Genomic DNA, 57,671 nt, shown 5'->3' on the forward strand with positions numbered 1-57,671 from the left:
GCGTCGACGAAGCGCAAGATTGAGCCGGGCAATCGCCAGCAACCAGTCAGGGTACTGCTCCGCGTCGATACTGATAAAACGAACGTGGTGCTGCACGTGCCACAGCAGCAGCTCATTCACCCCGGGCGCGCGTTCAGTAAAAGGCCCAACCAGCGTATCGCCATACAGAAAGCGTTTTCGCGGCGTGATGCCGGCGATCGCCTCCGTAGGGCAGACAAACAGGCAGTCACCGCATTCAATACAGCGGCTCTCATCAACCGAGATGCCTGCGTCCGTAAAAGAAAAAGCCTGCACAGGACAGGCGTCCGCACAGGCGCAGCAGGAAGCGTGGCGAAAACGGCGACGGACGCACGCCTGCGTCACGTCCATCGCCGGGGCAAACGTTAATCCGCCCATCAGCCAATACTGAAGAAAACGAAGCGCAGCATCAGCTCACCCACAATCAGCAAGGCGCTGCCCAGCAGCATTGTGCCGCGCGCCACTCTTAAGCCACCCGCAGCAAAGCACAGCAGACCCGCAACAGAAACGCACCAGCTCAGCAGATGCACGGTGCGCAGTTGCTCCAGCATCCGTAGCGGAGCGTGAGGGAACGTCACTACGGCGTTGTCCATGGCAGTGATGTCCGCCAGCCAGACGGGCTGCATCACCAGACGCACAAGCACCAGCAGCGTGACAACGCCCACCGCCGCACGGACGTTGATGCGGGCATGCGGCGCACAGGCCATGCAGGCTGAGCCGATGATCCCCACCGAGCCGATAAACAGCACCAGCGTGTTAATGTGCTGCCACGTCACCACGGACGCATGCATGTAGATTTGCGCCATGCAGAACACGTCGACCAGCCCCACCAGACCTGCCACAACCAGCAGCGGCTTCCAGCCCGGCTTTTTGACAAACATCAGCAGCACGGCGAGACCAAGCGCCGCAAGGTAAAGGCTGGCAAAGATGATCTCACGGCTCAGCCAGGAGCTGGAGACGTGGCGCAGCGCGTTAAGCGCATTGAGCGGATAGCCCATGTGCAGCGCTGAGGCGAGCAGCCCAAGGCTTGCCAGCATAAACGCGCCGACAGCAGGAAGCAGCGCGCTACGTTGCGAAGCGTACGCGCCCCCGAACGCCAGCCAGAGCGTAACGCCAACCGATCCTTGCAGGAACAGCGTAAAAATCAGCAGCGGTAACTCATGCATGACGTTTCCCCTCTTTCTCTGCGCCCTGATGCGCCTTGATCACCAGGTTTGGTTTGGTGATGGAGGAATCAGGTAACCCTTTCACATCACAGACCGCACCATACTTCGCCCGCAGTTCATCAATCGGCCCGAATTTAATCGCTTCGAGTGGACAGGTTGCCACGCAGACGGGCTGTTCTTCCTTCGCCTGGAGATCCACGCAGAAATCACATTTGGACATCTGCCCGGTCTGCTCGTTGAGCTGGGGCGCGCCGTAAGGGCAAGACCACGCGCAGTACCCGCAACCCACGCACTTATCCGTATCAACACGCACAATGCCGTCCCCCTGACGCTTATGCATCGCGGTGGTCGGACAGTTTTTGGTGCAGATTGGGTCTGCACAGTGGTTACAGGAAATAGAGAGCGTGTAGGCAAAAACGTTATTGCTGACGCCGCCCTGCCCGGTCGGGATAAAGCTCCCGCCGTTCACTTCATAAACACGACGGAAACGACGTCCGACCTCAAGGTTGTTTTTATCTTTGCATGCCACCTGGCAGGCCTTGCAGCCCGAGCAGCGAGAAGAGTCGATATAAAAACCCAGCTGTTTGTCGCTCACCGGCGCGTAGTGTTTAAACTGACTCATGCTTTAGCTACCTCCACCAGCATGGTTTGATGGGAATTCCCTTTCGCAAGCGCGGTAATACGGGCAGAACTGAGCACGTTCGCGCAGCCGCCCTTATCGATACCCTGCGCGTCCGGCTGCCACCAGGCGCCAGCCTGCATGGCGACAACGCCTGGAATAATGCGCGGCGTGACCTCCGCCGGGATCTCGCAAATGCCGCGGGCGTTATGAATACGCACGGTATCCCCCTGCGCAATGCCGCGCTTCTGCGCGTCCTGCGGGTTGATCCACAGCTTTTGCTGCTGAGCTTCAATCAGCCACGGGTTGGCGTACTGGGTGGAGTTAGCGCGGTTTTTCCCCTTCCAGGTGATCAGCTGGAGCGGGAAGCGTTTCGCCAGCTCGTCTTCCGGCCCTTCATGGGCAGGCACGTAGTGCGACAGCGCCGGAATTTCCGGATGATGCATGTCGTACAGACGCTTCGAGAAGATCTCAATTTTCCCGGAGGGCGTCGGGAACGGATGATTCTGCGGATCGCGAATGTTGTCTTCAAAGGCGACAAACGGCGCGCTTTTGAAGAGGTGCTGGCGCGTCTTCTGAAGCGTCGCGAAGTCCGGCAGATTTTCGTCTGGCATGGCGAGCCGCGTCTGTTCCCAGATGTGCTCAATCCAGGCTTTTTCATCACGGCCTTCGCTGAATGCAGGTTCGACGCCAAGCTTAGCAGCAACTTCCCGCAGCCAGTCGTAATCTGAACGGCGTTCGAATTCGGGTTCAATCAGCTTCTCTGACAGGATGAGATAGCTTGCGGTGCCCCAGGTTTCGCCGATATTCCAGCGTTCCATGAAGCTGGTTTCCGGTAAAAGAAGGTCGGCGTACCTGGCGCTCGGCGTCATAAACAGATCGCTTGCGACGATGAACTCGATTTTCGACTCGTCTTCCAGAACACGGGTTGCCTGATGCAGATCCGGGTTCTGGTTAGCCAGATAGTTGCCCGCCAGCGAGAACAGGATGCGGATATTGCTGTCCAGCTTCGCGGCATCTTTAAGGCCGTCTTCCGCGGTGACCTTAGAAGCATCATCGGCGGCCTGCACCCAGTTCATTACCGATATTTTGGCCTTCACCGGGTTTTCCGGCATTTCGGGACCTGCGGCAAATTTCCGGTTTGCGCAGCCGCCATAGCCTGCTGCCCAGCCGCCCTTTACCCCGACGTTACCCGTCAGCGTGGCCAGCAACGTCGAGCCGCGTGCGGTGCGCTCGCCGCAGTTATGGCGCTGCGGCCCCCAGCCCTGGATCAGCGCGGCGGGTTTGGTGGTTGCGTAGTCGCGCGCCAGTTGACGAATGGTCTGCGCAGGCACGTGGGTGATTTTCTCTGCCCACTCGGGCGTTTTCGCCACGCCATCTTTTGCGCCGCTCAGATAAGCCATCAGGGATTCATTAGCCGGAACGCCTTCCGGCATGGCGTCTTCGTCAAAGCCCAGGGTATAGCGCTGAATAAAGTCGCGATCGTGCAGATTCTCCGTGACGATCACGTACATCATCGCGTCCATCAGGGCGTTGTCTGTTGTGGGGAGCAGCGGGATCCACTGGTCGGCCAGGGAGGAAACCGTATCGGAATAGCGTGGGTCAACAACGATAAAGCGCGTCCCGTTTTGCTTCATCTTCTGATAGAAGTGATTGCTGTGCCCGAAGATCGTTTCAGTCGGGTTATGCCCCCAGAGAATGACCAGCTTGGTGTCCAGCAGCGTGTCCAGAGAGCTGCCGCTGGCGGCGGTGCCGTAGGTATACGGGGTGGCTGCCGCCGTGTTACCCATACTGACCGAGTGATAGCTTTCGAGATAGCCGCCGGTTAAGTTCAGCAGACGACGAACCATCTTGTCGCCGGAGAACGTCCCGCCGGAAACCGCCGTACCCACATGAACATAGCGTGAAGCCGCACCGTATTTTTGCGTAATGGTTTTTAAATGATTCGCAATTAGGGTGGTGGCTTCATCCCAGGTAATACGCTCGAATTTTCCTTCGCCACGTTTACCGACGCGTTTCATTGGATATTTTAGCCGATCGGGATGATAAACAAATTTCCGATAAGCCCGACCACGAACGCAGGCGCGCATTATCGGCATTTGCGGATCCAGCGCGTTATCCGGACGCGTTGAAATTCGGGTCACGACGCCTTCACTGACGTGAGCACGAATATCGCACTTACCGCCGCAGTCAAACGTGCTACAGGTTTGCACCACTTTTTCTTCAGGCGTAGCGTCCGATACCGCCGCGCCCTGTGCCTGTGCTTTGCCCGTTTTGATGACAAACGGCAGGGCGGCGAGCGCCGATCCTGCCTGAATAAACTGACGCCGGGATATGGCGGGAATAATCCCCTCTCCCTGATGTTTATTTTTTTTCATTGCTCGTTCCTGAAAATAAAAACGCATTCTCGTTTTTTTTCAGGAACGAATATTGATAATTATCAAGCTAACTCTTCAGGAGTAACACTTAGCGATCTAATTCAAAATTCACCGTCGCCGTTTGTCCTGTTTCATCTAATACAATTAATTGATATTTACCCGGCAAATATAATTGTAATGAATAATTCTTTTGATGGCCGTCCAGCAGCTCGCCGTTCAAAAACCACCATCGCTGCCCCTCCCCGCCGCTGGTTGAAACGAAGAGGGTCATATTTTTCTCGCCCGGAAGACGTTTAATGACCGCCCCTTCCCTGATGCCTGACAGCATCAGCGGTGCTGCATTGTGGTTATCCAGCGGGGGGCAAACCCCGGAACGGGCGGGGAGACGAGCAGCCCGTTTTTCGGCAGCAGGCAGCCAGGGCTCCAGCGGCAACGGCCAGACATCCAGCACTTTCTCTGTGGCATCCGGACAATCCGCCGCGACGCGTTTTCCTGCCTTATCCAGCCAGACCGGGAAACGGATCCCGCGAATCCCTTCCTGTTCCGGCAACAGCAGCGTAGGTGGTTCACTGCCTTCAAGCAGCCAGGTTGACAGCCGACGCCGACAGTTTTCGCTGCCTTCAGGCAGAAACTGGCCGCCTGGCCAGCAAATCACGCCCCGTCCAACGCTGGCAGGACGCGGATCGCGCGGCAGACGCGCTTCATCCACCATTGAGCGTGACTGAAGCATGTTATTCACCTGATTAAGGAGCGGAACCGCGCTGGCGAAACCAAATTGCCCCGCAACGGGCGTACCGTCCGGACGTCCAGTCCAGATACCGATGACATAGCGGGCATTCAGCCCGATGGCCCAGGCATCCCGGTAGCCGTAGCTGGTGCCCGTTTTCCAGGCCAGCGGCGCAACCTGGGGCAGCGCGCTGTCCGGCAGGGGCTGCGCTTCGTTGGCAAGTATGCGACGAATAATCCACGCCGCGCCCTGCGACAGCAGCGGACGTTCGATCAGCGGATCGCCAGGCTGTAAACGCAGTCGGCCCGCCTTACCCTGACGCGCAAAAGCGCTGTAGGCGGCAGCGATATCAGCCAGGCGCGCCCCGGCGCCTCCCAGAATCAGGGAGAGATTGGGCTGCGCACCCGCAGGGAGAATGAGCGGTAATCCCGCGTTGCTCAGCATGCCTGCAAAGCGTTTTGGACCGTACGCTTCCAGTACCTGCACAGCAGGCAGGTTGAGGGAACGCACCAGGGCTTCGCTCATGCTGACCGGCCCGTGAAAGCCACTGTCAAAGTTGCCGGGACGATAATCTCCCGTTTTTCTTGGGACATCCTGAAGCAGCGAGGCGGGATGGATGAGACCCTCGTCCAGCGCCATGCCATAGATGAATGGCTTGAGAACCGATCCCGGGGATCGGATCGCATTGACCATATCCACGTGGCTAAAACGGCTGTCATCATTGATATCTACCGAACCAACCCAGCCACGTACCTTCATGGACGTATGATCCACAACGATCATCGCCAGCGAACTGCGGGCGGGCAGGCGCGATTTCCAGTTCATTGCCAGCTCTTCAAGCTGTCTTTGCAGAGCTGCATCCAGCGTGGTGACTATTTTTGTGTCATGACTTTTACTGAGCATCATGCGTGAAAAGAGCGGCGCCAGCTGCGGCATCTGCCGGGGAGCCAGCCACACCGGTTCTTCACGGGACTCTTTCACCTGCTTCTCTGACCACACGCCCTGAGTCAACATGCGGTCGAGCACTTTGTTACGCGCCGCTTCCGCACGCGCCGGCCAGCGGTCCGGGCGCAGACGGCTTGGCGCCTGCGGCAGCACCGCCAGCAGCGCCGCGTCGGAATAGCTCAGCCGTGAGGGCGGCTTTCCAAGATAAGTCCAGCTTGCAGCGCCCACGCCCTGCAACGTGCCGCCAAACGGGGCACGGTTTAGATACAGCGTAAGAATGTCACGCTTGGAGAGATGCCACTCCAGCTGCATCGCCCGCCACAGCTGGCGAATTTTGCCGCCAAAGGTACGCGGATGCGGATCAAGCAGGCGCGCCACCTGCATGGTCAGCGTGCTCCCGCCTGACACGACTCTCCCGGAAGTGAGATCCTGCCAGGCGGCACGCAGTACAGAAAGCGGATTGACGCCAGGGTGGTTCCAGAACCAGCGATCTTCATACTGGATCAGCGCTTCCAGATAGCGTGGGGAGACATCTTCAATGGTAACCGGATAGCGCCAGATACCTTCGCTGTCGGCAAAACGCCATAGCGGGACGCCCTGCTCATCCACGACCACTCGCGCAGGGTTGACCTCTTTCAGGGGCAACGGCCAGACGCGGTCAGCGACGACAATCAGTCCCCCTAAAACGAGAAGCGCTCCCGCCAGCCACAGCCAGCGGGAGCGAATCAGGCGCGTTATCCGCATTTTACGGTACAACGATCAGCGGGCCACTGGCCGCCCCCGTTGCTCGCCACTGCGGAACGTACATGGACTCGACCATCGGAACAGGCACCTGGTAGGTTCCCGGCGTAACGGCACGTGCCAGATAAACCAGCGTGACCGGCTGACCTTCGTTGACCGGCACGGCGGCCACAAAGCGATCGTCGCGGAATTCCATGTGCTGGATATCAGACTGCTGCATCTGATTAAGCAGGTTTTGCACCTCACTGCCACTGTCCGGCAGGCTGGCGCTGCTGCTCGCCAGATTCTGATTTTCCAGCTCCAGACCTGCCGGGAGCAGATCCACCACCAGGGCATCCGGCACGTTCTGGCTGGCCTTCACTTCCAGCCACACCAGAACCAGTTCCCCGCTCTTCACCGATGAGAGCGATTTCGTGCTGCCGTCCAGGGACAGTATATGACGCTGGATGCTCAGAACCTTCGAAGAGGGCTGCGGGGCATATTCCGGATAACCGGTACTGTCGAGGCGCACCCACAGCGGCGCGGCGCCAATGTTGGTGACCTGCAAACCGTCAAGCTGAGCACCGTTCACGTTTTGTACCTGCGATTTTTCACTGTTCAGCGTCTGATCGGAGAGGCTGGTGGTGGCCTGCCAGGCGCCGCTGAGGTTTTGCAGCGAACGTCCGGCAAGAAACAGGGCGTTACTTTCCTGCGTGGAGAGCCAGCGCTGGCTAAATGCCTGTTCAGACAAGCCGTTCAGTAACGTAATTTGCGCCTCCGGCAGCAGCTTATTCTCTTCAAGGAGAGCGAGCATCAGGGCGTTATCGCGAAGCTGGCTGCCATAATCCGCAATCCAGGTTTTGCTCTCTTTGCGCGGCGTTTTCATCGCCTGATCCATTGCCTGCTGGCTGCGCGGCCCGTCGCCCATCAGCTTCAGCGCCACGCCCAGCTGCATCAGCGGGAGCCCGGAAGCAGCCTGGGCCTGACGATCCCAGATTTCACGCAATGCCCCAAGCGGCGCTTTTTGCTGGCGCGCCAGCACCAGCGCAGCATAGGCCTGCACGGCGAATTTACTGGCCTGGGTGTCGTCACTGTAGCGGATGGACATCATGCCCGGATCCTGCAAATAGCGCAGCAGGCGGTTATTGGCTTTATTGACCGCGTCAGCGGGAACGCTGTAGCCCTGTTCTCCCGCACGAACCAGGAAATCCGTCACATAAGCGGTCAGCCAGTACTCTTCCGGACCATTTCTATCCCACAGCGCAAAACCACCGTCGTCACGCTGCATTTGCAGCAGGCGGGAGATCCCGATATCAATGGCGGTGCGGCGTTTATCATCAGTGTCGCCCTTGATGCCCAGCGCCGCCAGCTGCGCGGCGTTAGTGTAGAGCGACGGGAACAGGCCGCTGGTGGTTTGTTCCAGACAGCCGTACGGATACGCCTGTAGCTCACGAATATAGCGCGCCAGGTTCAGCGGCGGTTTGCCGCTCAGCAGCAGTTGCCCCTGTAAAGTGGCAGTCGATAAGCCGCTGCTGTGCTGCACCGGCGCGGTCCAGGACTCGCCGGGGTTGAGCATGGCGCCGGTATTCACCGTTTGCGCCGGGTATGCGGGACGCACGCCTATCTTCCAGCTCTTGTGCTGAGGGACAAACGTTTCACCCGGCAACTGAAGCCCGGTAACAAGCGCGATAACTTCCCCTTCACCGTAACCGTCCTGCGCGCGCACCGGGATGTACAGCGTGCTGCGCGCGCCGGGCTCTAGCTGAACCGGGCGCGGCGGCGCGCTACTTTCAATCGCCAGCTTGCCCGTAGAGGTTAATACGACATTGAGCGTTTGTGGCTTGTCAGTCAGGTTCGTCAGATCCAGCGTCAGCCTTGAGGTATCCCCGCTCGCCAAGAACCGCGGCGTGTTAAGCTCGGTGATAACCGGCGCAGCCACTACGACTTTGCTTTCGCTGCTGCCGAAATCGTCTTCCGTCCAGGCCTGTGCCATCAGACGCAGTTCGCCGTTGAAATCACCAATCGGCAGCGTGATAGTGCCTTCGCCATTGGCATCAAGCGTAACCGGCTGCGCCTGCTGGGCAATAATGGTGACATGGTTCACCGGTGGCTTACCGCCGCGTTTCAGTTCATCGCCGTCCCCCCCAAAGCGCAGTGCGGCCATGCGGCCCTGGCCCTCAATAACCTGGCCGTAAACATCATAGATATCCGCGCCATAGCGCTTCTGGCCAAAGAAAGCTTCCCACGGATCCGGCGTAACGTAGTCGGTGATGTTCAGCACGCCGCTATCAACGGCCGAGACCAGCACATTGACTTTCTGCGGCACAGCTCCCTCTTTCACGCTGGCCTTCACCTTCACTGAGAGCGTCTGGTTCGGGCGCATTTTTTGCGGGTTCTCAAGGGCAATGTTGAGACGACGATTTTCGTCGCCCATCGGCAGGTGCAGCAATCCAACCGCGCGCTTCGGCGTGGCGGATTTGGATTTATCGCCGGGACGAACCACCAGCGTGCTGAGATAGAGATCGTGACGCTTCCAGGCTTTATCCACCGGAATAGAGAGATCCAGACCGTTTGCCGGCACGTCGATCTCTTTCCACCACAGCGGTCCTTCGCTGGATTCGATCATCGCATAGCCCTTGCCTGCTGCCGGGGCCGCAATGTGCAGGTTAATGGTATCGCCCGGCTGATAAGCGGGTTTATCCAGCTTCAGCGTTACGCGGTCTGGACGTGCAGCGCCCGTGCCATCGCTGTTATCCTGCCAGCTGTAACCGGCCCAGAAGCGTACGCTGCTGACCATGTCATCAGGCGCTTTCACTTCCAGACGGTATGAGCCCCACTCCACCGGGAAGGTGACTTTTCCGGTTTCATCGGCCTTGAGGTTAAGCTCCTGCTCGCCCTCAACCAGATCTTTTTGATCGAACTGGGACTGCCAGCCCTCACTCTCGGACCAGTTCCAGAAGTAGTCACGACGCTCACGGATAAGACGCACCTGCAAGCCGGATACCGCTTTTTTCGCCCCGCTGGCATCGGCATAGACAATGTCAAAACTGGCGTTGCCGTTCTCATCGACGTTCGGCTGGTTGACGGTGGTATCGGTACGGTAGTCATAAACGGCCTTGCTGGCGAACTGTGGGCGGATCCCCGGGAGTTCAGCCGCAGGCCAGATAGCCTGCTCAGCGCGTCGTGTCACCGGACGCCCGCCTGATTCCAGCAGGCTGGCCTGCAAAATCAGTTGCAGCGGCGAGTGCGTATCTTTCCACTGGCTTTCGGTGGTTACCTGCCCGCGTCCCTTTTCGTCCAGCGTAAGCTGCACTTCATCCAGGCTGCGGCTCAGGTTTTCCTCGGCAATATCACCAAACTGGAAGCCAGGCAGTGCAGGAACGGCGTCGCGTAGCGGGCGCAGGAAAAGCTGGCCTTGCAGAGCATTGCCGTTAGCCGGTGCGCCATACAGGTAATAGCCCACAACGTTAAAGTCCACATCATCCTGCGGGGAAACCGGTGTTTTTTGCCCGGTCAGATTCAGCGCCATACGCTCAGGCATAAAATCTTCGACGTGGAAATCCCACATGCGCTGCTGGTTATCGCCCGTATTCGCACGAATATGCCACATGCCGGTCTGGGCGCCGCTATCAAGCGGATAGTTGAAGCGATAGAGACCGTTCTCGGGTTGCACAACGACCGTACGTGCTACCTGTCCGTCCGGACGCAGCACGTCAAGTTTTACCGGCTGATCGGGAAGCGGTTTTCCGTCGCTGTCGCGCAGCAGGCCGTTAAGGATCACCGTTTCACCCGGACGATAGAGATCGCGCGGGCCAAACATAAAGAACTGCTTGCTGTACCCGGGCTTGCCGGCGATATCAAACTCCGCCAGATCCAGCGCCGGAAGCTTGAGGTCAAGAAGCGTGGTCTGGCCGTCTTTGCTGGCCAGGATCAGCGCGGCTTCTTTATCGGTTTCCAGTTTCGCATGGCCGTCGGCGTCGCTGTTCGCCTCGGCAAGGGTCTGCCCTTTATCGTTCAGCAGGGTAATGGTCACGCCTGACTGCGCCGCACCGTTTTCAAGACTCTGGGTGAAGATGTCCAGGCGGTTATGATAACGGTGAGCGGACAGCCCAATATCACTTAAGGTAAAGAGCGTCGCGGCGTTACTGTAGTTATAGTGACCGGCCTGATTCATCACGGCGATATAGACGCCAGACTGCTGGAGCGGCTTAATCTCTTTGAGCGGCAAAAGCAGTTTTTCACGCGTGTTGCGCGCCGGGTTGAGGTCGAAACGGCCGGTGTAGACCAGTTCCGCCATCTTCAGCAGGTTGTCGGATTCCCAGTTGGTAAGCGAGTTACGGTACTCCCACTGGCTGACAAACGAGGCCAGCGACTCCGGCTTCACGCGGTAGAAGTTGACATCCACGTTGCTGACGTTAAGCGCCATCACCGGCAACCCTTCCACCACTTTGCCCGGCAGCAGCGAACCGCGGCTGGCGAATCCGACCGTCGGCTCAATATCCCGTGTCGTAAGCGCCTTTTCATAGTTCTTATCGAAGGTTGCGTTATTCAGTGCCTGTAGGCCATGCTCAACGGTGACGACCAGATTACGATTCGGCTCCAGGTGGCGCAGGCGCAGCTCCTTAAGATTGGGCGCCAATTCCCATGCACCGTCCACCTTCCCGCTTTTCTTATCCACCACATGCACCGTTTTGGCAAAATCCTGATCGGGTTTCAGAGGTACAGAGAAGGACAGAACCAGCGTCGCGGCGCCGTCGAATTGCACTTCAGAAGCATCCAGCAGCGTCAACGCCTTGCCCTGACTCTGCGCGGCCAGCTTAGCCAGCTTTTCAGGATCAGCTTTTTCCGGGGCTTTCTGTTGTGATGCCGTAGACGCTGCGGGCGCAGCGGCCTGAGGTTTATCGTCGCTGTTATCACAGCCGACAAGCGTAAAGGTGGTGAGCAGCGCGAGAGAGATCGCGGCTAAGCGAAACGGTTTCATCCTGTGTCCCTGGCCTGAGGGGGGCCTGTTGGTCGTCGTCCGGATAAGTATTATCCGCAAGTTTCGTTAATACAAAAAGTCCAATTTTATAATCTGGAAAGCGCCTCGCAGAATTGCATCTCACTGATCTACCGGGTTGGAACCGCGATCACACGGCGTAACGTAACATGTTACCTTTCACGTCATTTGTTTTTAAAACAAGAGGATAGCTGGATAAACTCGCGCTGAGCCTGCTAGTTTTATGACCATGACGCACCCCGAGTGCGCGGTTCAATAAGAGAGAAAGCCATGAAACGAGCCGTGAACGCCCTACAAAATTTCGGAAAATCACTTTACGGACCTGTACTTATCTTACCCATCGTCGGCCTGTTTATCGCCTTTGGCAATGTACTGGGTAACGGCAATCTGGCCGAGTACCTGCCGTTTCTCGGCCATCCGCTGATCCAGAATGTTGGCCAGCTGATCGCCAAATCTGCCGTGTCGGTGCTGGTCAACCTGGCACTGGTGTTTGCCGTCGGGATCCCCATTGGACTGGCAACACGAGACAAAGGCTACGCGGCGCTGATTGGGCTGGTGACCTTTATCGTGTTCATTAACGCGATGAACGTGACGCTACAGCTTCAGGGTGAACTGGCTCCGGCTGAGCAGATGAAAGCCGCCGGACAAAGCATGGTGCTGGGCGTCCAGGTGCTTGAGATGGGCGTTTTCGCCGGGATCCTGACCGGGGCGCTCTCCGGTTATCTGTACAACAAATATTCCGGCGTACAGTTTAACGGCGCGATGGCGATTTACTCGGGCCACTGCTTTGTGGCGATTGTCATGCTGCCCGTCTCTATGCTGCTCGGCGTGGTCATGAGCGAACTCTGGCCTTACGCGCAGCATGGGATTAGCGCCCTGGCGCTGGCTATTAAAGGCTCTGGCCCGTTCGGGGTGGCGATCTACGGTTTCCTTGAGCGCATTCTGGTACCGACGGGCCTGCATCATCTGCTCTATACGCCGTTCCTGTATACCGAACTGGGCGGCACGCAGGAGGTGTGCGGCACGGCTTACCAGGGGGCGCGCAATATCTACTTCGCCGAGATGGCCTGCCCGGACGTCAAACAGCTCAGCCGTACCGTGGTGTGGGATGCGCGCGGCATCAGCAAGATGTTTGGCCTGCCCGCCGCCGCGCTGGCGATGTACATGACCGCGAAGCCAGAGCGTAAGGCGATTGCGAAGGCCATTCTGATCCCGGCGGCGCTGACCTCGCTGCTGGTCGGCGTAACCGAGCCGATTGAATTCTCCTTCCTGTTTGTCGCCCCGCTGCTGTTCGTGGTGCATGCGGTGCTGACCGGCATCGGCATGATGCTGTTCTCGCTGTTTGGCGTCCACGCTATCGGCGCCAACGGAATTATCGATTTCATCCTCTATAACCTGCCGCTCGGCACGGAGAAGTCCAACTGGCCAATGTACATCGTGGTGGGGCTGATCATGTTTGCCCTCTACTTCGTGGTGTTCCGCTTCCTGATCCTGCGTTTCAACATGAAAACGCCGGGCCGTGAAGATGAAGATCGGGAGACGCGCCTCTACAGCAAGCAGGAGTACCAGGCGAAGGGGAATAACGACGGGCTGGGCGAATCCATCGTGGTGGGTCTGGGCGGCCGGGAAAATATTGAAGTCGTTGATAACTGCTACACCCGCTTACGCGTCACGGTGAAGGACGTCGACATCATCGACGAACCGCGCCTGAAAGCGACCGGCGCGAAAGGGGTTATCAAACAAGGTAACAACGTTCAGGTGGTCTACGGGCTGCATGTCAAAAAAATGCGAGAAGCCGTTGAGACGTTTCTCTGAAAGGAGCTAAAAATGTTTACACCCCCCTTTATTCTGTCGATTGCCGGCGGCGGCAGCACCTACACGCCGGGTATTGTGAAAAGCCTGATGGTACGCCTGGACGATTTCCCTCTGGCAGAGATCCGCCTGTACGACATCGACGAGGCGCGTCAGAAGACCATTGCGCCCGTGGTGGAGAAGGTCATTCGCGACCACAGTCAGAGCATCAAATTCACCGTCACCAGCGACCCGGAAGTGGCCTTCAGCGGCGCACACTTTGTTTTTGCCCAGATGCGCGTCGGGCAGTACAAAATGCGCGAGCAGGATGAAAAAATTCCGCTGCGCCACGGCGTGGTCGGCCAGGAAACCTGCGGCCCAGGAGGGCTGGCGTATGGCCTGCGCACAATCCTGCCGATGGTCGAGCTTATCGATCGAGTGGAACGCTACGCACATGAGAAAGCGTGGATCGTGAACTACTCCAACCCGGCAGCGATTGTTGCGGAGGGCGTGCGTCGCCTGCGCCCCAACGCTCGGGTGCTGAACATCTGCGATATGCCGGTCGCGGCGATGCGTAATATGGGGGCCATACTGGGCGTGGATCGTCGCAGGCTGGAGGTGGACTATTTTGGTCTCAACCACTTCGGCTGGTTTACCCGCGTGCTGGTGGACGGCGAGGACAAATTACCGGAGCTGCGTAAACATATCGCGAAGTTTGGACTGCTGACGGAAGATGCCGCAAAAACCGACCCGCAGCACTCGGATCCGTCGTGGGTAAAAACCTGGCGCAACATCAAGCCGATAATGGATAACTTCCCGGAGTACCTGCCGAACCCGTATCTACAGTACTACCTGATGCCGAACCAGATTGTGGAGCATCAAAACCCCGACTATACCCGGGCCAACGAAGTGATGAACGGGCGTGAGAAAAAGCTGTTCGCCGCTGCCGAAGAGTACCAGCGCACCGGAATTTTACCGGATGCCTTCCACGTAGGTGTCCACGGTGAGTTTATCGTCGATGTCGCCTGCTCGCTGGCGTTTAACCTGCGCCAGCGTCACCTGGTGATGGTCGAAAACCGCGGGGCGATTACCAACCTGCCTTATGATGCGGTGGTGGAAGTGCCTGCCTATATTACCTCCGAAGGACCAGAGCCCGTCCGCGTGGGTCAGGTGCCGCTGTTTCACCAGACGCTTTTACAGCAGCAGCTGGCCTCTGAACAGCTGCTGGTTGAGGCGACCATTGAAGGCAGCTATGAAAAAGCGTTGCAGGCGTTCACCCTGAACCGCACCGTGCCGACCATGGAACACGCGAAGGCAATCCTGGATGAGATGATCGAAGCCAACCGCGACTACTGGCCTGTACTGCAAAAAGCCTGGCAGGACGGCGAAGCGGTGAAAAAATAGGGGCTTGCTCGCGAGTTGAACGTGGTTAGCTTGTCGGTGTCAGAAAAAACACCGACAATCCTTTTTTACGGAAAAGAATGGAGGCAACCATGTCCACCTCATATTTTGTCGCCGCCGACTGGCTGATTGAGCACGGTGACGATCCGGAAGTTCAGATTATTGATGCGCGCATGGCCCCTCCGGGGCAAGAGCATCGTGACGTTCCCGGTGAGTACCGCGCAGGGCATCTGCCAGGCGCGGTATTTTTTGATATCGAAGCGCTTTCCGATCACACCTCTCCCCTGCCACACATGCTGCCGCGTCCGGAAGCGTTTTCCGTGACGATGCGCGAGCTGGGCATCAGCAAAGACAAACATCTTGTTGTTTACGATGAAGGCAATCTGTTCTCCGCGCCGCGCGCGTGGTGGATGCTGAAAAACTTCGGCGTGGAAAAAGTGTCGATTCTGGCGGGTGGGCTTGCGGGCTGGAAACGCGATGAGCTGCCGCTCCAGCAGGGTGACGTCACGCTGCCGGAAGGCGATTTCGACGCGTCGTTTGACGCACACGTGGTGAAGCGTCTGACCGATGTGCTGGTCGTCAGCCACGAAAAGACGGCGCAAATCGTCGATGCGCGCCCTGCACCCCGCTTTAACGCTGAAGCGGATGAACCACGACCGGGGCTGAGGCGAGGCCATATTCCGGGTGCGCTGAACGTGCCGTGGGGCGATCTGGTGTTTGAAGGCGAGCTGAAAACCACCGATGAACTGCGTGCCGTATTTGAACGTCAGGGCGTGGATCTGCATCGTCCGATTATTGCCAGCTGCGGCTCCGGCGTGACGGCCTGCGTGGTGATTCTGGCGCTGGCAACCCTTGGCGCGAATGACGTGACGCTGTATGACGGCGCCTGGTGCGAATGGGGCGCGCGGGACGATCTGCCGGTTGAACCGGCGAAATAATGGATAACCGCCTGGCAACGCTGTTAACGCGCGGGTCCTCACTGACCCGCGCGGAGTATCGCGTCCTCGCCCACCTCACGGAGCATCCGCTGCTGGTGGGCAACATCACCGTGCGCGAGCTGGCGCTGGCGACATTTGTCTCCACCGCGACGATTATGCGCCTGTGTCAGAAGCTCGGATTCAGCGGCTTTAGCGAGTTTATCTGGCACTGCAAGCAGCTGCTTTCAGACACGCCGCACATCACCGTGCAGCCTGAGCAGCATGCGGAATTACCGGCGCTGTTCGCTCAGTTTATTGCCAACTATCAGCATACCTTTCAGTGGGTCACCCAGGCCAAACGCCAGCAGTTTGCCAGCCTGCTGCGCCAGAAAGAGAGCTTCTTTCTTTACGGCGCCGGGTTTTCGTATCTTTTTGCCGAGTACCTGACCAAGAAGTTGCAGGTGCTGGGTAAAACGGCGTTCATCTCCGGGCCGGGGGACAGCCGGAATATTTTTCTCAGTAACGCCGCGCGTTATCAGGTGTTTATTGCCGTCTCCCGCAGCGGCGAAACGGAGCAGGTACTGGATAAAGCGCGGATAGCCAAAAACGTCGGCATGACGGTCGTCGCGTTTACCCGAGCCTCCGCCAATACGCTGGCGGGCATGGCGGATCTGCATTTCGCGCTGTATGACGAGGCGGTGCACTTCGCTGCCGAAGCCGCGGGCGTGACGTCGTTTGAGTCGAATCTGGTGCTACTGATGGATTTACTGCTGCTGGAGGCAACGGGGTGAGGCTCACCCCGCCGTAATTAAATAATGCGGTTGGTTTTAAGATCGCGCAGGAAGCCGCCCCAGCGACGCTCGTAGAACGGGGTGATGTGCTCGGTAATAAAGTGGCTGATCCCTTTCTCGCCCTTCTTCACCTGACAGATATCGATCGGCTCATCGCCCGGCAGCGTGTCGGTCGCTACGCTTCCCGCTGCCTGAATGATGGCTTCAATATCGCCGTCCGCTTCAATACCAATCAGCAGCACGGGCTGTTCATCAGCTCCCTCTTTGATGGAGCAGAGGAAAGCGCGTTTCACCGGCTTGATGGTACTAAACAGCGTGGTCAGGGAGTCAATCATCTGCGCGGGCGGCTCGGCCACTTCAGAGAGCAGCAGCGTTTCTCCCCCTTCCAGCACCTCCTGGGTGCTGAGCGGGTTGCCCTCCTCACCAATCAGGTGGCTGATTTCGCGCGGGGTGAACTCTTTCCCTGTTGGCAGTTTGGCGTTGAGGAAAAGCGTCTGCCCCAGCGTCATTTCGAACAGCGTGCGCACCGGCATCACCACGAACGCCTGTTCGTCGTCTACCGCTTTCTGCAAGGCTTCCAGCGAGGTAAAGAACGGGATCACCGAGGTGCCGTCATCTTTCTCCCAGTGCAGCAGATCCAGCGCGCTGTCTTCCACTACCTGCTCCCCTTCTGCCGCCGTTCCCGGCACCCAGACGGTAGATTCCAGCAGCGTGCGGAAAAAGGCCGGACGGTGGGCGGGCTCGGTCGCCGCCTGCTCCAGCAGGGTCTCTAATTCGTTTTTAGTATCTGACATAGTTTCGCTACTTCAAAAAAACGCCGGGTGGCGCTTTGCTTACCCGGCCTACAAAACCGTAGGCCCATGCAAGCGCAGCGCCGCCCGGCAAAAAAGATCACTCAGCCGTCAGCAGGTTCGCCACGGTACGCACGCCCAGACCGGTCGCACCCGCAGACCACTGTTCAACCGCCGCTTTACGGTAGGTTGCAGAGCAGTCGATGTGCAGCCAGCCTTCATGATAGTTCTCAACGAAGTGAGACAGGAAGCCCGCTGCGGTGCTTGCACCCGCCGGATACGCCGCGCTCGCGGTGTTGTTCAGCTCGGCAAAGTTAGACGGCAGCTGGCTGCGGTGGAACTCGGCCAGCGGCAGGCGCCAGAACGGCTCGTTTTCCGCCGCGGCGCTTGCCAGCAGGCGAGCGGCCAGCTTGTCGTCGAAGCTGAACAGCGCGTGGTAGTCGTTACCCAGGGCCGTTTTCGCCGCGCCGGTCAGGGTCGCCATGTCGATAATGAGCTCTGGTTTCTGGGCAGAGGCGTCGATCAGGCCATCGGCCAGCACCAGACGGCCTTCGGCGTCGGTGTTCATCACTTCGACATTTTTACCGTTGCGGTAGCGAATGATGTCGCCCAGCTTGAAGGCGTTACCGCTCACCATGTTATCCGCGCAGCACAGGTACAGCTTGACGCGCTTGTTCAGGCCACGAGTGATGGCGAACGCCAGCGCGCCGGTGATGGTTGCCGCGCCGCCCATGTCGGACTTCATGGAATCCATGAATGCGCTCTGCTTCAGGCTATAGCCGCCGGTGTCGAAGGTAATGCCTTTCCCGACCAGGCAGGCAAAGACCGGCGCTTCTTTATTGCCGGTTGGGTTGTAATCCAGCGCCAGCAGGACCGGAGGACGTTCGGAGCCGCGGCCCACGGTATGAATGCCCATGTAGTTCTGCTCGCGCAGATCTTCGCCTTTGGTGATGCGGTAGGACATGTTATCCCCCGCCACGCCGGACAGCAGGTCAACGGCGCGCTGCGCCAGCTGCTCAGGGCCAAGCTCTTCCGCCGGGGCGTTAATGGTGTCGCGCACCCAGTCGATAATTTTTAGGCGGCTTTCCAGCTCTTTCTGACCAGCTTCGTCGAGGTTCGCCCACTCAATTTTACGGGTGCCTTTCGGGCCTTTGTATCCCGTCCAGAACGCCCAGCTGCGGTCAGTATCCCAGCCTTCACCCTCCAGCGACACATGCTTAATGCCCAGGCCGTCAATTTTACGCGCGGCGCGCTGGATCAGACCCAAATCATCGTTGCCCGTCAGGTGCAGGGTGATACCGTCGTTGTTGATGCTGTAGGTGGCTTTTTCGCCCCAGCGCGCGTCAGCAGGCTGTGTGGCGAGCGTAATCTTCATCGCTTCGGTCATTTTATTTATCCTTATTAGCAACTAGCAAACGGGCCGCCTGAAGGCAGCCCGTTTTGTTATTTATTCTGCTTCATCTAACCAGACTAACAGAATCGCCTCCAGAATTTTTTCATTGGATGCGTTAGGATCGTCGTCGAAATCCTCTAAAACGCAGATCCACTGGTGCATGTCAGTGAATCGTACGGTCTTCGGATCGAGATCCGGGTTCGCGTCGTAGAGCGCTTCGCCGATTTCACGGCTGTCTGTCCACTTCAGTCCCATATTAATGCTCGCGTGCGTGGTTGATGGTGTAGCGTGGGAATTCCACGACCAGATCTTCATCGGTCACCGCGGCCTGGCAGCTCAGGCGGCTGTCTGGCTCCAGACCCCATGCTTTATCCAGCATGTCGTCTTCATCTTCGGTGCTCTCGGCGAGAGAGTCGAAACCTTCACGCACGATGCAGTGGCAGGTGGTGCAGGCACAGGATTTTTCACAGGCGTGTTCCACTTCGATACCTGCACGCAGGGCAACATCGAGAATGGTTTCACCGGTCTTCGCTTCCAGAACAGCACCATCCGGACAGAGGTCCGCATGAGGCAAAATAACAATCTTTGGCATATTAAACCTCGTCCACGGACTGGCCTTTCAGCGCGACGCGGACAGATTTGTCCATGCGGCGAGCGGCGAAGTCCTGGGTTTGTTTATCAACGTTTTTAATGGCTTCTTCTATTGCGTCAGCGTCATTGCCTTCTGCGACTGCGCTTAGGCGCGCGGCAGCCTCGTCAATCACCTGGCGCTCGGCGGCGCTTAACAGCGCGGCATCGGCAGCGAGCGCCCCGTTCAGACTTTCCAGCACGCGTGCGGCTTCAACTTTCTGTTCAGCCAGCATACGCGCCTTCACATCCTGCTCGGCGTAGCTCATTGAATCCTGGATCATGGAGGCGATTTCGCCATCGGTCAGGCCGTAGGACGGCTTCACCTGAATGGACGATTCCACGCCGGTGGATTTTTCCATCGCCGTCACGCTCAGCAGGCCGTCGGCGTCCACCTGGAAGGTCACGCGAATATGCGCCCCGCCCGCCGGCAGCGCCGGGATACCGCGCAGCGCAAAGCGCGCCAGAGACCGGCAGTCCTGCACCAGTTCGCGCTCGCCCTGCATCACGTGGATGGACATCGCGGTCTGGCCGTCTTTGAAGGTGGTGAACTCCTGCGCGCGCGCCACCGGAATGGTGGTGTTACGCGGGATCACTTTCTCCACCAGGCCGCCCATGGTTTCTAAACCGAGAGACAGCGGGATGACGTCCAGCAGCAGCATTTCGCTGTCCGGCTTGTTGCCAACCAGAATATCGGCCTGGATAGCGGCGCCGACGGCAACCACTTTGTCCGGGTCGATAGAGGTCAGCGGCGTGCGGTCAAAGAATTCGCCCACGTGCTCGCGCACCAGCGGCACGCGCGTTGAGCCGCCTACCATGACCACTTCCAGCACCTCGTCAGCCTCCACGCCCGCATCCTTCAATGCGCGACGGCAGGCCAGCAGGGTGCGTTTAACCAGAGGCGTAATCAGCTCGCTGAACCGATCGCGGGTGATTTCACCCTGCCAGCCTGCGACATTAACGCTGACCGACTGCGCATCGCTCAGCGCAATTTTGGCGTCGATAGCCGCATCCAGCAGTTCGCGCTGAACGCGCGCATCGCTGCGATCGCTGATGCCCGCCTGCTCGCGGATGTAGTCCGCCAGCAGATGGTCGAAATCATCGCCGCCGAGCGCGGAATCCCCGCCGGTCGCCAGCACTTCGAACACGCCGCGGCTCAGGCGCAGGATAGAAATATCAAAGGTGCCGCCGCCCAGATCGTAGACCGCAATCACCCCTTCCTGACCGGAGTCGAGGCCGTAGGCAATCGCCGCCGCCGTCGGTTCGTTCAGCAGGCGCAGCACGTGCAGGCCCGCCAGACGCGCGGCGTCTTTGGTGCCCTGACGCTGTGCGTCGTCAAAATAGGCCGGAACGGTGATCACTACGCCGTCCAGATCGCCGCCGAGCGTCGCCGTCGCGCGCGCCGCCAGCGCTTTGAGGATGTCAGCGGAAACACGAATTGGGTTCAGCAGGCCGGCCGCCGTGGCAATCATCGGCAGGCCGTTTTCACTGGCCTGAAGCTGATACGGCAGGTGCGGGTAGCGGGTCTGGATATCAGCCAGCGAGCGGCCCATCATGCGCTTTACGGAACTGATGGTGTTGGCCGGATCGCGCGCGGCGTTGGCGCGGGCGTCGTAGCCAACCGCGTGCCCCTGCGGCTGATAGTGGACCACGGAAGGCAGCAGATGGCGGCCCTGCTCGTCAGCCAGCGTTTCCGCCTGGCCGCTGCGCACGGTCGCCACGAGGGAATTGGTGGTGCCCAGGTCAATACCGACCGCCAGACGACGCTGGTGCGGTGCGGCGCTTAAGCCAGGCTCACTAATTTGTAATAAGGCCATAATTGCTTCCGAAATTAAAAATCGAGCAGCTTTTCTTCGAGTTGTTCAGCACTGCTTCGCAGTTTATCGAGAAAACGGAGTTTGCGCACAGTGTCTGCCGCGACGTCCCAGGTCTCGTTGTTCAGTTGCTCCACCATCTGCTGATGGCGGGTATCGAACATGCCCTTTACGCGCGTGATAAAACGTTCCAGACGCGCTTCATCTTTGGCCTGTTCAATCTCATCCAGCTCTTCGCGCAGCTCCAGCTGTTCCATCAGAAAGGCGGTGTCGCGCACGGTATGCTGTTCGCTCGCCAGATCGAAGCCGTGGAGCGAAAGCAGATATTCGGCACGCGTCAGCGGATGACGCAGCGTTTGCCAGGCCTGATTGATGGTTGCGGAGTGCGATACCGCAGCCAGCTGCTCTGCCTGCGTCCCGCTGGCGAATTTATCCGGATGGTACTGACGCTGTAGATCCTGGAAACGGATCGTCAGTGCCTGAAGATCGATCGGGTATTGAGCGGGTAGTCCGAAGAGAGTGAAGTAATCCATAACAATCTCAGGGGTAGCCTGTTAGAACAAACCCCACGCGCAGCAAAGCCACGGTGGGGTTTCGGATGACGCGCGGTTAAACGTGGAAGCTTTCGCCGCAACCACACTCGTCTTTGACGTTCGGGTTCGTGAATTTGAACCCTTCGTTCAGGCCTTCTTTTACGAAGTCCAGCTGAGTGCCGTTGAGAAATTGCAGGCTTTTGCCATCGACCACCACCTTCACGCCCTTGTCTTCAAACACGGTGTCATCAGACGCCGGCTCGTCAACAAACTCCAGTACGTAAGCCATACCAGAACAGCCGGAGGTACGTACGCCCAGTCGCAGGCCAAAGCCTTTACCACGGTTCGCCAGAAAAGAGCTTACTCGCGCGGCAGCGCTGTCGCTAAGGGTAATCGACATACTCAAACCTCAATTATTTTGCTTCACGTTTGCTTTTGTAATCCGCAATGGCGGCTTTGATCGCGTCTTCTGCCAGAATAGAACAGTGAATTTTCACTGGTGGCAGTTCGAGTTCTTCAGCAATATCCGTGTTCTTGATTGCCTGTGCTTCGTCCAGAGACTTGCCCTTCACCCATTCGGTGACCAGGGAGCTGGAGGCAATAGCAGAACCGCAGCCGTAGGTCTTGAAGCGCGCGTCTTCAATGATACCTTCATTGTTGACTTTAATCTGCAACTTCATCACGTCGCCACATGCTGGCGCACCAACCATGCCGCTGCCGACAGAGTCGTCGCTGTTGTCAAAAGAGCCAACGTTGCGCGGGTTCTCGTAATGATCGATAACTTTTTCGCTGTATGCCATGATTGAATTCTCCTTATGTACCGATTAGTGATGTGACCATTCAATGCTGTTCAGGTCCACGCCCTGCTTGAACATTTCCCACAGTGGAGAAAGGTCGCGCAGACGGCCAATGGAGTTACGAACCAGCTTGATGGTGTAGTCAATCTCTTCTTCGGTAGTGAAACGACCTAAAGAGAAACGGATTGAGCTGTGTGCCAGCTCGTCAGTCATGCCCAGCGCACGCAGCACGTAGGATGGCTCCAGGCTTGCAGACGTACAGGCAGAACCGGAAGAAACGGCCAGGTCTTTCAGCGCCATGATCAGCGATTCACCTTCAACATAGTTGAAGCTGACGTTGAGGATGTTTGGCGCGCCCTGCTCGAGATCGCCGTTCAGATACACTTCTTCCATATCTTTCACGCCGTCCCACAGACGGTTACGCAGCGTACGCAGGCGTGCCATCTCGGTTTCCATTTCTTCTTTCGCGATACGGTACGCTTCGCCCATGCCCACGATCTGGTGAACAGGCAGCGTACCGGAACGCATGCCGCGCTCGTGACCGCCGCCATGCATCTGTGCTTCGATGCGGATGCGTGGCTTACGACGAACGTACAGCGCGCCGATACCTTTCGGGCCATAGATTTTGTGGCCGGAGAAGGACATCAGGTCTACCTTCAGCTGGCTCAGATCGATAGGCAGTTTGCCCACGCTCTGGGTCGCATCCACGTGGTAGATGATGCCGCGCGCACGGCACATTTCGCCGATGGTCGCGATGTCCTGCACAACGCCGATTTCGTTGTTAACGTGCATGATGGAAACCAGAATGGTGTCGTCACGCATCGCCGCTTCGAGCTCTTTCAGGTCGATGATCCCGTTGCTCTGCGGCGCCAGGTAAGTCACCTCGAACCCTTCACGCTCCAGCTGACGGCAGGTGTCCAGCACGGCTTTGTGTTCGGTTTTGCTGGTGATGATGTGCTTGCCTTTTTTCTGATAGAAGTTGGCCGCACCTTTGATCGCCAGGTTGTCGGATTCGGTCGCACCGGAGGTGAAAACAATTTCACGCGGGTCGGCGCCAACCAGGTCAGCAATCTGATTACGGGCGATATCTACCGCCTCTTCAGCATGCCAGCCAAAACGGTGTGAACGGGAAGCTGGGTTACCAAAGTTTCCGTCCAGGGTCAGACACTGCATCATTTTCTCGGCAACACGCGGGTCCACCGGCGTGGTTGCGGAGTAGTCGAGATAAATCGGTAATTTCATTGCTCTATAAACTCCGTACATCGCTTCAATGCAAGGAATCAGGCAACCGGCTGGATGTACGACCGAGTACGCGGGGTGTGACCACCCCGGCCTGATTCTGAATACTTATCTTTTTAATTACGCGCGCAGTTTAACGTCGATGGCGTCCTGCGAACGGGTGCTGCGTTGTGAATCCTGACTGTGCTGACGACCAGAAACGTCCAGAACTTCCTGGTTATTCACCAGTTCACCCAGGGTGATGTTGTTCAGGAAGCCGGTCAGACGGTCGCTCAGATCGCGCCACAGCGCGTGGGTCAGGCATTTATCGCCGCCCTGACAGCCGCCTTTACCCTGGCAACGGGTTGCATCAACGGATTCATCCACCGCGCTAATCACTTCGCCAACCGCAATACTGCCCGCGTCTTTACCCAGCAGATAACCGCCGCCCGGGCCACGAACGCTGGACACCAGTCCATTTTTACGCAGTCTGGAGAACAGCTGTTCCAGGTAAGAGAGGGAGATCCCTTGTCGTTCAGAAATATCAGCCAACGGAACCGGGCCCGCTTCGGAGTTGAGCGCAACGTCCAGCATCGCGGTCACGGCATAACGCCCTTTAGATGTCAGTCTCATGTCTTACTTAACCTCAAACTCGCCCCTGCCCGGGGTTTTTTATTGTAAAATGGGGGTATTGCATAGCAGGGCCAAGTCTGACATTCCTGACTAAATTGGTCAACTATTTACTTGACTGTTTTAGTCAGGTATTTAACCTTCTGTGCCGTATTTTTTGCCCGGCGGCGCGGCGCTTGCACGGGCCTACGGGCTTTGTAGGCCGGGTAAGCGAAGCGCCACCCGGCGAACACACGGCACTACTCTTTATTCTTCTGCTCAATCGACGCCAGGATCCCGCGCAGGATGTTAAGCTCCTGGCTTTCCGGACGGGCGCGGGTAAACATACGGCGCAGCTTGTTCATTACCTGGCCCGGGTGGCCTTCACGGATGAAACCGGTAGAGAGCAGTGTCTGCTCCAGGTGGCCGTAGAAACGCTCCAGGTCGTCCACCAGCGGGTAGGCCGTCTCTTCTTTAGGTTCGACCTGTTTCTCCTGCGTCGCCAGCCATGCCATGCGCACTTCGTAGGCGATTACCTGCACCGCCATCGCCAGGTTAAGCGAGCTGTATTCCGGGTTGGCGGCAATCGCCACGTGGTAGTGGCACTTCTGTAGTTCCTCGTTGGTCAGGCCAACGCGTTCGCGACCAAACACCAGTGCAACCGGCGCCTGCTCCGCTTCTGAGACGCTTTTCAGGCCGCATTCGCGCGGGTCCAGCATCGGCCACGGCAGCGTACGGGAGCGCGCACTGGTGCCCACCACCAGGCTGCAACCGGCCAGGGCTTCATCCAGCGTGTCCACGATCTGCGCATTACCGATCACGTCGCTGGCGCCGGCCGCCAGGGCAATAGCCTGAGAGTCTGGTTTCACCAGCGGATTAACCAGCCACAGGTTCGTTAAGCCCATGGTTTTCATAGCGCGGGCCACAGAGCCCATGTTGCCGGTGTGCGATGTTTCGACCAGCACGATTCGAATGTTTTGCAGCATAATTTTTAGATGTCTGGGTTCAGTGTCTGAAGAATATTCGGGCATATTATCATAAACGAGAGACATAATCCGATCCCGCTGCTATACTCTGCGCCGATTTTCCTGTTCTTTAACATCCAGTGAGAGAGACCGATGCATCCGATGCTGACCATCGCCGTGCGCGCAGCGCGCAAGGCGGGTAATGTAATTGCCAAACACTACGAAACTCCAGACTCCGTAGAAACCAGCCAGAAAGGCAGCAATGATTTCGTGACTAACGTCGATAAAGCCGCAGAAGCGATTATTATCGAAACGATCCGCAAATCTTACCCGCAGCACACCATCATCACCGAAGAAAGCGGTGAACATGAAGGTACCGATCAGGATGTTCAATGGGTTATCGATCCACTGGATGGCACAACCAACTTCGTTAAACGCCTGCCACACTTCTCAGTTTCTATCGCAGTACGCATCAAAGGCCGTACTGAAGTCGCCGTTGTCTACGATCCAATGCGTAACGAACTGTTCACCGCTACCCGCGGTCAGGGCGCACAGCTGAACGGCTACCGTCTGCGTTGCAGCAATGCACGCGATCTGGACGGCACTATTCTGGCGACCGGCTTCCCGTTCAAGGCGAAGCAGCACGCAACCACCTATATGAATATCCTGGGCAAACTGTTCACCGAATGCGCGGACTTCCGTCGCACCGGCTCTGCTGCACTGGATCTGGCCTACGTGGCGACCGGTCGCGTTGACGGTTACTTCGAGCTGTCCCTGAAGCCGTGGGACTTTGCAGCGGGCGAACTGATCGCACGTGAAGCAGGCGCTATCGTGTGCGACTTCACCGGCGGTCATAACTATATGTCTACCGGCAACATCGTTGCAGGTAACCCGCGCGTCGTTAAAGCCATGCTGGCAAACATGCGTGATGAACTGAGTGATGCGCTGAAGCGGTAATTCAGCATGTTAAGCCCGGTGGCGCTACGCTTACCGGGCCTACAAATCCCTCAGGTACGGCTAAAAAGGCCGCAGCCCCTTTCCCACCGGCACCGCGCTCATCCACATCGTGACCGCAGCCACCAGCAGAATCAACCCGCCCGCCAGCGCAAGCGTCGTCCAGCCAACCTGTCGCCACAGCACCGGCGTTTTATTGCCGCTGAGTTTTACCGCGAGCTGACGGAAGCTGTGCACCAGCAACGCTAACGAAGAGATAGTCAGAGATGTTCCCGCCGCCATCGCCAGCGCCGAGAGCATACCCCAGCCAAATACCCCAATCACTTTGCTGAACAACAGCACCATGATCGCTCCCGAGCACGGGCGCATCCCCATAGAGAGCACAATCATCAGGCGCGCGCGCCAGTCGTCGCCGCTCTGTAATTGCGCCTGCGTCGGCAGATGCTGATGCCCACATCCGCAGTTTTCATGGTGAACGTGATGCGGCGTAAAGGCTTTGAATTTCGGTTTTTGCAGCAGCGCGCGCAGCTTTTTCAGCGCCCGCCAGCAGAGGATCAGCCCCAGCACGCCCACCAGCGCGTAACTCCCCTTCTCCAGCCAGAAGCTGCTCATATGCAGCTGACGGGCCGGCAGCTGCAACAGCGAAAGGACTATCACCACGAGCGCAATCGCCACAACGCCCTGAAGTAAAGAGGACGCCAGCGTCAGGCCAATACTTGATTTCAGCTTCGACGGATGGGTGGCAAGCCAGGTGGTGATGACGATTTTGCCGTGCCCCGGCCCCAGCGCGTGCAGCACGCCATAGATAAAGCTGAACGCCAGAAGAGAACCGCCCGCTTTGGTCGGGTTCTCCGCCACCGCTTTCAGCAGCCCGCTCATCTGCTGATTGACTTCACGCTGCCAGATAATGCTTTTTATCATCACCTGCGGCCAGGCCTGCCACAGCCAGAGCGCGCCGCAGACGGCTAACAGTAAAAAGAGCGCCAGAGGCCAGAGGTGCAGCCAGCGACGCGGCTTGCTGACGGGAGAGGAGATCACTGACATTGCAACGTCACCTCCTGCGCAAACTGTTTTCCTAATTCCATGTCTTCTGGGGGCGCATCTTCTTTATCAAGGGAAACGGCAAAATTCAGCGTCTCTTCGCTGGGCGTCGGCGTGTGCACCGCAATTTTGCAGATTTTTTGCAAATTTTCCGGCAGCTGCACGTCGCTGTCCTGGGCGTAATGCATATCGACGTAGTAGGTTGGATCAAACGTGGAGAACGTGTACTTCTGCCCTGCCAGCGGCTGAGGGTGCGCCAGCGGAAGGATAAACGTCAGCACCGCCTGATGACCGTCGCGGGTCATGCCGTACTCCGTGGGACGATTAAGAAACTTCACCTTTTGTCCGTTGTGCCAGAACTCGGTGAAGTAGTGCTGACCCAGCACGTTGGCCATCACTTCTGCCGCCAGCTTTTTCCAGATTTCGTCGCCGGGCTTTGCGTTTCCGGCATCGTACAGCAGATCGGCGGAGGTGATTTCATCCATCGTCCAGCGCATTTTCAGGCCGCTGAGCTGCGTGCCGTCCGTCACCAGCTCGGTTTTCAGGCTGATAAAACTGTGAGGATGGGCGCCGGCGGCGAAAGTGAAAACCGCCAAAAATAACGCTACCGCGCTTTGTTTAACTATTTGCATCTGTTCCTCACGTCAAAAATTCTGTGATGTTCGCCAGCAATCCTGAGTGAAAGGCCTGCCGGCGCGCTTTTCAGCGCCCATCCTTTAGCTATTCTTATCAAACATTCACACTGGATACCCGACAGATGATGACGACACTTGAAATTCCATCTGTGCTTTCCAGTTCGCAGCGCCGCTGCCAGGTGCTTTTGATGCTTTACCTGCCCGATGCTGCCGTCACCGCACAGAGCATAATCGCTGCCAACGGCGTGGACGACGCCCTGGCACGGCAAGATATAGCCGAGACGCGCGATGAAATCCAGCGCTATCATCGGCTTGATATCGTCACGCACCTTGATGGCTGCTACCGAATTGAGGGTTCTGCCCTGAACCAGCGCTTGTGCCTGCTGCACTGGCTGCGCAGGGCGCTCCGGCTGTGTCCGCATTTTGTCTCGCAACAGTTTACCCCTGCCTTAAAAACCGCGCTTAAACAGCACGGTATCGCCCGTCCTCTTTATGACGATGCGAATCTTCGGGCGCTTATCAGCTTTTGTTCGCGCAAGCTTCAGCGCGAGTTTGAGGCCCGCGACGTGCAGTTTTTACAGCTCTATCTGCAATACTGTCTGATTCAGCATCATCTGGGCAATACGCCACAGTTTTCTCCCGTTCAGCGCAGCTGGACGCAGTCCAGAGGGGAGTACTTTACGGCGCAGGAAATTGTTCGCCACTGGAAACGGCGCGTTCCACAGGGCACACACGGCGATGAACAGCTGTTTCTGGCGCTGCTGTTTATGATGCTCCGCACACCCGATCCGGTGCTGGATAAACATCAGCAGGATCAGCGCCTGCGTCGCGCCATCGTGCGTATGATTGCCCGTTTCCGGGCGCAAACAGGAATGAACTTCAGCGATGAGCAAGGGCTGACCGATCAGCTTTATGTTCATCTGGCTCAGGCGCTGGACCGCTCCTTATTTGACATTGGCATCGACAACAGCCTTCCGGAAGAGATCCACCGCCTTTACCCCCGGCTGCTGCGCACCACCAAAGAGGTGCTGTCTGAGCTGGAAGCCGAATTTGGCCTGCGATTCTCAGGTGAAGAGAGGGCTCTGGTGGCGGTGATTTTCGGTGCCTGGCTGATGCAGGAAACCGATCTGCATGAAAAACAGGTGGTGCTGTTAACGGGGGAAGATAAAGCCTGTGAGGAACTGATTGAGCAGCAGCTTCGCGAACTGACGCTGCTGCCGCTCAATATTCGATATCTCAGCCTGGAAGCGTTTAAGAAAGAGGGCGCTCCTCGCGAGGCAGCGCTGGTCATTACTCCCTATCCAACCGCCCTGCCGCTGTTCTCGCCGCCGCTCATTCATGCCGTTGAGACCCTGAATTCGCAGCAGCAGGAACATATTCGCGTTATGCTCGAATCATAGTCACGCGCGAGCAGCCACCTTCGGGCGGATGACGATGGCCGGTAAGGCCACCAGCGCCATCACCCAGAACACCCCGTGCCCGAGATGCTGATAGAGGAAACCGGCGAAGACCGTCATCACGGCGATACTGCCCCCCATCGCCACCGCTGAATAGACCGCCTGGAGACGAATAACGTCCCCGCCCTCTCGCGCCGCGATGTAGCGCATCGCCGCCAGATGGCACACGGTAAAGGTTCCGCAGTGCAGAATTTGCGCCACAATCAGCCACGGCAGCTCCGTCGTCCAGCCCATGATGCCCCAGCGCGCCACGCCGCAGACGGCGGAGAGCAGCAGCAGATCCCGCGCACCGAAACGGCTGAACAGTTTTTTGCTGAGCGCAAAGATAATCACTTCAGCCACTACGCCAAGCGACCATAAATAGCCGACGGCGGAGGCGGAATATCCCGCGCCCTGCCAGTAGATGGCGCTGAAGCCGTAATAGGCCGCATGCGCGCCCTGAAGCAGGCACACGCAGGCCAGAAAACGCCAGCTTTGCGCCACCAGGCTTCGCCAGGCGGGCCAGCCCGCGCTTTCCTGATGACGGCTTTCCCCTTGCGGCATCACCGACGGGCGCAGCAGCATCCCCAGAAGCATGGAGGCGATCCCGATACTCAGCAATGCCAGGATCGCGCGGTAATCGTAGAGGCTGACCAGTTTGCCCACCAGCGCAGAGCCGATGACGAAGGCAATCGATCCCCACAGGCGCACGCGGCCATAGTCCATGGTGATCTGCTTTTGCCAGGTGTTCGCCAGCGCATCCGTCAGCGGCACCAGCGGGGAGAAGAACAGGTTAAAGCCAACCATCACCACCATCAGCCAGGCAAACTGGTGGCTGACCCAGAAACAGGCCGCGAAGATCAGCGTCAGCAGGGCCAGAATGCGCACCGCTTTAATCAGTAAGGAGGGATCGCTGACGCGAGGGGCAATCAGCAGGCTACCGAGAAAACGCGCCACCAGCCCTGCGCCCAGCAGGATACCGATGGTTTCAGGCGTCAGACCAATTCCCTTGAGCCAGACGCTCCAGAAAGGCAAAAAAATACCGTAGCTAAAGAAATAGGTGAAATAGCTGAGCGCCAGCCAGCGCGTGGAATGCAAGACCATGAATCCCTCCCGAAATGGAGGCGATAGTCTGGCGTTTATCCTGTACTTTAGCAAGTCGTTAGCGCGCTATAAATTTACGAAAAATTAACATCATGCACAGCCGGTCGGCGTATGGCGAGAGCGGTAAAACTGTATTACGTTTAAAGGACATCGCCTGAAGAGGTCGTTTGCCATGAACAGCTTACGTTATTTTGATTTCGGCTCCTCCCGTTCGCTCCTGCTTTTAATTGCCCGCATTGCCATCGTGGTTCTGTTTATTATTTTCGGTTATCCAAAGCTGACGGGGTTTAGCGGCACCGTTCAGTATATGACGTCGCTCGGTGCGCCCATGCCCATGCTGGCGGCCATTATTGCCGTCGTGATGGAGATTCCCGCCGCGATACTGATTGTGCTTGGCTTTTTCACCCGCCCTCTCGCGGTCATCTTTGTCTTCTATACGCTGGGGACCGCAGTAATTGGTCATCACTACTGGGATATGACCGGGGATACGGTCCTGCCCAATATGATTAACTTCTACAAAAATGTGAGTATCGCGGGCGCCTTTATTTTGCTGGCGATTACAGGGCCGGGGGCCATCTCCCTCGACCGACGTTAGCCCACAAAAAAGGCCGCATAAGCGGCCTTTTTCAGTTCTGCAACGCAGAGGATTAAGCGTACACCGGGAAGCGTGCGCAGATTTCCAGAACTTTACCCTTAACGCGCTCGATAACCGCATCGTCATTGATGTTGTCCAGAACGTCACACATCCAGCCCGCCAGCTCTTTCACTTCCGCTTCTTTAAAGCCGCGACGCGTCACTGCTGGAGAACCGATACGGATACCGGAAGTCACGAACGGGCTCTTCGGATCGTTTGGCACGCTGTTTTTGTTCACGGTGATGTTGGCGCGGCCCAGGGCAGCGTCAGCTTCTTTACCGGTCAGGTTCTTATCAACCAGGTCGAGCAGGAATAGGTGGTTTTCCGTCCCGCCAGAAACCACTTTGTAGCCACGGTTCAGGAACACTTCCACCATCGCTTTAGCGTTCTTAGCAACCTGCTGCTGATACACCTTGAACTCTGGCTCCATCGCTTCTTTCAGCGCCACCGCTTTTGCCGCGATAACGTGCATCAGCGGGCCGCCCTGCGCGCTTGGGAACACGGCAGAGTTCAGCTTTTTGTACAGCTCTTCGTCACCGCCTTTCGCCAGGATCAGGCCACCGCGTGGACCCGCCAGGGTTTTATGGGTGGTGGTGGTCACAACGTGAGCGTGTGGAACCGGGTTCGGATAAACGCCTGCGGCAATCAGGCCGGCAACGTGCGCCATGTCGACAAACAGGTACGCGCCGATGCTGTCTGCGATTTCACGCATTTTGGCCCAGTCAACGATGCCGGAGTAAGCAGAGAAACCACCGATGATCATCTTCGGCTTGTGCTCTTTAGCCTGCTTCGCCATGTCTTCGTAGTCAATTTTACCGGACTCATCAATACCGTAAGGAATGATGTTGTACAGTTTACCGGAGAAGTTAACCGGGGAGCCGTGAGTCAGGTGGCCGCCCTGTGCCAGGTTCATACCCAGAACGGTATCGCCCGGCTGCAACAGCGCGGTGTAAACAGCGAAGTTAGCCTGAGAGCCAGAGTGCGGCTGGACGTTTGCGTAGTCAGCGCCAAAGAGTGCTTTCGCACGGTCAATTGCCAGCTGCTCAACGATATCAACGTACTCGCAGCCGCCGTAGTAGCGCTTGCCCGGGTAACCTTCAGCGTATTTGTTGGTCAGCTGAGAGCCCTGCGCCTGCATAACGCGCGGACTGGTGTAGTTTTCGGAGGCGATCAGTTCGATGTGCTCTTCCTGACGTACTTTTTCCTGCTCCATAGCCTGCCACAGTTCGGCATCATAATCGGCAATGTTCATTTCACGCTTTAACATCCGCATCTCCTGACTCAGCTAACAAGTAAATTTTTGGCCTGAAAAGGCAGTCCTGTTGGACGACGGGCAACAGTATAACTGAATAGTTCTGCGATAACAGGTCTTGACAAACGATTTTACGCAAACGTTTACCTTCACGCCACGCAAGGGTTTGAGCGATAAAGCTCTCGCCATTTTCAACGGATTTCTTTTCAGCTTTGTGATGCATATTTTTCACGATGCAAAGAACCATTTACATTGCATGGGTATTTTTATAAGATGCATTTAAAATACATCATTAAAGTAACATCAGAAGGAAGCTGCTATGCTCGACGCTCAAACCATCGCTACCGTGAAGGCCACGATCCCCTTGCTGGTTGAAACGGGTCCTAAGCTGACCGCCCATTTCTACGATCGCATGTTCGCGCATAACCCGGAGCTCAAAGAAATTTTTAACATGAGCAACCAGCGTAACGGCGATCAGCGTGAAGCGCTGTTTAACGCTATCGCCGCCTATGCCAGCAACATCGAAAACCTGCCGGCTCTTCTGCCTGCGGTGGAAAAAATTGCCCAGAAGCACACCAGCTTCCAGATCAAACCTGAACAGTACAACATCGTCGGCAGCCACCTGCTGGCCACGCTGGACGAAATGTTCAGCCCGGGCCAGGAGGTGCTGGACGCGTGGGGTAAAGCCTACGGCGTGCTGGCAAACGTGTTTATCAACCGTGAAGCGCAGATCTACAGCGAAAACGCCAGCAAGAGCGGCGGCTGGGAAGGCACTCGTGCCTTCCGTATCGTTGAGAAAACCCCGCGCAGCGCGCTTATCACCAGTTTTGAATTTGAGCCGGTTGACGGGCAGCCAGTGGCGGATTATCAGCCTGGGCAGTATCTGGGCGTCTGGCTGAAGCCGGAAGGCTTCCCGCATCAGGAGATCCGCCAGTACTCCCTGACCCGCAAGCCAAACGGCAAAGGCTATCGCATTGCGGTTAAACGTGAGGAAGGCGGTCAGGTATCGACCTGGCTGCATAACGTCGCTAACGTGGGCGATATCGTTCATCTGGCCGCGCCGGCGGGTGACTTCTTTATGGCGGTGGAACCCGGCACGCCGGTGACGCTGATCTCCGCGGGCGTGGGCCAAACGCCAATGCTGGCGATGCTGGATACACTGGCAAAATCCAGCCACAGCGCGCAGGTCAACTGGTTCCACGCGGCCGAAAACGGTGATGTCCACGCCTTCGCGGATGAAGTGAAAACGCTGGCGGCCAGTCTGCCGCACTTTACCGCGCATACCTGGTACCGTTTGCCAACGGAAGCCGACCGCGCAGCGGCACGTTTTGACAGCGAAGGGCTGATGAATTTAGGGCAGCATGAAGGGGCGTTCAGCGCACCGGGAATGCAGTTCTACGTTTGCGGACCGGTGGCGTTTATGCAGTATGCCGCGAAGCAGCTGGTAGACCTGGGTGTGGACAAGGACAACATTCATTACGAATGCTTCGGCCCGCATAAGGTGCTGTAATCGCCCGGCGGCGCTTCGCTTGTACGGGCCTGCGAAGGGTTTTGCAGGCCGGGTAAGCGCAGCGCCACCCGGCAAGCGTGTTAAATCGCCGCGTCGTCTTCTTCGCCGGTACGGATACGGATCACGCGCGCCACGTCAAAGACGAAGATTTTTCCGTCGCCAATTTTGCCGGTCTGTGCCGTACGGATAATGGTATCCACACAGGTATCGACGATGTCATCGCTCACCACGATCTCGATTTTCACCTTCGGCAGAAAGTCCACCATGTACTCTGCGCCACGGTACAGCTCGGTGTGGCCCTTCTGACGACCAAAACCTTTCACTTCAGTTACGGTCATCCCGGTGATGCCCACTTCAGCCAGCGCTTCACGTACATCATCCAGTTTGAAAGGTTTAATAATCGCATCAATTTTTTTCATGGTCGGTCCTTAAACTCTTGCCTGTAAGCTGCCTCGTAATCGGTTGCTCACAGTATCATATTCAGGCGGATTTTGCGGTATTACTCTTTAAAATCGTTCGCTTCCAGCTCGTGGCGTGAGAGGAGTTTATAGAACTCGGTACGGTTACGCCCGGCCATGCGCGCCGCGTGGGTCACGTTGCCTTTGGTGATTTGCAGCAGCTTGCGCAGATAGTTAAGCTCGAACTGATTCCGCGCTTCCGCAAACGTCGGTAAGGCCGTGTTTTCCCCTTCCAGCGCCTGCTCCACCAGCGCATCGCTGATCACGGGCGATGAGGTCAGCGCCACGCACTGCTCAATCACGTTCACCAGCTGACGCACGTTGCCCGGCCAGCTTGCCGTCATCAGGCGCTTCATCGCATCGGTGGAGAACGCGCGCACAAACGGTTTGTGGCGGTCTGCGGCCTGGCGCAAAAGATGGTTTGCCAGCAGCGGAATATCTTCCGCCCGCTCGGCCAGCGCCGGAATTTTCAGGTTGACGACATTCAGTCGGTAGTAGAGATCTTCGCGGAACTCATTGCGCGCCATCGCCTTGGGTAAATCACGGTGGGTGGCGGAAATAATACGCACGTTGATGTCGATATCGCGGTTGCTGCCGAGCGGACGCACTTTTCGCTCCTGCAACACGCGCAGCAGTTTGACCTGCAACGGCGCGGGCATATCGCCAATTTCATCGAGAAACAGCGTGCCGCCCTCAGCCGCCTGGAATAGCCCTTCACGGCTGCTCACCGCGCCGGTAAAGGCGCCGCGGGCGTGACCAAAGAGCTCAGACTCAAGCAGCTGTTCCGGCAACGCGCCACAGTTAATGGCAATAAAAGCATTTTTACTGCGCGGGCTGGCGTTGTGGATCGCCTGGGCGAGGATCTCTTTCCCGGTCCCGCTCTGGCCGTTGATCAACACGCTAACGTCTGATTGCGCCACCATCCGCGCCTGTTCCAGCAGGCGCAGCATAACCGGGCTTCGCGTTACGATCGATTCACGCCAGGCGTCGTCGCCAGAGGGCGCCGCGTGCTCAAGGGCGCTGTCGATCGCTTTGTAGAGGGCGTCTTTGTCCACCGGTTTGGTGAGGAAGCTGAACACGCCCTGCTGCGTCGCGGCCACCGCATCCGGAATGGATCCGTGTGCGGTGAGGATAATCACCGGCATCCCGGGCTGCTGCTTCTGGATCTCCGCGAACAGTTGCAGGCCGTCCATTTCATCCATGCGTAAATCGCTGATCACCAGATCGATTTTCTCACGGCTGAGCACTTTCAGCCCCTCCTGCCCGCTTTCAGCGGTGACCACGCTGTAGCCTTCGCTGACCAGACGCATTCCTAACAGCTTTAATAAACCGGGATCGTCATCCACCAGTAACAGATGAGCAGGTTTACGGCTTGTCATGGCTTCACATCCTCTTGTTTCGGCGTCTCACCGTCTGGCGTCGTGGCAGAGTTGCCTTTCGACCCGTCGGGCAGATAGCTGCCTGCCGGCTTACGTGTCGAGAGCTGTCTCTCGATATCGGTCAGATTCTCAAGCTTGCGCGTGGTGGTATCAAGCTGCTGGCGCAGCGACTCCTGCTGCTGGCGCAGCGCATCAAGCTCGCTGTCGCTCGACTGCTGCAATTTGCTGTAGCGGAAACGCTCTTCAGACAGCTGTAATTGCAGGGTTTGTCCGTCCCGCCAGAGCTGATAGACCGGGCGCACCTGCGAGGGAATATTGATTACGTAAGTATCAAGCCGCGTAACATTGGCGCGGCGTTCGACGGGGGTGATTCTGGCATCGGCCATTACGATCCCACGTTTAAACGCGTCCTGCCAGGTGTCTTCCACCAGCATCGCCGCCTGTGCACGGGCCTCGGCGGGGGCCAGACGCTGGGCGCAGTCTATTCCCCGCAGCCAGAACAGCGGGTTGGATTCGACATCGTGCCCCGACAGGCTCCAGATATCATCGCAACGTGTTGAAAGGAAGTCGGCCAGCTGTTTTTGCGGCCATTTATCTTCCTGTTTGTGGCTAATTGCACTTTTTGGTGCATGGGTGACACAGCCTGCCAGCAGCAGGCAGGGCAGGCTCAGGCGCACATTTTTGCTGGAAAACACCGCGCGCAGTGCGCGATAAAAGACGTGTGACATACTCACCAGGTTGTTATTCATTTCATTGATTTTTCCGGCTCAAGAGGCAGTTCGATACGAAAACAGACATCGGCGCGTTCATCACTCACGATGTTAAGCTCACCCTGCATGCGTCGTATGCAGTCGCGGGCAATACTCAGCCCCAGACCACTTCCTTTTACCGCACCTTTTCGCTGATGACTCCCCTGGAAGAAGGGTTCAAAGATCATCGTTTTTTCATCATCCGGAATCGGGCTTCCCGTATTCGCTACGTCAATAAATACCCGCGAACCGTTGTTATTGCTTCTGATATAAATGGTACCGGATTCAGTACCATAGTGCACCGCATTGGAATAAAGATTATCCAGCACGCTCATTAACAGCATCGGTTCTGCAAGACAGGCTGGCGCATTGAGATCCACCTGGGTATGCATCATTTTAGCTCTTGCTGGCAGGCTATGGGCGGAGATAACCATATCCACCAGCGGTTCAATTTCAACGCTCTCGAGCACCACAGCACCATCCGCCAGCTTGCGGTTATAGTCCAGCAATTGTTCGATAAGTTTCTGTAAATTGCGGCTGCTGGCATCCAGGATCGCCACGATCTCTTTTTGCTCAGGCGTTAACGGCCCCGCCACTTCGTCGGCCAGCAGCTCTGTGCCTTCACGCATGCTGGCCAGGGGGGTTTTGAGTTCGTGTGAGATATGGCGCAGAAACTGGTGACGCTGGGATTCCAGCCACGCCAGACGCTCTGAAAGCCAGATAATGCGCTGGCCGACCGAACGCAGCTCGCGCGGGCCTTTAAAAACGACGGTATCCCCGAGGGATTTGCCCTCTCCCAGGCGGTTAATCATCCGCTGGATCCCCTTCACGGGGCCGATGATCATGCGGGTAAAGAGCAGCACCAGACCCAGGCTGACCAGAAACAGCACCAGCGCCTGCCAGCCAAAGAACTGGCCGCGCTCGGCAATCTCCTGCTGGAGCTGCTGCCCGCGGGAAAAGATTACCGTACGGGTGGACTGAACCATCTCCGTGTTGGCATTCGCGAAGGCTTCAAGCCGTGCAGCGGCGGCGGCATCAGGACCACTGTTTTTGCACTGGAGCTGCGCCAAATCGTTCAGATCCTGACGCAGCGCCTGATAGAGTTTATCATCCGGCAGCACCCCGGCATGGGCGTCCAGCATTTCGCTGTAGCGTTTACGCTGATTCTGATACACCCTTTCCAGCGTGCGGTCGTCCAGCACGCAGTACTGGCGATAGCTACGCTCCATCTCCAGCGCGGCGTTGGTCATCGCCTCGCTACGGCGGGCATCAATAAGCGTGGTGCGGTTAGTCAGCGCCGCCTGGGCACTTAACGCGTTCAGGCTTTGCCAGGCCTGCCAGGCCAGAACCAGCAAAGGTAGCAGGATCAGCAGGAAGGCCATCATAACGAGCTGTCGCAGGGAGCGAGGGAAAGCGGGCCAGCGTTTCAACACATTACTCTCTTCATCCGGGTTTGAGGAGAGCGTAACTGAGTCTGCCCTTCAGATACAACAAAGCCGGGTAAAAACCCGGCTTTGTCATGGAATAAGGCGGTGCCTAACTCGACGTTTCGCCCTGGCCTGATAAAGCATTGCAATAATCAGTAGTTGGACGGCAGGCACCTTTTTGTGCGTCATTCGAAGTTTATGTAGCACGTCCCGAAGGGGCTGACATAAGAAGGTGAATGAGCCACTGACTACTGTAATGCAACTCGCGTGCCAGAATGCAAAACAATCGATTATCTTTATGATTACAAAAGATTTTATTACATAAGTGTATTGAAAGCGGCGTGAATGATTTCCAGGCTAAGTGTCGCTATTAAGCAACACCTTAACGGGAACCTGTCATGCCATATATAAATCAATAAGTTAAATGTCTCCTTTTGGAGACACTCAAACCGGAGGATTGTCGCGATTTTGCGACAGGTACAAAAAAGCCCGGTGGCGCTCACGCTCACCGGGCCTACAGGTAGTACGCTAAACCTTAACCCAACTGTTTACGCGCGTTGCGGAAAATGCGCATCCACGGGCTGTCCTCGCCCCAGTTGTCCGGGTGCCAGGAGTTGCTCACGGTACGGAAGACTCGCTCCGGGTGCGGCATCATGATCGTTACGCGACCGCTTTCGCTGGTGACCGCAGTGATACCATTTGCCGAACCGTTCGGGTTAGCCGGATAGGTTTCAGTAACCTTGCCGAAGTTATCAACGAAGCGCAGCGCCACCAGCCCTTTGCTTTCAAGCTGAGCCAGATGCGCCGCATCGCGCACTTCAACCTGACCTTCACCGTGCGACACCGCGATTGGCATCTGAGACCCCACCATCCCCTGCAACAGCAGAGACGGGCTCTGAGTCACCTCTACCAGGCTAAAGCGCGCTTCGAAGCGGTCAGACTGGTTGCGCACAAAGCGCGGCCAGGCTTCACTTCCCGGGATCAGCTCGCGCAGGTTAGACATCATCTGACAGCCGTTACAGACGCCCAGCGCCAGCGTCTGCGGACGGTGGAAGAAGGTCTCGAACTCGTCACGCACGCGGCTGTTGAACAGGATGGACTTCGCCCAGCCTTCGCCCGCGCCCAGCACGTCGCCGTAGGAGAAACCGCCGCAGGCCACCAGCGCCTGGAAATCATCCAGCCCGGTACGTCCCGCCAGCAGGTCGCTCATGTGAACATCAATGGCGTCGAAGCCCGCCCGGTGGAAGGCAGCCGCCATCTCAACGTGGGAGTTAACGCCCTGCTCGCGCAGCACGGCCACTTTCGGACGTGCGCCGGTGGCAATGTACGGCGCGGCAATGTCTTCGTTGATGTCGAAGGAGAGCTTCACGTTCAGGCCTGGATCCTGGTCATTGGCCTTCGCGTTATGTTCCTGATCGGCGCATTCCGGGTTGTCGCGCAGGCGCTGCATCTGCCAGGTGGTTTCCGCCCACCACATACGCAGCGTGGTACGGCTTTCGCTGAACACCGCGTGGCCGTCGGCTTCAATCACGAAGCGGTCACCCTGCACTGCTTTACCCAGGTAGTGCACGCAGTCTGCCAGACCGTGCTTCGCAAGGAGAGCTTCCACCGCCTCGCGGTCTGCGGCGCGGACCTGAATCACCGCGCCCAGCTCTTCGTTAAACAGCGCTGCCAGGCGGTCTTCGCCAAGAGCGCCAATGTTCGCTTCCACGCCGCAGTGGCCGGTGAAGGCCATCTCTGCCAGGGTGACCAGCAGGCCACCGTCGGAGCGGTCGTGGTAGGCCAGCAGCTTGCGCTGTGCCACCAGCGCCTGGATCGCGTCGTAGAAGCCTTTTAGCTGGGCGACGTCACGCACGTCGGCTGGCTTATCGCCGAGCTGACGGTAAACCTGCGCCAGCGCGGTTGCGCCCAGTGCGTTATGGCCTTTGCCGAGGTCAATCAGCAGCAGGGCGTTATCTTCGGTCGCCAGCTGCGGCGTAACGGTATGGCGTACGTCTTCTACGCGGGCAAACGCGGTGATCACCAGCGACAGCGGAGAGGTCATCTCGCGCTGCTCGTTACCCTCCTGCCAGCGGGTTTTCATCGACATGGAGTCTTTACCCACCGGAATGGTCAGGCCGAGCGCAGGACACAGCTCTTCGCCCACCGCTTTCACCGCTTCGTACAGGCCTGCATCTTCGCCAGGATGTCCGGCAGCGGCCATCCAGTTTGCGGAAAGCTTGATGCGTTTGATGTCGCCAATCTGCGTGGCGGCAATGTTGGTCAGTGCTTCACCAACGGCCAGTCGCGCAGAGGCGGCGAAGTCCAGCAGCGCCACCGGCGTACGTTCGCCCAGCGCCATCGCTTCGCCGTAGTAGCTGTCGAGGCTCGCGGTGGTCACGGCGCAGTTAGCGACCGGGATCTGCCACGGGCCAACCATCTGATCGCGGGATACCATACCGGTTACGGTACGGTCGCCGATGGTGACCAGGAAGGTTTTCTCTGCCACGGCCGGGAGGTGCAGTACGCGATTCACCGCGTCCGCAACGGTAATGCCCTGGCGGTCCAGCGCTTTGCCCGCCGCTTTGCGGGTGGTGACGTCGCGGGTCATCTTCGGCGTTTTGCCGAGCAGCACGTCCAGCGGCAGATCGATCGGCTGGTTGTCAAAGTGGGTATCGCTCAAGGAGAGGTGCTGCTCTTCGGTCGCTTCACCGATGACGGCATACGGCGCGCGCTCGCGGCGGCACAGCTCGTCAAACAGCGGCAGCTGATCGGCGGCCACCGCCAGCACGTAGCGCTCCTGGGATTCGTTACACCAGATTTCCAGCGGGCTCATGCCCGGCTCGTCGCTCAGGATGTCGCGCAGGTTGAAACGGCCGCCGCGACCCCCGTCGCTCACCAGCTCCGGCATGGCGTTGGACAGGCCGCCCGCGCCCACGTCGTGGATGAACAGAATCGGGTTGGCGTCACCGAGCTGCCAGCAGCGGTCGATGACTTCCTGACAGCGACGCTCCATCTCCGGGTTGTCGCGCTGCACGGAGGCGAAATCGAGATCCGCATCAGACTGGCCGGAAGCCATAGACGAGGCTGCACCACCGCCCAGACCGATGTTCATGGCCGGACCGCCGAGCACGATCAGCTTCGCGCCGACGACGATCTCGCCTTTCTGTACGTGATCGGCGCGAATGTTGCCGATCCCGCCCGCCAGCATGATCGGTTTGTGGTAGCCGCGCAGCTCTTCGCCGTTGTGGCTGTCCACTTTCTCTTCATAGGTACGGAAGTAGCCGTTCAGCGCCGGACGACCAAATTCGTTGTTGAACGCCGCGCCGCCCAGCGGGCCTTCGGTCATGATATCCAGCGCGGTCACGATGCGCTCTGGCTTGCCGAAATCTTCTTCCCACGGCTGTTCAAAGCCCGGGATACGCAGGTTGGAAACGGAGAAACCGACCAGACCCGCTTTTGGTTTAGCGCCGCGACCCGTTGCACCTTCGTCACGGATTTCACCGCCGGAACCGGTCGCCGCACCCGGCCACGGCGAGATTGCCGTCGGGTGGTTGTGGGTTTCCACTTTCATCAGGATATGCGCAGGCTCCTGATGGAAGTCATAGCGCCCTGCCTCGCGGTCGGCGAAGAAGCGGCCCACCTCGGAACCTTCCATTACCGCGGCGTTGTCCTTATAGGCAGACAGCACGTGGTCAGGGGTTTGCTCCATGGTGTTTTTGATCATTTTGAACAGCGACTTCGGCTGCTGTTCGCCGTCGATAATCCAGTCGGCGTTGAAAATCTTGTGGCGGCAGTGCTCAGAGTTGGCCTGCGCGAACATATACAGTTCGATGTCGTTCGGGTTGCGGTTCAGCTTAACGAATGCATCCTGAAGGTAGTCAATTTCATCTTCTGCGAGTGCCAGACCCAGACGCAGGTTTGCGTCGATCAGCGCCTGACGTCCCTGCCCCAGCAGGTCTACGCTCTGTACCGGCGCAGGCTGATGGTGGGAGAACAGCTTCTGCGCCTCATCCAGAGAGGCAAACACGCTCTCCATCATGCGGTCGTGCAGCTCCGCCGCAACGGCCTGCCACTGCGCGTCGCTCAGGGTGGACGCTTCCACATAGTACGCTACGCCGCGCTCCAGACGGTTAATCTGGCTCAGGCCGCAGTTGTGGGCGATATCCGTTGCTTTGGAAGACCAGGGGGAGATGGTGCCCGGACGTGGCGTGGCAAGGATCAGTTTGCCGGTCGGCGTATGGCTGCTCAGGCTTGGGCCATATTTAAGCAGGCGTTCCAGCTGTACGCGCTCCTCTGCATTCAGAGGGGCATTCAGGTCAGCAAAATGGACATACTCAGCGTAAATATTGCTTACCGGAAGGTCGGCCGCCTGAAAACGTGCCAGCAGTTTGTTAATACGGAAGGCAGACAGTGCAGGCGAACCACGCAGAATTTCCATCATAAGTCTCTCGTCTTCGAAGCGCCGGGGCGCTTACAGTGTGCGCAAGGGGGGGAAAACGGGCGTCATTATAGAGAATCCTGAGCGCCGACGAAACCGTTTGCGTCGAAATAAAATCATCCATTATGTTTAACAATAGATGTGACCTGTCTCTCTAATTGGTTGCCAACTGGCGCTACTTTGCGCAAAATGCCGCTCAATCAATGGCAAACCCTATTCATAACATGGCTACAGCACACTGAGGCATCCGGCGTCGCAGAGAATTAACTAATTGAAAAAATTAAAGATTAATTATCTGCTCATCGGCATTGTTACGTTGCTGCTGGCAGTGGCCCTCTGGCCTTCTATCCCTTGGTTCGGCAAAGCCGAGAACCGTATCGCCGCCATTCAGGAGCGGGGGGAGCTGCGCGTCAGTACCCTCTCTTCCCCGCTTATTTATGACGATATCAACGGTAAAACCATTGGGCTTGATTACGAACTCGCACAGCTATTTGCAGACTATCTGGGCGTGAAGCTGAAGGTCACCGTGCGACAAAACATTAACCAGCTCTTTGACGACCTGGATCATAACCGCGCCGATATCCTTGCCGCCGGACTGGTGTACAACACCGAGCGGAGCAAAAACTATCAGCCGGGCCCAACCTATTACTCCGTGTCGCAGCAGGTGGTTTATCGTGTGGGTAGCCTGCGCCCGCGCTCGCTGGCCGACATCACCGAACAGCAGTTAACCATCGCCCCCGGCCACGTGGTGATTGACGATCTGCGGGAATTAAAAGAGAAAAAATACCCAAACCTCAGCTGGAAGGTTGACCCGAAACTGGGCACCAACGCATTGCTGGAGCAGGTAAAGGATAAAAAGCTGGCCTATACCATTGCTGATTCGGTAGCGATCAGCCTTTTCCAGCGCGTTCATCCTGAAATCGCCGTGGCGCTGGATGTGACCGACGAACAGCCGGTGACCTGGTTTACCCCGCTAGACGACGATCAGACCGTTTCTGCGGCCATGCTCGATTTCTTTAATTCCATCAATGAAGACGGCACCCTGGCGCGTCTGGAAGAGAAATATCTCGGTCACGGTGACGATTTTGATTACGTGGACACCCGCACCTTCCTGCGCGCCGTGGACAGCGTGCTGCCGGAGCTGCAACCGCTGTTTGAGAAATACGCACAGGAAATTGACTGGAAGCTGCTGGCGGCGATTTCTTACCAGGAATCACACTGGGATGCTCAGGCCACCTCCCCGACGGGCGTGCGCGGGTTGATGATGCTGACCAAAAATACCGCCCAGAGCCTCGGCATCAGCGACCGGACCGATGCGGAACAGAGCATCAGCGGCGGCGCGCAGTATTTACAGGATATGATGGCAAAAGTGCCGGAGACGGTCCCGGAAGGGGAGCGGATCTGGTTTGCGCTGGCCGCCTATAACATGGGCTATGCGCATATGCTCGACGCGCGCGCGCTGACGGCGAAAACAAAAGGTAATCCGGACAGCTGGTCTGATGTAAAACAGCGCCTCCCGCTGCTTAGCCAGAAACAGTGGTATAAAAAGCTGACGTACGGCTATGCGCGCGGGCATGAAGCGTATGCCTACGTGGAGAATATTCGTAAATATCAGATAAGCCTGGTGGGGTATTTGCTGGAGAAAGAAAAAGAGGCAACCGAGGCACAACAGCTGGCTGAAAGCTATCCGGTGGTTGCACCGGACGAGCTTAATCACCCTGAGGCTTCAATTCTGCCTTTTGTTGCTTTTTCTGCTGCCGACGCATTCGAAAAAAGTCACTTAACAGACCCGAACATTCTGGTGCAAGTACCCCACCGATAGTTTTCACCTGGTGGTTCATCCCCGGATGCCCAAGCACGTCCATCAGCGAGCCGGCAGCGCCCGTCTTTTCATCTCGCGCGCCAAATACCAGCGTGCCGATTCGGCTGTGCACCATTGCTCCGGAGCACATCACGCACGGTTCAAGGGTGACGTAGAGTGTGGTATCAAGCAGACGATAGTTTTGCAGCACCAGTCCGCCCTGACGAAGCGCCATGATTTCAGCATGCGCGGTAGGATCGTGGCGGCCAATAGGACGGTTCCACCCTTCGCCAATCACCTGATTGTTATGAACCAGCACCGCGCCCACGGGCACTTCGCCCTCTTCCCAGGCGCGCTGAGCCAGCGCCAGCGCGTGGCGCATCCAGTATTCATGATTGTGTTCAGGGTTGGACAAGGGCTGATACTCCAGTCGAAAAGCGGGCGGCATTATACACAGCCCTTATAGATAAGACTATTCGAGTTGCTGAAGTTCACCCAGAGGCGTGACGCGCCAGCGGTGCTGGCAAAAATAGAGCAGCGGGTTGTCCTGCTTGCTGTCGCTGTAGCCGCTGTACAGACGCAGCGGCGTGCCGATGCGTTTTTCCAGCTGGACCACTTTTTCATGCCCCAGGCAGCGCATCGTCAGGACCCAGCCGCCGTAGCCGCGTGAGATTTGCGTGGCGATAAGATTCACGCGCGGCAGCCAGGGCGTATCAAAATAGACCTGCTCCACCAGCGTCTGCGGGGAGCCGGTAATCAGCCAGATATCGGCGTCGTTGGCGTCGAGGTAGCTGGTGAGGCGCGCCTGTACCACGGGAAACGCGGCCACGTGCCCGCGAAACCAGTGGGCAAAATCCCGCTCAAGCTGCTTAAGACGCGCTTCGCTATGACCAAACGTACATCCCCAGAGCAGCAGGCTCATCGGCCAGCGCGCTGCACGGCCTTTTACCAGCAGCGCGATGCCAATAATGGGTAACAGGGGCAATACCAGCAGCGCGTTAAGGGGCTGGCGCCGCAGCAGGTAGCGCATAAACGTGCCGAACATATCCTGCTGGTGCAGCGTTCCATCCAGATCGAAAAAAACAACGCGACGCTCGTGATTGGCCAAACCTTACTCCTCTGGGTCGTTGAATCCTAACAGCCAGGTAAACAGGAACCCGGCGATCACCGCTACCAGATAGCCTAACAGATAGAGCATGACTTTTCCGGTCACGATGGTTAATGCCAGCGGTAAACCGGAGATCCCAAAGGTGATAACGGTCGCCACTTTCCAGTAGCTGATCAGCGCCCCACCCACCGCACCGCCGAGGCAGGCGGCCAGGAACGGTTTACCCAGCGGCAGCGTAACGCCGAAAATTAGCGGCTCGCCGATACCGAGTAACCCGACCGGCAGCGCCCCTTTAATGACCTTTTTCAGACGTGCGTTGCGGGTTTTCATCAGTATCGCGATGGCCGCACCGACCTGCCCAACGCCCGCCATCGACAGGATCGGCAGCAGCGCGTTATAGCCGTGCGCCTGTACCAGTTCGACGTGAATCGGCACCATCCCCTGATGCAGACCGGTCAGGACTAACGGCAGGAAGGTTCCGGACAGCACGGCGCCTACCAGCAACCCGCCGCGATCGATAGCCAGTGACGCGCCGTGGGCGATGGCTTCCGAGATCCAGCCGCCCAGCGGTTGCAGAGCCACAATCGCCACGCTCCCGGTAATCAGCGTGGTCAGCAATGGATTGAGGATCAGCTCAATCGAGCCGGGCAGTACCGCGCGCAGCTTTTTCTCGATCCAGCACATCAGGATCACCACCAGCAGCACGGCAATCACCCCACCTCGGCCAGGCTGAAGCGCCTCGCCAAACAGCGTAATTTGCGCCAGCTGCGGGCTGGAGAGGATCCCGGCCATCACGCCGCCCATCGCCAGCGAGCCGCCGAACACTTTGGCGGTATTCACCCCCACCAGAATGTTCATGATGGCAAACACCGCGCTGCCGAAAATGGCGAGAATGCCCAGCAGGTTCGGATACTGCGTGGCAAAATCCCCGACAATATCCGGACGCTTAAGGATATTGATAATCCCGGTGATCAACCCCGACGCGATAAACGCCGGGATCAGCGGAATAAAGACGTTGGCCAGCTGGCGCAGCGCGTCGCTCATAGGGGCTTTATACCTGGCTTTCGCCTGCGCTTTGGTGCGCTCCGCGTCGTCAACGGCGTGAACCGTTTCCCCGCCCGTCATCAGAGCGCGCATGGCGTCAACCACCTGCGCCGCTTTGCCCGGGCCGACAATCAGCTGATGCTGTTGCCCCTGCTTAACGTACCCGCTCACGCCGGGAAGCTGCTTCAGGCGCATGACATCGAGCTTGTCGTCGTTATGCACCTCGACGCGCACGCGCGTCATGCAGTTTTCCAGACGCTGAATATTGTTTTCCCCACCGATCCCGAGCAGGATGTCGCTGGCGAGCGCTGCTGTTTTGTCCATACACGCCTCTTATTCGTGTTCTAATGCCGCCCGTAAAAACCCGTGATGGGCATCGAGTCTGGCTCTGGCCGCGGCTGCATCCAGCCCGGTTAATATCATCAGAATGGCCGGTTTGACGTCGTGATCGGTCTGCTGAAGCACCCTTTCCGCCTCATCACGCGCGGCGCCCGTCGCTTCCATCACCATGCGGCACGCTCTGTCCACCAGCTTGACGTTGGTCGCCTGCATGTCCACCATCAGGTTTTGGTAGACCTTGCCGAATTTCACCATCGCGCCGGTGGAGATCATATTGAGCACCAGCTTCTGCGCGGTACCCGACTTCAGTCGCGTCGAGCCGGTTAACGCCTCGGGCCCAACGACAGGCGAGATGGCAATGTCCGCTACCTGCGCTATCGGCGAGCCGGGGTTACAGGAGATGGCGACCGTGGTGCACCCGATCTTCCGGGCATATTCCAGCCCGCCAATGACGTACGGCGTACGCCCGGATGCCGCCAGCCCGACCACCAGATCCTGCGCGGTCAGGTTCAGCGTCCTGAGGTCATCTTCCCCAAGCTGTTTATTATCTTCTGCTCCTTCCACCGCTTTCAGCAGCGCGCCAGGGCCGCCGGCAATCAGGCCCACAACCAGGCCGTGCGGAACGCCAAAGGTCGGCGGACACTCAGAAGCATCCAGCACACCGAGGCGTCCGCTGGTTCCCGCCCCCATATAAATAATGCGTCCTCCGGCTTTCAGCGCGTCGGCAGCGGCGTCCACGGCTTTTGCTACCTCAGGCAATGTCTCTTTGACTGCCAGCGCGACGAGGGTATCCTGTTGATTAAAGCGGTTTACCAACTCAAGCGTGGAGAGCGCGTCAAGATCCATGGTTTGCGGGTTACGCGTTTCAGAAACAAGAGAGCCTAGATTCATGTTATGTACCTCTGGAATTTTTAATTCATAATAAACGCACTATAATGGAATATAAAATTCATTCAGGCGAGCAAAATCCGTATTTGCGCAGGCAATCACATTTTCGCCAGGAGATCGTATGAACTGTTTAATTCGCATTCGTCAGCGCTACGCAGGCTTTGCCCAGAGTGACAAAAAGCTCGCGGATTTTTTACTCTCTCAGCCCGATCGCGCGCGGCACCTTAGCTCGCAGCAGCTGGCGGGCGAAGCCGGAGTGAGCCAGTCAAGCGTGGTGAAGTTTGCCCAGAAGATTGGGTTTAAGGGCTTTCCGGCGCTGAAGTTGGCCATCAGCGAAGCGCTGGTGAGCAACCCTAACCCGCAGTCTATGCCGGTGCATAACCAGATCCGCGGCGACGATCCGATGCGTCTGGTCGGTGAAAAGCTGATTAAGGAGAACGTGGCGGCAATGCATGCCACGCTGGACGTGAACACCGAAGAGAAGCTGCTGGAAAGCGTCGCCATGCTTCGCGACGCGCGGCGCATTGTGTTGACCGGAATTGGGGCATCCGGGCTGGTGGCGCGTAACTTTGGCTGGAAGCTAACCAAAATCGGCTATAACGCCATCGTTGAGCAGGATATGCACGCGCTGCTGGCAACCGTTCAGGCGATGGATCCTGACGATGTGCTGCTGGCCATCTCCTATTCCGGCGAGCGCCGCGAGATAAATATGGCCACCGACGAGGCCCTGCGCGTAGGGGGGAAAATTTTGGCCATTACCGGCTTTAGCCCCAATGCGCTCCAGCAGCGGGCAACGCGCTGTCTGTATACCATTGCCGAGGAACAGGCCACTCGCAGCGCGGCTATTTCCTCAACGAGTGCGCAAATGATGCTGACGGATCTGCTGTTTATGGCGCTGGTTCAGCAGGATCTGGAGCGTGCACCAGAGCGAATTCGTCACAGCGAAGAGCTGGTAAAAAAACTGGTCTGAGCACAAAATGCGCGTATAATGCCCGCCCTGTTTGTGATGTTTCTGAGAATTTCCCGATGGCGCTGTTAATCACTAAAAAATGCATCAACTGCGATATGTGCGAACCCGAATGCCCTAACCAGGCGATTTCGATGGGCGACAGCATTTATGAGATTAACAGCGACCGCTGCACCGAGTGCATCGGCCACTATGAAACGCCGACCTGCCAGAAGGTGTGCCCAATCCCCAATACGATCTTAAAAGATCCGGCACACGTCGAGAACGAAGAACAGCTGTGGGATAAGTTTGTCCTGATGCACCATGCGGACAAAATTTAACTCTCGATAATTACCGTTGCACAGGCATAGTGGCGTTCATCTGCCAGCGTTACGTGCATGTGCGCCACGCCCAGCGTTTCCGCCAGCTTAAGCGCCTCGCCCCATAAGCGCAGACGTGGTTTACCCAGCTCATCGTTAAAGACTTCAAACTGGTTAAACGCCAGGCCGTTACGAATGCCCGTGCCGAACGCTTTCGCCGCCGCCTCTTTTACCGCAAAACGCTTTGCCAGAAAGCGCACCGGCTGTTGATGCGCCTCCCAGATGGCCCATTCGTTATCGCTCAGCACGCGTCTTGCCAGGCGATCGCCGCTGCGGGCGATCACCGCTTCGATGCGGGCTATTTCAACGATATCGGTGCCTAAGCCCAGAATGGCCATTACTGACGCGCTTCCAGCATCAGGCGCTTCATCTCTGAAACCGCCTCTTTCAGGCCGCTCATTACCGCCCGGCCAATAATCGCGTGGCCGATGTTCAGCTCGTGCATTTCCGGCAGGGCGGCGATGGCCTTCACGTTGTGATAGGTCAGGCCGTGTCCGGCGTTAACCTTCAGGCCCAGACTGGCCGCGTAGGTTGCCGCTTTGGCAATACGCTCCAGCTCTTTAGCCTGTTCAGCGTCATTTTCAGCATCAGCATAGCAGCCGGTGTGAATTTCAATATACGGCGCGCCCGCGTCGGCCGCGGCTTTAATCTGGGTGAAATCGGCGTCGATAAACAGGGAAACCTGGATACCGGCATCCGCCAGGCGTTTGCAGGCGTCGCGCATTTTGTCGAGCTGCCCCGCCACGTCCAGACCGCCTTCGGTCGTCACTTCCTGACGCTTTTCCGGCACCAGACAGCAGAAGTGCGGCTTCGTATCGCAGGCAATCGTCAGCATCTCTTCCGTTACCGCCATCTCCAGGTTCATGCGGGTATCCAGCGTCTGGCGCAGGATGCGCACATCGCGATCGGTGATGTGGCGACGATCTTCACGCAGGTGGACGGTAATGCCGTCCGCCCCAGCCTGTTCAGCGATAAATGCCGCCTGAACCGGATCCGGATACGCGGTGCCGCGCGCGTTGCGCAGGGTGGCAATGTGGTCGATGTTGACGCCTAACAGTAATTCAGCCATGACAATCCTCGGTTTTCTTTCTGATGCTGTGGTCTAACGTTTCGGCATAAACTGCCTGAATAATTCGCGGCTCTTTAAGGGCTTGCCACCAAGATACGGCTTGAGCGCAATTCGGGTAAAGCGTTTTGCGGCGCGCAGGGTGTCAGCGTCCGGGAACTCGCGTTCATACAGTGCTCTGAGCTGGCGTCCGGTAAAGGTGCTGTTATCAACGACGACGCTGGCAATAAAGCCCTTTTCCTCACGATAGCGATAGGTCATGGTATCTTCTACCTCGTCCCCACTCCCCGCACAGTGCAGAAAATCGACGCCGTATCCAAGATGTCCGAGCAGCGCCAGCTCGAAACGACGCAGCGTAGGCTCAGGGGTGCCGGTTGCGCCAGCGAGCGACTGAATACAGTGCAGGTAATCGAAGAAAAGTTCAGAGAAGCGGGTCTCATGTTCAAGCACCCGTGAGATGAGTTCGTTGACGTACAAACCGCTGTAGAGCGTGATGCCAGAAAGAGGAAGCGCGAGGGAAACGGCTTCAGCACTGCGCAGGGTTTTGACTTCCCCTCGCCCGCCAAAGCGAACCAGCAGCGGGGTAAAAGGCTGTAAGGAACCTTTGAGATTAGAACGTTTGGAACGTGCGCCTTTAGCAACAAGGCGCACGCGACCGGACTCTTCCGTGAAGACGTCCAGCATCAGGCTGGTTTCGCTCCAGGGACGACTATGCAGGACAAAGGCGCGCTGCCATCCATCCATATGCTCGCCGTCTTTGTTTACTGGTCTTCGCCGTAACCGAGGCTGCGCAGCGCACGCTCATCATCGGCCCAGCCAGATTTCACTTTCACCCACAGTTCCAGGTGAACCGGTGCTTCAAACATGTCCTGCATGTCTTTACGGGCTTCGATTCCGATAGTTTTGATCTTGGCGCCTTTATTGCCGATCACCATCTTCTTCTGACCTTCACGCTCAACGAGGATCAGACCATTGATATCGTAACCGCCGCGCTCGTTCGACTGGAAACGCTCGATCTCAACCGTGACCGAGTACGGCAGCTCTGCGCCCAGAAAACGCATCAGCTTCTCGCGGATGATTTCAGAGGCCATAAAGCGCTGCGAGCGATCGGTGATGTAATCTTCCGGGAAGTGATGAGTCGCTTCTGGCAAGTGCTTACGTACGATGCCGGCAATGGTATCAACGTTCAGACCGGTTTCCGCAGACAGCGGAACGATGTCCAGGAAGTTCATCTGGCTGCCCAGCCACTGTAGGTGTGGCAGCAGATCGGCTTTTTCCTGCACGTTGTCCACTTTATTGACCGCGAGGATCACCGGCGTTTTGCCGTCGCGCAGCTTGTTCAGGACCATTTCGTCGTCCGGCGTCCAGCGGGTGCCTTCCACAACGAAAATCACCAGCTCTACGTCGCCAATGGAGCTGCTCGCCGCCTTGTTCATCAGACGGTTGATGGCGCGCTTCTCCTCCATGTGCAGGCCCGGGGTATCGACGTAAATCGCCTGATACGCGCCTTCAGTATGGATACCGACGATGCGGTGACGCGTGGTCTGCGCCTTACGCGAGGTAATAGAAATCTTCTGCCCAAGCAGATTATTCAGCAGTGTGGATTTGCCAACGTTCGGACGTCCGACGATGGCAATAAATCCGCAATAGGTTTTGTCGATGCTCATTCCAGCTCCAGCATTTTTAACGCCTGTTCGGCGGCAGCCTGTTCAGCCTTACGACGGCTTGAACCCGTGCCGACCACCGGTTCACTCAGGCCACTGACCTGGCAATGGATGGTAAATTCCTGATCGTGCGCTTCGCCACGCACCTGCACCACCAGATAGGATGGCAGCGGGAGGTGACGACCCTGCAAATATTCTTGCAGACGCGTTTTCGGATCTTTTTGCTTATCGCCCGGGCTGATTTCGTCCAGACGGGTCTGATACCAGTTCAGGATCAGCTTTTCTACGGTCTGGATATCGCTGTCCAGGAACACGCCACCGATTAAGGCCTCGACCGTATCGGCAAGAATGGATTCACGACGGAACCCACCACTTTTCAGCTCACCCGGCCCCAGACGCAGACATTCACCCAGCTCAAACTCGCGTGCGATTTCAGCGAGGGTGTTGCCGCGCACCAGCGTGGCGCGCATGCGGCTCATATCACCTTCGTCCACACGCGGAAAACGATGATAAAGCGCATTCGCAATCACGAAGCTTAAAATAGAGTCGCCTAAAAACTCGAGACGCTCATTATGTTTGCTGCTGGCACTGCGATGGGTTAATGCCTGTTGCAACAACTCCTGATGATGAAAAGTGTAGCCCAGCTTCCGTTGAAGCCGATTAATTACGATGGGGTTCATGCGATACCAATAAATGAATGCGTCAAAAATGCAGCACACGAAACCGACCTGAGAAAACCAACGCGGTTTCGTGTGCCGTGGCACCCTTGCAGGGCCAACCTTAAACTTCGGGGGAATATTCTATACACAACGACAGGGGATGTCGTTAGTTCAAAGAGATTTATCGCTGAAATAATTCACGTAGCGGCTAATAAAAGCCGCTACGCGTTATTTTTCACGAAAATTAATGGATTCCGCCAATACGATTCAGGCGAACGCCGGTCGGCCACTCGCCTTCCTGCTTCTCGAAGCTCATCCAGATAGCGGTTGCTTTACCGACCAGATTCGCTTCCGGCACAAAGCCCCAGTAACGGCTGTCCGCGGAGTTATCGCGGTTATCACCCATCATGAAGTAGTGTCCCGGCGGCACAATCCAGGTCGCCAGCTGCTGGCCCGGCTGCTGGTAGTACATTGCCAGCTGGTCCTGCGCGATTGGCACGGTCAGAATGCGGTGAGTGACATCGCCCAGCGTCTCTTTGCGCTCAACCAGACGAATGCCGTTCTCTTTGGTTTCACCTTTTGGCACCTGGAAGAAACCGCTGGTCGCTTCACCGCCGTTACGACGGGCGAAGGTCTGCACAAAATCACTTGGCTCGACGTTGGAGTAAGTGATTGGCAGCGCATTTTCGCATGCAGTACCAGAGCTACAGCCAGGCTGAACGGTCACCTCTTTCGCCACCGGATCGTAGGTCACTTTATCGCCCGGTAAACCTACCGCGCGCTTGATATAGTCCAGGCGCGGATCGTCGGGATATTTAAACACCACGATGTCGCCACGTTTCGGATGACCCGTTTCGATCAGCGTTTTCTGATAGATCGGATCTTTAATGCCATAGGCAAACTTCTCAACCAGAATAAAATCACCGATCAGTAACGTTGGCATCATCGATCCTGACGGGATCTGGAACGGTTCATAGATAAATGAACGCACCACCAGCACAATCGCCAGCACCGGGAATACTGATGCCCCCGTTTCCAGCCAGCCCGGTTTAGGGCCAACTTTCTTCAGGGTTTTCGCGTCCAGCGCATCGTCAGTGGCTGCCTGCGCGGCAGCCTGACGTTCACGGCGTTTTGGGGCGAAGATAAACTTATCCAGGCACCACAGCAGGCCTGTCACCAGGGTAGCGATGACCAGGATCAGGGCAAACATGTTCGCCATGCCAACTCCTTAAGGTTATTTACCGTTACCGTCTTTACCAACATGAAGGATGGCAAGGAATGCTTCCTGCGGCAGCTCTACGTTACCGACCTGCTTCATACGCTTCTTACCTTCTTTCTGCTTCTGCAACAGCTTTTTCTTACGGCTGACGTCACCGCCATAGCATTTCGCCAGAACGTTTTTACGCAGCTGCTTCACGGTTGAGCGGGCAATGATGTGGTTACCGATGGCCGCCTGAATCGCAATGTCAAACTGCTGACGCGGGATCAGATCTTTCATCTTCTCAACCAGCTCGCGACCGCGGTACGGTGCGTTATCGTTGTGGGTGATGAGCGCCAGGGCATCAACGCGTTCGCCGTTGATCAGCACGTCCACGCGGACCATGTTCGAGGCCTGGAAGCGTTTGAAGTTGTAGTCCAGCGACGCATAGCCGCGGGAGGTGGACTTCAGACGGTCGAAGAAGTCGAGCACCACTTCCGCCATCGGAATTTCATAGGTCAGGGCCACCTGGTTACCGTGGTAAACCATGTTGGTCTGCACGCCACGCTTCTCAATACACAGGGTGATCACGTTGCCGAGGAACTCCTGCGGCAGCAGCATGTGACACTCTGCGATAGGCTCACGCAGTTCCTGAATGTTATTCAGCGGCGGGAGCTTGGACGGGCTATCGACGTAGATCACCTCTTTCGACGTGGTTTCTACTTCGTAAACAACCGTCGGGGCGGTGGTGATCAGATCCAGATCGTATTCACGCTCCAGACGTTCCTGAATGATCTCCATGTGCAGCAGGCCGAGGAAGCCACAGCGGAAACCGAAGCCCAGCGCCGTTGAGCTTTCTGGCTCGTAGAACAGGGAGGCATCGTTGAGGCTCAGCTTACCGAGCGCATCGCGGAAGTTTTCGTAATCATCGGAACTGACCGGGAACAGACCCGCATAGACCTGCGGTTTCACCTTTTTGAAGCCGGGCAGCGCTTTATCTGCCGGGTTACGTGCACCGGTCAGGGTATCCCCCACCGGCGCGCCGAGGATGTCTTTAATGGCACAGACCAGCCAACCCACTTCGCCGCATTTCAGCTCGGTACGGTCAACCTGTTTTGGCGTGAAGATGCCCAGACGGTCAGCGTTGTAAACCTGTCCGGTGCTCATGACCTTGATTTTGTCGCCTTTACGCATGGTGCCGTTTTTAATACGCACCAGCGAGACAACGCCGAGGTAGTTATCAAACCAGGAGTCGATGATCAGCGCCTGCAACGGCGCATCCGGGTCGCCTTCCGGCGGCGGAATGTCACGCACCAGACGTTCCAGTACATCCGGAACGCCGACGCCGGTTTTTGCCGAGCAGCGCACGGCATCGGTCGCATCAATACCGACGATATCTTCAATCTCTTCCGCTACGCGCTCAGGATCGGCGGCTGGCAGGTCGATTTTATTCAGAACCGGCACCACTTCGAGATCCATTTCCATGGCGGTGTAGCAGTTTGCCAGCGTCTGGGCCTCTACGCCCTGCCCGGCATCCACCACCAGCAGCGCGCCTTCGCAGGCCGCCAGCGAGCGTGATACTTCATAAGAGAAGTCAACGTGCCCTGGGGTGTCGATAAAGTTCAGCTGGTAGGTTTCACCATCGGAAGCCTTATAGTCGAGCGTTACGCTCTGCGCTTTGATGGTGATACCGCGTTCGCGTTCCAGGTCCATGGAGTCCAGAACCTGGGCTGCCATTTCACGATCAGACAGGCCACCGCAAATCTGGATAATACGGTCAGACAGCGTCGACTTACCGTGGTCAATGTGAGCTATGATCGAAAAGTTACGTATGTTCTTCATATAGTTAAATAATTATGCCTTACGAATTCCTGGGGGCCGCTGTTCTTAGCCTGACGTTTTTCAGTGCGAAAACGCAGCATTCTACACTACATCCTCGTCTGCTGGAAATGCACTTAGAGCCAGGTATAGCGCGAAGAGTCGGCGTTTTCTTTATTGCGGTGTAAATAATAATAAAGCCCGGCAGATCACCGGGCCTCAGAAGAGAGCGTCTCAACACGAAGTTGGTCGGGTGCCAGCGCAACGCTGAGGATAACAGGCTGCCAAGCTTCCCGGGCGGTAAGTCTCGGGGAGAGGCCTTTAGCAAGCCAGAATCCGCCCACGCCGCCTAAAGCGGCTCCGCACATGGCGGCCAAATCCGTGCCAAACAGCATCTGGAAAACCCCGCCCATCACGAACAAACCCGCCAGCGGAGAAAGGTAAACCAGCATGGCCGAGGTGAGCAGGCTACCTTCAGCGATGCCCAGCTCCACTTTTTGCCCTGCCACCAGCGGCTGGTCACTTGGCACCGCAATAGTATGCGACGTCTGCGGCCCCAGCTTATTCAACACGCGGCTGCCGCAGCCGGCTCGGGAGGCGCAGCTGCTGCATGATGCTTTAACATCACAGCTGACGAGCGCTACGCCATCCTGCCAGGAAACGACCGTGGCCCACTCTTTAATCATTGTGCCGCCCTGAATTTGATGCTGTCTGAAATGCGTTTTGCCGTTGGCGGCGGTAATTCACCGACAATGGTGATTTCCGCGTTATCGCGCACCGTGGTACTAACCGTCCGGCGGCCGGTACGGAGCATCTGTTCGGAACTGTTCGCCGTAGCGCGATTGATGTTCACCGAGAAGCTAAACAGACCATCGGAGTAGAGTCGTGACTCAACCGGCGTTTCGATGGTAGGCAACTGGCGACGGCTGCTGGAAACTTCGCTGAACCCTTGCGGGATCCAGGAAGGTACCCAGTTGAAATTAACAGAATCGCCGGCAGGAACGGAAAGCAAAGGCGGCAGACTGGCTTTGGCCAGATTTTGCATGCTGTTGCCAACCTGGCTGTTCACGTCGAAGGAGATCACGCGGAACTGTTCAAGCGTTTCACCGTCGCGATCGAGCAGATCAACGCGCATCGGCAGCTTCGTCTCTGCGTCAATCCAGACGATATAGCTGTAACGTGTGCCATCCCGCGCGACAACGCGGATCACTTCGCACAGTCTGTCGGCAATACGCGTTCGCCCCACCGAGATAAAATCATAGTAGGGAGCGAGACGTTTAAAATCGGTATAAATGAGCGACGGCAGAGAATCAACGATGTAGTCGCCATTGAGCGTAAACGGCTCAAGGCCAGGCTCGAAATAGCTGATTTCGTTCCCACGCTGGACCACTTCCCGACGCGGGCCATCCATCTGTAAAAGCTGGGCGAGCGGCTGATTATCAAGGCGGGCGTGGCGATAGCGTAACGATTCGACACCCTGCTTATTGATGCTGATAAATGCCAACTCATAATTGAGTGACTGGCTGGCCAGATTCATTTGCTGCAACAACGCCCCGGATGAAACATCAGCCGAGGCGTTAGCAGAGAAGAACAGGCTACCCGCCATCAAAGACATGGCGAACCAAAGTTGCTTCATTACTGCGATTGCGTTCCTAAAGTTTGGTTTCCTGGCACCTGCACAGCAGCCTGCTGGGTTTGGGCCTGCTCAAACTGAAGCTGCTCGGAGTGCAGACGACGCTGCAACTCGTAATCCTGCAACATCGCATTAATGCGACGACGCTGCTCCTGTACCTGCTGTTGCTGTCCGCCGCTTGCGGAGGCATCTGCCGGTACGCCCAGGCTTACCGGGCTGGCTTTACCCATCATCGGCAGCGTATTGAACACTGGCGCTTCAGGCTGCTGGCTGGCTTCAGACTGAGTATTATAGTGCTGGACCCCAACGATAACTGCAAGCGATACACACGCAGCGACACCCATCTGGGTGAGCTGGCTCGCCCACGGACGCACCTTGTGCCAGAACGGCATTTTCTGCCACTGGTGAGGTGCAGGCTGCGCTTCAGGAATCAGCGGCGTGGTCTGATGAACAGGTTCGTTCTCAATGGCCGCCATAACGCGAGCTGAGATATCGAAATGGAGAACCTCGCTGGTATCACCGCGCAGCGTGTCACGGATGAGGTGATAGTTCTCCCAGGTCTGTTGCATTTCGGGAGAATGAGACAGCTCATCAAGCAGCTCACTATCCAGCGTTTCACCATCCATTAAAGCGGAAAGTTTTTCTTTCTGCATGCCTAATACCTTTTCCAGTATCCCGCTATCGTCAACGCCTGATAAGCGGTTGAACTTTATTATCAATGGCTTCTCGCGCACGGAAAATTCGTGAACGAACCGTGCCGACCGGACAATCCATGATGGCGGCTATCTCTTCATAGCTTAGGCCATCCAGCTCCCGTAACGTAATTGCCATGCGTAAATCTTCCGGGAGCGACTCGATCGTGCGAAAAACGATTTGTCTCAGTTCTTCTGACAACATTAAGTTCTCAGG

Annotated in this window: 52 protein-coding genes (2 of these 52 cut by a window edge); 11 read left to right on the forward strand and 41 right to left on the reverse strand. The window is 57.2% G+C overall.

Going from position 1 to position 57,671, the window contains the following annotated elements:
- The 6 genes from INF58_RS16065 to INF58_RS16090 form a co-directional block, all read right to left on the reverse strand.
- Window positions 1–396, reverse strand: partial view of a 4Fe-4S binding protein gene (locus INF58_RS16065; protein WP_193528081.1) — the 5' portion only. 480 nt of this gene lie to the left of the window's left edge; only the first 396 of its 876 coding nucleotides appear in the window; the start codon lies at window positions 394–396; the stop codon falls past the left edge of the window.
- Window positions 396–1,184 (reverse strand): DmsC/YnfH family molybdoenzyme membrane anchor subunit, encoded by a 789-nt coding sequence (locus INF58_RS16070; protein ID WP_193528082.1) that lies wholly within the window; start codon window positions 1,182–1,184, stop codon window positions 396–398. The genes INF58_RS16065 and INF58_RS16070 overlap by 1 nt, the downstream gene beginning before the upstream one ends.
- A complete protein-coding gene (locus INF58_RS16075; protein ID WP_193528083.1) occupies window positions 1,177–1,806 on the reverse strand; it encodes a DMSO/selenate family reductase complex B subunit in 630 nt (209 codons plus the stop codon). Before INF58_RS16075 ends, INF58_RS16070 begins: the two co-directional genes overlap by 8 nt.
- Entirely contained in the window at window positions 1,803–4,181 is a 2,379-nt protein-coding gene (locus tag INF58_RS16080) for a DMSO/selenate family reductase complex A subunit (protein WP_305038718.1), read from the reverse strand. Before INF58_RS16080 ends, INF58_RS16075 begins: the two co-directional genes overlap by 4 nt.
- A gap of 88 nt (window positions 4,182–4,269) precedes the next feature.
- A complete protein-coding gene (pbpC, locus tag INF58_RS16085) occupies window positions 4,270–6,597 on the reverse strand; it encodes a peptidoglycan glycosyltransferase PbpC (protein WP_193528085.1) in 2,328 nt (775 codons plus the stop codon).
- 1 nt (window position 6,598) lies between these two features.
- Entirely contained in the window at window positions 6,599–11,554 is a 4,956-nt protein-coding gene (locus INF58_RS16090) for an alpha-2-macroglobulin (RefSeq protein ID WP_193528086.1), read from the reverse strand.
- Window positions 11,555–11,842: 288 nt separating this feature from the next.
- Between INF58_RS16090 and INF58_RS16095 the strand changes: the two genes are divergently transcribed.
- From INF58_RS16095 to INF58_RS16110, 4 genes are all read left to right on the forward strand, one after another.
- Complete coding sequence (locus tag INF58_RS16095) at window positions 11,843–13,387, forward strand: PTS transporter subunit EIIC (protein ID WP_193528087.1); 1,545 nt, start codon at window positions 11,843–11,845, stop codon at window positions 13,385–13,387.
- A gap of 12 nt (window positions 13,388–13,399) precedes the next feature.
- Window positions 13,400–14,767, forward strand: coding sequence for a 6-phospho-alpha-glucosidase (locus tag INF58_RS16100; RefSeq protein WP_193528088.1), 1,368 nt, complete (start codon window positions 13,400–13,402; stop codon window positions 14,765–14,767).
- 89 nt (window positions 14,768–14,856) lie between these two features.
- The gene (gene sseA / locus INF58_RS16105; protein ID WP_193528089.1) at window positions 14,857–15,702 is read left to right on the forward strand and encodes a 3-mercaptopyruvate sulfurtransferase; all 846 of its coding nucleotides are present in this window, start codon (window positions 14,857–14,859) and stop codon (window positions 15,700–15,702) included.
- Complete coding sequence (locus INF58_RS16110; protein WP_063450521.1) at window positions 15,702–16,472, forward strand: MurR/RpiR family transcriptional regulator; 771 nt, start codon at window positions 15,702–15,704, stop codon at window positions 16,470–16,472. Before sseA ends, INF58_RS16110 begins: the two co-directional genes overlap by 1 nt.
- 17 nt (window positions 16,473–16,489) lie before the next feature.
- Here INF58_RS16110 and sseB read toward each other — a convergent pair whose 3' ends face one another.
- The 11 genes from sseB to trmJ form a co-directional block, all read right to left on the reverse strand.
- The gene (sseB, locus tag INF58_RS16115; RefSeq protein ID WP_193528090.1) at window positions 16,490–17,266 is read right to left on the reverse strand and encodes an enhanced serine sensitivity protein SseB; all 777 of its coding nucleotides are present in this window, start codon (window positions 17,264–17,266) and stop codon (window positions 16,490–16,492) included.
- A gap of 97 nt (window positions 17,267–17,363) precedes the next feature.
- Complete coding sequence (pepB, locus tag INF58_RS16120; RefSeq protein WP_112791758.1) at window positions 17,364–18,650, reverse strand: aminopeptidase PepB; 1,287 nt, start codon at window positions 18,648–18,650, stop codon at window positions 17,364–17,366.
- A gap of 60 nt (window positions 18,651–18,710) precedes the next feature.
- Window positions 18,711–18,911: a Fe-S cluster assembly protein IscX gene (gene iscX / locus INF58_RS16125; protein ID WP_165716258.1), complete on the reverse strand. Its 201-nt coding sequence runs from the start codon at window positions 18,909–18,911 to the stop codon at window positions 18,711–18,713.
- 1 nt (window position 18,912) lies between these two features.
- Entirely contained in the window at window positions 18,913–19,248 is a 336-nt protein-coding gene (gene fdx / locus INF58_RS16130) for an ISC system 2Fe-2S type ferredoxin (RefSeq protein WP_003860652.1), read from the reverse strand.
- A 1-nt stretch (window position 19,249) separates the two neighbouring features.
- On the reverse strand, window positions 19,250–21,100 hold the full coding sequence (hscA, locus tag INF58_RS16135) for a Fe-S protein assembly chaperone HscA (protein ID WP_193528091.1): 1,851 nt from the start codon (window positions 21,098–21,100) through the stop codon (window positions 19,250–19,252).
- 14 nt (window positions 21,101–21,114) lie between these two features.
- Entirely contained in the window at window positions 21,115–21,630 is a 516-nt protein-coding gene (hscB, locus tag INF58_RS16140) for a co-chaperone HscB (RefSeq protein ID WP_193528092.1), read from the reverse strand.
- A 76-nt stretch (window positions 21,631–21,706) separates the two neighbouring features.
- Window positions 21,707–22,030: an iron-sulfur cluster assembly protein IscA gene (gene iscA, locus INF58_RS16145; protein ID WP_003860659.1), complete on the reverse strand. Its 324-nt coding sequence runs from the start codon at window positions 22,028–22,030 to the stop codon at window positions 21,707–21,709.
- A gap of 13 nt (window positions 22,031–22,043) precedes the next feature.
- Window positions 22,044–22,430, reverse strand: a complete 387-nt coding sequence (gene iscU, locus INF58_RS16150) for a Fe-S cluster assembly scaffold IscU (protein WP_015703172.1) — start codon at window positions 22,428–22,430, stop codon at window positions 22,044–22,046.
- A 24-nt stretch (window positions 22,431–22,454) separates the two neighbouring features.
- Window positions 22,455–23,669, reverse strand: a complete 1,215-nt coding sequence (gene iscS / locus INF58_RS16155; protein ID WP_003860663.1) for a cysteine desulfurase — start codon at window positions 23,667–23,669, stop codon at window positions 22,455–22,457.
- Window positions 23,670–23,786: 117 nt separating this feature from the next.
- Window positions 23,787–24,278, reverse strand: coding sequence for a Fe-S cluster assembly transcriptional regulator IscR (gene iscR / locus INF58_RS16160; protein WP_022649018.1), 492 nt, complete (start codon window positions 24,276–24,278; stop codon window positions 23,787–23,789).
- A 236-nt stretch (window positions 24,279–24,514) separates the two neighbouring features.
- On the reverse strand, window positions 24,515–25,240 hold the full coding sequence (gene trmJ, locus INF58_RS16165; RefSeq protein ID WP_063450562.1) for a tRNA (cytosine(32)/uridine(32)-2'-O)-methyltransferase TrmJ: 726 nt from the start codon (window positions 25,238–25,240) through the stop codon (window positions 24,515–24,517).
- Window positions 25,241–25,372: 132 nt separating this feature from the next.
- Here trmJ and suhB point away from each other — a divergent pair, with 132 nt between their 5' ends.
- A complete protein-coding gene (gene suhB / locus INF58_RS16170; RefSeq protein WP_003860668.1) occupies window positions 25,373–26,176 on the forward strand; it encodes an inositol-1-monophosphatase in 804 nt (267 codons plus the stop codon).
- Window positions 26,177–26,236: 60 nt separating this feature from the next.
- Here the strand turns inward: suhB and INF58_RS16175 are convergent, their stop codons facing one another.
- Window positions 26,237–27,217, reverse strand: a complete 981-nt coding sequence (locus INF58_RS16175) for a nickel/cobalt transporter (protein ID WP_193528093.1) — start codon at window positions 27,215–27,217, stop codon at window positions 26,237–26,239.
- The gene (locus INF58_RS16180) at window positions 27,208–27,846 is read right to left on the reverse strand and encodes a DUF1007 family protein (protein ID WP_193036729.1); all 639 of its coding nucleotides are present in this window, start codon (window positions 27,844–27,846) and stop codon (window positions 27,208–27,210) included. The genes INF58_RS16175 and INF58_RS16180 overlap by 10 nt, the downstream gene beginning before the upstream one ends.
- A 125-nt stretch (window positions 27,847–27,971) precedes the next feature.
- On the opposite strand from INF58_RS16180, the gene csiE reads away from it, so the two are divergent.
- Window positions 27,972–29,249, forward strand: a complete 1,278-nt coding sequence (gene csiE / locus INF58_RS16185) for a stationary phase inducible protein CsiE (protein ID WP_193528094.1) — start codon at window positions 27,972–27,974, stop codon at window positions 29,247–29,249.
- Here the strand turns inward: csiE and INF58_RS16190 are convergent, their stop codons facing one another.
- Window positions 29,250–30,389 carry a 3-phenylpropionate MFS transporter gene (locus INF58_RS16190; protein WP_193528095.1) on the reverse strand — a complete coding sequence of 380 codons (1,140 nt, stop codon included), beginning with the start codon at window positions 30,387–30,389 and terminating at the stop codon, window positions 29,250–29,252.
- Window positions 30,390–30,561: 172 nt separating this feature from the next.
- On the opposite strand from INF58_RS16190, the gene INF58_RS16195 reads away from it, so the two are divergent.
- Window positions 30,562–30,984, forward strand: coding sequence for a DoxX family protein (locus INF58_RS16195; RefSeq protein WP_193528096.1), 423 nt, complete (start codon window positions 30,562–30,564; stop codon window positions 30,982–30,984).
- A 52-nt stretch (window positions 30,985–31,036) separates the two neighbouring features.
- Here the strand turns inward: INF58_RS16195 and glyA are convergent, their stop codons facing one another.
- Window positions 31,037–32,290, reverse strand: a complete 1,254-nt coding sequence (gene glyA, locus INF58_RS16200; protein ID WP_063450529.1) for a serine hydroxymethyltransferase — start codon at window positions 32,288–32,290, stop codon at window positions 31,037–31,039.
- Between the two features lie 304 nt (window positions 32,291–32,594).
- On the opposite strand from glyA, the gene hmpA reads away from it, so the two are divergent.
- Entirely contained in the window at window positions 32,595–33,785 is a 1,191-nt protein-coding gene (gene hmpA / locus INF58_RS16205; RefSeq protein WP_063867981.1) for an NO-inducible flavohemoprotein, read from the forward strand.
- 80 nt (window positions 33,786–33,865) lie between these two features.
- Here hmpA and glnB read toward each other — a convergent pair whose 3' ends face one another.
- From glnB to purL, 5 genes are all read right to left on the reverse strand, one after another.
- On the reverse strand, window positions 33,866–34,204 hold the full coding sequence (gene glnB / locus INF58_RS16210; protein ID WP_003860685.1) for a nitrogen regulatory protein P-II: 339 nt from the start codon (window positions 34,202–34,204) through the stop codon (window positions 33,866–33,868).
- Window positions 34,205–34,284: 80 nt separating this feature from the next.
- On the reverse strand, window positions 34,285–35,622 hold the full coding sequence (gene glrR, locus INF58_RS16215) for a two-component system response regulator GlrR (protein ID WP_063450531.1): 1,338 nt from the start codon (window positions 35,620–35,622) through the stop codon (window positions 34,285–34,287).
- Window positions 35,619–36,371 (reverse strand): two-component system QseEF-associated lipoprotein QseG, encoded by a 753-nt coding sequence (gene qseG / locus INF58_RS16220; protein ID WP_193528097.1) that lies wholly within the window; start codon window positions 36,369–36,371, stop codon window positions 35,619–35,621. Before qseG ends, glrR begins: the two co-directional genes overlap by 4 nt.
- Window positions 36,368–37,801, reverse strand: coding sequence for a two component system sensor histidine kinase QseE/GlrK (qseE, locus tag INF58_RS16225; protein ID WP_107535613.1), 1,434 nt, complete (start codon window positions 37,799–37,801; stop codon window positions 36,368–36,370). The genes qseG and qseE overlap by 4 nt, the downstream gene beginning before the upstream one ends.
- Window positions 37,802–38,333: 532 nt before the next feature.
- Window positions 38,334–42,221 (reverse strand): phosphoribosylformylglycinamidine synthase, encoded by a 3,888-nt coding sequence (purL, locus tag INF58_RS16230; protein WP_193528098.1) that lies wholly within the window; start codon window positions 42,219–42,221, stop codon window positions 38,334–38,336.
- A 268-nt stretch (window positions 42,222–42,489) separates the two neighbouring features.
- Between purL and mltF the strand changes: the two genes are divergently transcribed.
- Entirely contained in the window at window positions 42,490–44,040 is a 1,551-nt protein-coding gene (mltF, locus tag INF58_RS16235) for a membrane-bound lytic murein transglycosylase MltF (RefSeq protein WP_193528099.1), read from the forward strand.
- Here mltF and tadA read toward each other — a convergent pair.
- From tadA to murQ, 4 genes are read right to left on the reverse strand one after another with little or no spacing between them, the layout of a single operon-like run.
- Window positions 43,928–44,467 (reverse strand): tRNA adenosine(34) deaminase TadA, encoded by a 540-nt coding sequence (gene tadA / locus INF58_RS16240; RefSeq protein WP_022651606.1) that lies wholly within the window; start codon window positions 44,465–44,467, stop codon window positions 43,928–43,930. The genes mltF and tadA overlap by 113 nt on opposite strands.
- A gap of 24 nt (window positions 44,468–44,491) precedes the next feature.
- A complete protein-coding gene (gene yfhb, locus INF58_RS16245) occupies window positions 44,492–45,127 on the reverse strand; it encodes a phosphatidylglycerophosphatase C (RefSeq protein WP_193528100.1) in 636 nt (211 codons plus the stop codon).
- Window positions 45,128–45,130: 3 nt separating this feature from the next.
- Window positions 45,131–46,495: a PTS transporter subunit EIIC gene (locus tag INF58_RS16250; RefSeq protein WP_193528101.1), complete on the reverse strand. Its 1,365-nt coding sequence runs from the start codon at window positions 46,493–46,495 to the stop codon at window positions 45,131–45,133.
- A gap of 9 nt (window positions 46,496–46,504) precedes the next feature.
- Window positions 46,505–47,401 (reverse strand): N-acetylmuramic acid 6-phosphate etherase, encoded by an 897-nt coding sequence (murQ, locus tag INF58_RS16255; RefSeq protein ID WP_193528102.1) that lies wholly within the window; start codon window positions 47,399–47,401, stop codon window positions 46,505–46,507.
- A 118-nt stretch (window positions 47,402–47,519) separates the two neighbouring features.
- Here murQ and INF58_RS16260 point away from each other — a divergent pair, with 118 nt between their 5' ends.
- Together INF58_RS16260 and INF58_RS16265 are read left to right on the forward strand one after the other, a co-directional pair.
- The gene (locus INF58_RS16260; protein ID WP_063450540.1) at window positions 47,520–48,368 is read left to right on the forward strand and encodes a MurR/RpiR family transcriptional regulator; all 849 of its coding nucleotides are present in this window, start codon (window positions 47,520–47,522) and stop codon (window positions 48,366–48,368) included.
- A gap of 56 nt (window positions 48,369–48,424) precedes the next feature.
- Window positions 48,425–48,685 carry a YfhL family 4Fe-4S dicluster ferredoxin gene (locus INF58_RS16265; RefSeq protein ID WP_023300734.1) on the forward strand — a complete coding sequence of 87 codons (261 nt, stop codon included), beginning with the start codon at window positions 48,425–48,427 and terminating at the stop codon, window positions 48,683–48,685.
- Here INF58_RS16265 and acpS read toward each other — a convergent pair.
- The 11 genes from acpS to rpoE all read right to left on the reverse strand — a co-directional run.
- A complete protein-coding gene (gene acpS, locus INF58_RS16270; RefSeq protein ID WP_063867967.1) occupies window positions 48,682–49,062 on the reverse strand; it encodes a holo-ACP synthase in 381 nt (126 codons plus the stop codon). The two genes, INF58_RS16265 and acpS, sit on opposite strands and share 4 nt — an antisense overlap.
- On the reverse strand, window positions 49,062–49,793 hold the full coding sequence (gene pdxJ / locus INF58_RS16275) for a pyridoxine 5'-phosphate synthase (protein WP_193528103.1): 732 nt from the start codon (window positions 49,791–49,793) through the stop codon (window positions 49,062–49,064). Before pdxJ ends, acpS begins: the two co-directional genes overlap by 1 nt.
- A gap of 33 nt (window positions 49,794–49,826) precedes the next feature.
- Window positions 49,827–50,534 carry a DNA repair protein RecO gene (gene recO, locus INF58_RS16280; RefSeq protein WP_193528104.1) on the reverse strand — a complete coding sequence of 236 codons (708 nt, stop codon included), beginning with the start codon at window positions 50,532–50,534 and terminating at the stop codon, window positions 49,827–49,829.
- Between the two features lie 17 nt (window positions 50,535–50,551).
- Window positions 50,552–51,457 carry a GTPase Era gene (era, locus tag INF58_RS16285; protein WP_003860709.1) on the reverse strand — a complete coding sequence of 302 codons (906 nt, stop codon included), beginning with the start codon at window positions 51,455–51,457 and terminating at the stop codon, window positions 50,552–50,554.
- Window positions 51,454–52,134, reverse strand: a complete 681-nt coding sequence (gene rnc, locus INF58_RS16290; RefSeq protein WP_003860711.1) for a ribonuclease III — start codon at window positions 52,132–52,134, stop codon at window positions 51,454–51,456. The genes era and rnc overlap by 4 nt, the downstream gene beginning before the upstream one ends.
- Before the next feature lie 223 nt (window positions 52,135–52,357).
- Window positions 52,358–53,332: a signal peptidase I gene (lepB, locus tag INF58_RS16295; protein WP_193528105.1), complete on the reverse strand. Its 975-nt coding sequence runs from the start codon at window positions 53,330–53,332 to the stop codon at window positions 52,358–52,360.
- Window positions 53,333–53,347: 15 nt separating this feature from the next.
- Window positions 53,348–55,153, reverse strand: a complete 1,806-nt coding sequence (gene lepA, locus INF58_RS16300) for a translation elongation factor 4 (RefSeq protein WP_003860714.1) — start codon at window positions 55,151–55,153, stop codon at window positions 53,348–53,350.
- A gap of 185 nt (window positions 55,154–55,338) precedes the next feature.
- Window positions 55,339–55,815 carry a SoxR-reducing system protein RseC gene (gene rseC / locus INF58_RS16305; protein WP_063450543.1) on the reverse strand — a complete coding sequence of 159 codons (477 nt, stop codon included), beginning with the start codon at window positions 55,813–55,815 and terminating at the stop codon, window positions 55,339–55,341.
- Complete coding sequence (gene rseB / locus INF58_RS16310; protein ID WP_003860717.1) at window positions 55,812–56,765, reverse strand: sigma-E factor regulatory protein RseB; 954 nt, start codon at window positions 56,763–56,765, stop codon at window positions 55,812–55,814. The genes rseC and rseB overlap by 4 nt, the downstream gene beginning before the upstream one ends.
- Entirely contained in the window at window positions 56,765–57,415 is a 651-nt protein-coding gene (gene rseA, locus INF58_RS16315; protein ID WP_193528106.1) for an anti-sigma-E factor RseA, read from the reverse strand. The genes rseB and rseA overlap by 1 nt, the downstream gene beginning before the upstream one ends.
- Window positions 57,416–57,446: 31 nt before the next feature.
- Window positions 57,447–57,671, reverse strand: the end of a protein-coding gene (gene rpoE, locus INF58_RS16320; RefSeq protein WP_006176728.1) for an RNA polymerase sigma factor RpoE. Its footprint extends 351 nt past the window's final position; 225 of the gene's 576 nt are visible here — the last part of the coding sequence; its start codon lies off the right edge, out of view; the stop codon is at window positions 57,447–57,449.

This window comes from Enterobacter cloacae complex sp. P24RS (genome assembly GCF_014982165.1).
In the GTDB taxonomy this organism is placed as follows: Bacteria; Pseudomonadota; Gammaproteobacteria; order Enterobacterales; family Enterobacteriaceae; genus Enterobacter; species Enterobacter quasihormaechei.

Coding starts and splice junctions, on each gene's coding strand:
- INF58_RS16070 (WP_193528082.1), bottom strand. CDS start 1,184: ATGCATGAGTTACCGCTGCTGATTTTTACGCTGTTCCTGCAAGGATCG.
- INF58_RS16075 (WP_193528083.1), bottom strand. CDS start 1,806: ATGAGTCAGTTTAAACACTACGCGCCGGTGAGCGACAAACAGCTGGGT.
- INF58_RS16080 (WP_305038718.1), bottom strand. CDS start 4,181: ATGAAAAAAAATAAACATCAGGGAGAGGGGATTATTCCCGCCATATCC.
- pbpC (WP_193528085.1), bottom strand. CDS start 6,597: ATGCGGATAACGCGCCTGATTCGCTCCCGCTGGCTGTGGCTGGCGGGA.
- INF58_RS16090 (WP_193528086.1), bottom strand. CDS start 11,554: ATGAAACCGTTTCGCTTAGCCGCGATCTCTCTCGCGCTGCTCACCACC.
- INF58_RS16095 (WP_193528087.1), top strand. CDS start 11,843: ATGAAACGAGCCGTGAACGCCCTACAAAATTTCGGAAAATCACTTTAC.
- INF58_RS16100 (WP_193528088.1), top strand. CDS start 13,400: ATGTTTACACCCCCCTTTATTCTGTCGATTGCCGGCGGCGGCAGCACC.
- sseA (WP_193528089.1), top strand. CDS start 14,857: ATGTCCACCTCATATTTTGTCGCCGCCGACTGGCTGATTGAGCACGGT.
- INF58_RS16110 (WP_063450521.1), top strand. CDS start 15,702: ATGGATAACCGCCTGGCAACGCTGTTAACGCGCGGGTCCTCACTGACC.
- sseB (WP_193528090.1), bottom strand. CDS start 17,266: ATGTCAGATACTAAAAACGAATTAGAGACCCTGCTGGAGCAGGCGGCG.
- pepB (WP_112791758.1), bottom strand. CDS start 18,650: ATGACCGAAGCGATGAAGATTACGCTCGCCACACAGCCTGCTGACGCG.
- iscX (WP_165716258.1), bottom strand. CDS start 18,911: ATGGGACTGAAGTGGACAGACAGCCGTGAAATCGGCGAAGCGCTCTAC.
- fdx (WP_003860652.1), bottom strand. CDS start 19,248: ATGCCAAAGATTGTTATTTTGCCTCATGCGGACCTCTGTCCGGATGGT.
- hscA (WP_193528091.1), bottom strand. CDS start 21,100: ATGGCCTTATTACAAATTAGTGAGCCTGGCTTAAGCGCCGCACCGCAC.
- hscB (WP_193528092.1), bottom strand. CDS start 21,630: ATGGATTACTTCACTCTCTTCGGACTACCCGCTCAATACCCGATCGAT.
- iscA (WP_003860659.1), bottom strand. CDS start 22,030: ATGTCGATTACCCTTAGCGACAGCGCTGCCGCGCGAGTAAGCTCTTTT.
- iscU (WP_015703172.1), bottom strand. CDS start 22,430: ATGGCATACAGCGAAAAAGTTATCGATCATTACGAGAACCCGCGCAAC.
- iscS (WP_003860663.1), bottom strand. CDS start 23,669: ATGAAATTACCGATTTATCTCGACTACTCCGCAACCACGCCGGTGGAC.
- iscR (WP_022649018.1), bottom strand. CDS start 24,278: ATGAGACTGACATCTAAAGGGCGTTATGCCGTGACCGCGATGCTGGAC.
- trmJ (WP_063450562.1), bottom strand. CDS start 25,240: ATGCTGCAAAACATTCGAATCGTGCTGGTCGAAACATCGCACACCGGC.
- suhB (WP_003860668.1), top strand. CDS start 25,373: ATGCATCCGATGCTGACCATCGCCGTGCGCGCAGCGCGCAAGGCGGGT.
- INF58_RS16175 (WP_193528093.1), bottom strand. CDS start 27,217: ATGTCAGTGATCTCCTCTCCCGTCAGCAAGCCGCGTCGCTGGCTGCAC.
- INF58_RS16180 (WP_193036729.1), bottom strand. CDS start 27,846: ATGCAAATAGTTAAACAAAGCGCGGTAGCGTTATTTTTGGCGGTTTTC.
- csiE (WP_193528094.1), top strand. CDS start 27,972: ATGATGACGACACTTGAAATTCCATCTGTGCTTTCCAGTTCGCAGCGC.
- INF58_RS16190 (WP_193528095.1), bottom strand. CDS start 30,389: ATGGTCTTGCATTCCACGCGCTGGCTGGCGCTCAGCTATTTCACCTAT.
- INF58_RS16195 (WP_193528096.1), top strand. CDS start 30,562: ATGAACAGCTTACGTTATTTTGATTTCGGCTCCTCCCGTTCGCTCCTG.
- glyA (WP_063450529.1), bottom strand. CDS start 32,290: ATGTTAAAGCGTGAAATGAACATTGCCGATTATGATGCCGAACTGTGG.
- hmpA (WP_063867981.1), top strand. CDS start 32,595: ATGCTCGACGCTCAAACCATCGCTACCGTGAAGGCCACGATCCCCTTG.
- glnB (WP_003860685.1), bottom strand. CDS start 34,204: ATGAAAAAAATTGATGCGATTATTAAACCTTTCAAACTGGATGATGTA.
- glrR (WP_063450531.1), bottom strand. CDS start 35,622: ATGACAAGCCGTAAACCTGCTCATCTGTTACTGGTGGATGACGATCCC.
- qseG (WP_193528097.1), bottom strand. CDS start 36,371: ATGAATAACAACCTGGTGAGTATGTCACACGTCTTTTATCGCGCACTG.
- purL (WP_193528098.1), bottom strand. CDS start 42,221: ATGATGGAAATTCTGCGTGGTTCGCCTGCACTGTCTGCCTTCCGTATT.
- tadA (WP_022651606.1), bottom strand. CDS start 44,467: ATGCCGCCCGCTTTTCGACTGGAGTATCAGCCCTTGTCCAACCCTGAA.
- INF58_RS16250 (WP_193528101.1), bottom strand. CDS start 46,495: ATGGACAAAACAGCAGCGCTCGCCAGCGACATCCTGCTCGGGATCGGT.
- murQ (WP_193528102.1), bottom strand. CDS start 47,401: ATGAATCTAGGCTCTCTTGTTTCTGAAACGCGTAACCCGCAAACCATG.
- INF58_RS16260 (WP_063450540.1), top strand. CDS start 47,520: ATGAACTGTTTAATTCGCATTCGTCAGCGCTACGCAGGCTTTGCCCAG.
- INF58_RS16265 (WP_023300734.1), top strand. CDS start 48,425: ATGGCGCTGTTAATCACTAAAAAATGCATCAACTGCGATATGTGCGAA.
- acpS (WP_063867967.1), bottom strand. CDS start 49,062: ATGGCCATTCTGGGCTTAGGCACCGATATCGTTGAAATAGCCCGCATC.
- pdxJ (WP_193528103.1), bottom strand. CDS start 49,793: ATGGCTGAATTACTGTTAGGCGTCAACATCGACCACATTGCCACCCTG.
- recO (WP_193528104.1), bottom strand. CDS start 50,534: ATGGATGGATGGCAGCGCGCCTTTGTCCTGCATAGTCGTCCCTGGAGC.
- era (WP_003860709.1), bottom strand. CDS start 51,457: ATGAGCATCGACAAAACCTATTGCGGATTTATTGCCATCGTCGGACGT.
- rnc (WP_003860711.1), bottom strand. CDS start 52,134: ATGAACCCCATCGTAATTAATCGGCTTCAACGGAAGCTGGGCTACACT.
- lepB (WP_193528105.1), bottom strand. CDS start 53,332: ATGGCGAACATGTTTGCCCTGATCCTGGTCATCGCTACCCTGGTGACA.
- lepA (WP_003860714.1), bottom strand. CDS start 55,153: ATGAAGAACATACGTAACTTTTCGATCATAGCTCACATTGACCACGGT.
- rseC (WP_063450543.1), bottom strand. CDS start 55,815: ATGATTAAAGAGTGGGCCACGGTCGTTTCCTGGCAGGATGGCGTAGCG.
- rseB (WP_003860717.1), bottom strand. CDS start 56,765: ATGAAGCAACTTTGGTTCGCCATGTCTTTGATGGCGGGTAGCCTGTTC.
- rseA (WP_193528106.1), bottom strand. CDS start 57,415: ATGCAGAAAGAAAAACTTTCCGCTTTAATGGATGGTGAAACGCTGGAT.